This is a genomic window from Pseudarthrobacter woesei, from assembly GCF_055412745.1.
In genome coordinates this window covers 1-57,671 of the sequence record NZ_JBVAYU010000015.1, presented here as the reverse complement: position 1 = coordinate 57,671, position 57,671 = coordinate 1, and the positions used below count along the sequence as shown (strand labels likewise).

Sequence of the window (57,671 nt, the reverse complement as noted above, 5' to 3'; positions counted from 1 at the left end):
GGCGATGTTGCTCGGGCATGCAAAAGGCCCCGGTCCAGGGACCGGGGCCAAACGCGGAGACGGGGGGATTTGAACCCCCGGTGGAGTTTTGCCCCACACTTCATTAGCAGTGAAGCCCATTCGGCCGCTCTGGCACGTCTCCATTTGCTAATAACTAGCCCACCAAGAATACGCAGAAGGGGGCATGCAGCGCAAAACGGCCAACGCGGGGTCACATCGCGCCCATGTCAGGCCTCCGGATGGGCCGGAAGTGACCCCGCGTTGCCCTGACGCGGGGACCGGCCGGCCTCAGGCTTCCCGGCCGGCCAGTGCACGCCACAGGAAGTGCTGGCTGCGGCTCTGCAGGGCCGCGGCCTGGCGGTTGTCCGAAGCCCCCGCGTGGCCGCCCTCGAGCGCCTCGTGGAACCAGACGTTGGGGATGCCCATCGCCTGCATCCGGGCGGCCATCTTCCGGGCCTGGACGGGACCGACCCTGTCGTCCGAGGTGGCCGTCCAGATGAACGTTTCCGGATAGTCCACCCCGTCCCGGAGCAGATGGTACGGCGAGAACGTCCTGATGAATTCCCACTGCTCGGGCGCATCAGGGTCGCCGTATTCGGCAATCCAGGAGTACCCGGCGGACAGCTTTGTATAGCGGCGCATGTCCAGTAGCGGCACCCCGCAGGACACGGCGCCGAAGAGTTCCGGGTACTGGGTGAGCATGTTGCCTACCAGCAGCCCGCCGTTGGAACCGCCCACGCAGCCCAGGCGCTCTCGCGAGGTGACGCCGCGGGAGATGAGGTCCCGGGCCACGGCGGCGAAGTCCTCGTAGGCCTTGTGCCGGTTCTCCTGGAGTGCGGCGCGGTGCCAGGACGGCCCGTATTCGCCGCCGCCGCGGATGTTGGCCACGACGTAGACGCCGCCGCGGGTATGCGGGGCATCCTCCTCGTGGCCCGCGGATTCCCGGGTGCGCCGTTCCAGCCAGGCGCGGCCGATCGCACCGCTGTAGGCCGGGGTCCGGGAGATCTCGAAGCCGCCATAACCGGAGAGCTGGGTGGGGTTCTGCCCGTCCAGCACCAGGTCCTTGGACGCCACCTGGAAGTACGGCACGCGGGTGCCGTCTTTCGACACCGCGAAGTGCTGCTGGACCTCGTAGTCCGCTTCGTTGAAGAACGACGGCGAGGTCCTGATCACCTCGTGCGAGCTGGCCACGGCGCCGCCCGGGGCGGCACGCTTGAGCGTGCCCCGGGTGAGGGTGCTCGGTGTGGTGAAACCGGTGGCCACGAGCCAGAAATCGTTCCCCGCGCCGGGGGCTTCGGCCCCGGACACCGGTGCGGAGCCCCCGGTACCGTCATCGACCAAGTCGCCGGCCTTGTCTTCGTCGTCCACCGCGTAGGCATTGACATCGTGCAGCGGCGGGCAGGCGTCCAGCGCGGTGGAGGCCCAGGCGGCGTCGGTGCCGGTGTGCTGCGGATCGAGGACCCGGATCTCCGAGGAGACGTCGCGGAGCAGATTGAGCAGCAGGAAGTCCCGCGTCCAGCTCCAGGACTGCAGGGAGGTGTGCGCGTCCGGGGTGAACAGCACGGACAGCTCCCGGCCGCCGGCCAGGAAGGCCTCGAAATTGGCCGCGAGCAGGGAGCCCGCCGGGTACGCTGTGCCGTTGACGGTCCAGTCCTGCTGCGGCCGGAACAACAGCCATTCGCGGTGTGCGCTCAGGTTCACGTCCGCCGGGACATCGAACTGCACCCACTGCCCGTCGCGCAGCACCGACGTGCTCTTCTCGAAGAAGCTGACCCAATCCACGGCGAAGGTCCGCTCGAAGCCGGGGGTGGAGTCGTGGGCCACGAGCGCCATCATGTGGTCTTCGGGGATGTCGAACAGCCGCTCGGCCGAGGCCAGGGAGCCCCCGCGTCGCAGCTTCACACCGGTCCGGGCATAGGACGACGTGGTGCTGGGAAGCCCCTGCGCCGTGGTGGCTACCAGCAGGGTGTCTTCGTCCAGCCAGGAGGCGTTGCCCTTCGCCGTCGGGAGGTCAAAGCCGCCGGCGGCGGGGTCCACGAAGCTGCGGGACTCGACGTCGAACTCCCGGTAGCGGTTCGCGTCGCCGCCGTCGGGGGAGAGTGCCAGCAGCGCCAGCCGGTGCGGCCCGCCGTCGGCCGGGCGGAGGAAATTGGCGCCGTGGAAGACCCATTCCTCGCCTTCCGCGGCGGCCAGGGCGTCCACATCCAGCAGGGTTTCCCACTCGGGGGATCCGCCCCGGTAGCTCTCCCAGCCCGTCCGGCGCCACAGGCCCTTGGGGTTGTGCCGGTCCTTCCAGAAGTTGTAGTACCACCGGCCGTGCTTGCCCACCATGGCGATCCGGTCGGTGGAGTCGAGGACCTCCAGGATCCGGCCCTGGAGCTCGGCGTACTCCGCGTCCTCGAGCAGGTCCTCGGTGCGGGCGTTTTGTTCACGGACCCAGGCCAGCTGTTGCCCGCCGTGGATGTCCTCGAGCCAGATGTTCTCGTCAATGGGGTCGGGCGGGGGTTGGTGAGCAGCTTCAGTGGCAGTCATTTTCCCATCCAAGCAACATCCGCGCACCGGTAGCAAGTCACGCCACCGGTCCGGTGCGCAGGCCGCATACGGATACGCTGGATGCCGTGGGCATATCGCAGAGCATCCGGACGGCACTGATAGGCGCCGGCCCCCGGGGCACGAGCGTGCTGGAGCGGCTGCTCGCCAACTGGACCCCGGCCACCCCCGGCGACACCCTGCACATCGATGTCATTGATCCCTACCCCGCGGGCCCGGGACACGTCTGGCAGCCCGGCCAGTCCCGGCTGTACCTGATGAACACGCAGTCCTTCTATCCCACGGTGGTTCCCGAGGACCCGGATCTTGCGCCGCCACTGGCAGGTCACACCTTTGACCGGTGGCGCGAACTCCAGCAGCAGGACCCCCATCCTTCGCTGAACGCCGAGGAACGCGCCGAGCTCTCCGGACTGGGCTCCGCGGATTTCCCCAGCCGCGCCCTGTACGGGCGCTACCTCCGTTCCACAATCGAGCAGCTGATCGGCCGCCTGCCCGCCGGCGTCACCGTGGTCTTCCACGAGACGACGGCGACGTCCGTCCGGCATGCTGCTGCCGCGGGGGACAACGGACGGACGATCTTCGACGTCGAACTTGCGGGCGGCGCGGTGCTCACCGTCGACGCCGTGGTGCTGGCCCTGGGACACCTTGAGTCCCGGCTGAACCCGGAACAGCGGGAGCTGCGGTCCGCCGCCGAGGAGCTCGGGCTGCTGTACCTGCCGCCGGCGGCCCCGGCCGACGTCGACTGGTCCCGCGTGCCGGCGGTCAAACCCGTGCTGGTGCGCGGCATGGGCCTGAACTTCTTCGACGCCATGGGCCAGCTGACCGAGGGCCGCGGCGGGCGGTTCGTGGCCGGGGACGACGGCGGGCTCAGCTACCTGCCCTCCGGGCGCGAACCTCACATCATCGCCGCCTCGCGCCGCGGCACCCCGTACCGGGCCAAGGCCACCCTCGCCGGGTACTACCCCGCGGCCGTGACGCTGCGCTACTTCACCGAGAGCGCGCTGGCGAAGTTCGCCGGGGCAGGCATCCGGCCGGCCTTCGACCATGATCTTTGGCCGCTCCTGCACCGCGATGCGCTCTGGGCCTACTACTCGACACTTGCGCGCTCGCAGCCGGGCGCCATCCTCACCGATCCGGAGGAGTTCCTGCGGGCTCTGGCGGAGTCCCTGCACCCCCATGCGCACACGACGGCCAAATGGGTGGACGCCGTGGACTCCGTGATCGGGGCGCATGTCCGCGCCGCGCACCGGCTGGACCTGCTTGGCCTGGCGGCGCCCCTCGCCGGGCGGTCCTTCGCGTCCCGGGCCGAACTGGATGCCGCTGTGGTGGACTATCTGCTCGATGACGCCCGGCGTTCCGCCCTCGGGGAGGACGACCCGGTGAAGATGGCCATCGGCGCCCTGCACCATGGCCGCGCGGTGCTCAAGACGGCAGTGGCTGACGGCGGCATCACCGACGAGTCATGGGTGGCCGGGCTCCGCGGCTGGTTCGAATCGTTCGTGGAAGGACTCGCCAGCGGCCCGCCCGCGCTTCGTGCCGAACAGCTCGCCGCCCTGGTGCGTGCCGGCGTCGTCCGCTTTGTGGGGCCGGACCCCAAGTTCGGGGTGGACCGCAGGGCCGGGACGTTCACCGCGGTATCCCCGTGGGTCGGCAGCGGCGGCGCGGGACCGTCCGGTGGCCCGGAATGCGATCCCCGGGACCACGCCGTGGCGGCAGTGGCCATGGTCGAGGCGCTCGCTCCGGCCAACCTGGTGGCAGTCAACGAGTCACCGCTGCTGGAACAGTTGCTCGCCGAGGGGCTGGTGCGCCCGCGCCTCATGATGACGGTGGAGGGCACGCCGGTGCAGACCTCAGGCCTGGACGTCATCCCGCACCCGTACCGGCCGCTGGGCGCGAACGGCTCCGTGACCGACGGTCTCTATGCCCTCGGGCTGCAGCTCTCCGCCACGCAGTGGGGGACCGCCATCGCGGCCGAAGCCGAGCAGAAGGACGGACCCGTCTACCGCAGCGGCCAGCGCACCCTGCGCGACGCCGATGAGATCGCCCGCACCATCCTCGGGTCCTGAGCCCGCTCACGAAAATGAGCATGCCCCACGTCCGGACTGGGCAACGGACATATAGGCATTATGTCCGGTGCTGCGTCCCGGGGGAGGGCATGCTCCGCGCTGGCAACCGCCACCCGGTTACTTGCCAGCAACAAGAAATGAGCATGCCCTCCGTCTGGGCTGAGCAACGGACATATAGGCATTATGTCCGTTGCTGCAGCCCGGGGGAGGGCATGCTCACTGGGTCAGGGCGGGGAAACTAGCCCCTGAGGCACCTCTGGTACTGGACCCAGGCAATCGTGTACTTGATCCAGCCCTTGAAGTCGTACCACTTCGTCGGCGGAACCGGCGCGGTGCACGTCGGCGGGACCGGGGTGCTGGCCGCGACCTGGACGCTCGCCTTCACCACGGTGCCGGATTCGGCGCCGGTGAGCACCAGGGTGCCCGTGCCGGCGGCTGCGCCGGCGGGAACCTTCACATTCGCCGTGGCTGCACCGGCGGACACCGGTACCGTGTCAAGGGCCGTCACGGCGCCCTTCGCGTCTGTGAACTCGGCGCGCAGCGAGGTGTTGACCGGGCTGCCCAGCGAGGTGAGGTCCAGCTTGGAGACGGCCAAGGTGATGGCGTCCCCGCCCTTGACCTCGGCGGCGGTGGTGTTCACCACGGCCACGGAGCGGCGTGCGAAGTCCGGCGCCACAGGGTTGTGTGCCTGCAGGTACTTGATCCACGCGTCGCGGTCCACCAGTCCGGAGTCCTTCGTGTTGGCGCCGGACGTGAAAATGCGGAAGTTGTCGCCGCCCGTTGCCAGGAAGTTGAACGTGCCGATCCGGTAGGACTTCGCCGGATCGATCACCGTGCCGTTGACCCGGATCGAGGTGATCCGGTCGCCGGCGGCGCGGGCCGCGTCGTAGGTGTAGTTGACGTTCTTGGACAGGCCCAACTGCTGGTAGGCGCGGCTGGGGACCGTGCCGTCCGGGTTGGTCTGCCACTGCTGCTCCAGAAGCGTCTTGAACTGCGCCCCTGTCAGGGATGTGGTCCACAGGTTGTTCACGAACGGCAGGACCGCGTTGGCCTCGGCGTAGGTGATGGTCCCGTCCGGCGCGAAGTACAGCTCGTTGCGCAGGCCGCCCGGGTTGACGACGCCGATCTCGGCAGCGCCCAGATCCGGAGCCTTGAGGGCGTCCACAAGCGAGTCCGCCACAAGGTTGCCCAGGGTGGATTCGCTCGCGCGGTCATCGCGCACTGCCGGGGAGCCGCCGAACGCGGTGGTGATATCCGCAGTCACCGTGCCGACCGGCTGGTTGCCGACGGCTGCGGCATCGGCAAGTGCCTTGTCCACGATGGTCTTGACCGCGGCGACCCGCGGGTAGTCGCGGAACAGATCCGAAGCAGGCTGCTCCAGGGAGGTGGTGCGCTTGACGTTGCCGGCTTTGTATCCGGTGACCGACATGGTTTTGGTGTCGATGGTGAGCCGGATCTGGCCGATGTACTCGCCGTAGTTGCCGGTCTGGACGATCGGGCGGGTCTTGCCCGGGGCGCCCGGGACCGGAGCGTCCCAGTAGTACTGCTTGTGGGTGTGGCCGTTGAAGATAGCCGCAACATCCGGGGTGACATCGGTGACCATCCTGGCGAAGGGGCCGCCGGCGGCGACTTCCTGCGCCAGGGTGGAGCCTTCGGGCGCGCCGGATCCGGCGCCGTCGTGGTTCTCCACGATGATCACGTCGGCGAGCTTGTCCGCCTTGATCTTCGCGGCAACCCGGTTGATGGCGTCCACGGCGTCGCCGAACTCGAGATCGGCGATGCCCGCGGGAGTGACCAGGGAGGGCACTTCCTGCGTGACGGTGCCGATCACGGCGACCTTGACGCCGTTCATGTCGAGCACCGTGTACTCCGGCAGGACCGGCTCGGTGGTGCCCTTTTTGTAGACGTTGGCGCCCAGGTACGGGAACTTGGCATTTGTGCCTCCCGCGATAACGCGGTCGCGCAGGTCCGCCCAGCCGCCGTCGAACTCGTGGTTGCCCACGGCCGAGGTCCGCATGTCGAGGGCGTTCAGCACCTCGATGGTCGGCTGGTCCTTGGCCACGGCGGAGGCGAACAGGGAGGCGCCGATGTTGTCGCCCGCGGAGAGGAACGCCGTGGCGCCGGGGGCCGCGGCGGCCCGCAGCTTCTCGATGGTCCCCGCGAAGAACACGGTGTTGGTATCGATGCGGCCGTGGAAATCGTTGATGCCGAGGAAGTTCAGCTCAACGCTGGCGGGGGTGACGGGCAGGTTCAGGCCCACCACCACCGGATCGTGGTCGCTCGCCCGGAACTGGTCCGCGGCGTAGTAGTCGGTCACGTTGTTGTTGTAGCGGCTGTACTCCAGGGCGACGGACTCCACGGAGTTGATGTTCCAGATGTCCGCGCCGGTGACGACGGCGTTGGCGCCCGGTGAGGCGAGGATGTGGTCCAGCGAGCCCACCAGTCCACCGAAGAGGTAGGAGTGTTTCGCGGAACCGTCGGCGTTCTTGGCCTTCTCGTCCTGATTGACGTAGCCCGCGGCGGTGAAGACGTTGATCGGGTCTTCCTTGGCGTAGGCGTTGAAATCGCCGATCAGGAAGACCTTGTCGGTGCCCTTGGACGTCTGCAGCTCGTCGGAGAACGCGAGCAGGGACTTGGCCTGCGCGGTGCGGGCCAGGTTCGAGGCGCCCTGGCCCTTGTCGGTGTCCTCCGGGGTGGCGGCCGAGCCCTTGGACTTGAAGTGGTTGGCCACCGCGATGAACTTCTTGTCATCGGAGGCGCCGACCGGCTTGAAGACCTGCGCCATCGGCTTGCGGGCACTGGCGAAAGCGACGGTGTCGTTGTGGATGACGGACTCGCCCACCGGCTCCGCCACGGCTTTCTTGAAGATGAAGGCGGTGCGGATCATGTCCTCGTCCGCCAGCGGGGGTGCATTGGCGGGCGTGCGGACGTAGTCCCAGATCCCCGGCGTGGCGATGTTCAGCGCGTCAACTAACTTGGCCAGGGCATCGTCACGGTTCTTGCCGAACTGTGCCGAGTTCTCGATCTCCATGAGGGATACCACGTCGGCACCGGACTTCGTGATGGCGGCGACGATCTTGTCCTGCTGGCGCAACAGGTTCTCGGCGTTGGCGGCGCCGCGGGCGTCGCAGCCGCTGCGGACGGTGATCGGGTTGCCGGCGCGGTCCGTGTAGTAGCTGCAGCCCGTCAGCGTGTCCCCGGTGGTGGGGAAGTAGTTGAGCACGTTGAACGAGGCGATCTTCAGGTTGCCGCCGACGGCCGCCGGAGCCTCCGTGCGGGTGGTGGCGCCGAAGCTTGCCGGCTGGACTGCGTCAGCGTTGGCGGCGGTCAGGTGAGTCAACGGCTGGAACTTCCAGGCGTTGTTCGCGTAGCTGAGCACTACGTTGGTCTTGAAGCTCAAAGGCGCACCAACCCGGACGGGGTCCGCCGCGGTCAGGTAAGGAAGCACCTGGTCCTTGGTGGTGGCGTCCTTGAGGAAGTTGGTGGTGGCGCCGTCGTCGAGCTTGATGCCGCGGGCGGCATTGGCGGCGACGGTTGCGCTGTATTCGGCGGAACCGAAGGGTGCGACGGCGGTGGGCTGCTCCAGCGGGGTGGTTCCCCCGGCCAGGCCGATTTCGCCATACTGGTTCAGCGAATAGTTGTCGGAGACGGTCACGGGACCCTGCGGGGTCAGCAGCATGCCTTCGAGGGATTCCCTGAAGGCTTCGTCGGCCGGGAGGGCAAAACCGGTGGCCTTGACCTCCGGGGCGGCCTCGGCGAGTTTCTTGAGGTCCGCCGAGGCGGCAACCGTCACCTGGGTCATGCCGAAGAATTCACTGACGGCGCCGGTGATCTCGACATGGTCGCCGATCTGGACCGAGCCAACCGTTGAGGGCGAGAAGACGAAGATGGCGTCCGACGCCGTGTGGTTGGCCGGCGTCAGATCGCCGCCGGTGCCCGGTGTCTGGACGTAGTAGCCCGAGAATCCGCCGGTGGGGAACGTGGCGGTGACCTTACCGCGGGTGGTGACCGCAGATCCGACGAGCGGGCTGGACGCGCCGTTGCCCTGGATCTCGGCGATGGTCTTGGCGGCCGGAGGTGTGACCGGGCCCGGGTCGACGGGGCCGGGGTCGATGGTGCCGTTGGCGGTCTTTGGGGTGATGGCCGTGTTGAGGGTGAAATCAGCGACGTTGTTGTTGCTGTCCGCGCCGTTGCTGCGGTTGATGCTCTTGACGTCGGAGGTGTTCGACGGAGCCTTGGCCACCTGGGTTTCGAAGGTGTTGGAGCCGCCGTAGCCGAGCAGATCCGCAACGTTTGCGGGCTCGATGACCGAACCGGTTGCCAGCGGGTTGACCGCAACGACCTGCTTGGCGAGCACGATAGTGCCGGTGGTCCCGCTGGGGGCGAACCTGGTGCCGGCGTCCAGGTCTGCCGCCGGCAGATCCGGGGCCGTGGACGTCGGGGAGTTGCCGGCGGCCTTGATCAGATAGAACCCCTTGGCGGGAATACTTCCGGTCAGGGGAACGACGTTTCCGGGGGCGCCGGTGCCGGTGGCCGAACGGTACTGGAGTGACCAGCCATCCAGTGGCACCGCGGCGTCCGAGGTGTTGTACAGCTCCACGAACTTGCTCTTGAAGGCCGCTCCGGCGCTGCCGCCGCTGAGGTATGCCTCGTTGATGATGACCGGCGAAGCGCCAGCCGCTGCCGGGGAGGCCTCCACGGCAAACGCCGGTACGGCCGCCAGCGGCGCTGCGATGAGCGCCGCGGACAGCACTGTTCCGAGCGCTGTTTTCCAAGGTATGTGTTTCATCCGCTCTAACTCTCATTAGGGTGCCCGGGTAGGGCTGGGTGGAATGTGTCCGGGTGGTGCCCGCGGACCGGCCGGTTGCTCCTGGTCAAGCAGTTTCCGGCACAGCAAAACAGAGTTGAATGAACACGGTGTGTACTGCGCGCGCATTCGGCGAGACGTCCCCCAGCGGAACGCGTCACAGCCGGCACGGAGACCCCAACGGCGACCCCGGAGACGGTGTTGGCGGAGCTTCTGACCTGCGTCAGTAGAACGATGCGCGGCCGCTCACGATCCGGGCATGCCAGAAAGAATACCGGCCAGTTTCCGAAGTGGAAGGGTCTGGCCGGTACTTGCTGCAGCAGTTTTACTAGAGTTTTTCCTCAGCTTTTCCTGAAGATTTTTCTGGTGCGTTCAGGGCACCTCTGGCCGGACGTCGGCGTTCTCGGCCACAATTTTGAACATGGCTCCGGTGGGATCAGCCAGGGTGGCAAGCCGTCCGAAGGAACTGTCGTCCGGCCCGTCGATCACCGTGGCGCCCAGGGATAGGGCCTTCTCGACCGAGGCGTCCGCGTCTTCGACGGCGAAGTAGATCTGCCAGTTGGCCGGAACATCCGCCGGCAGGTATCCCGAGGCGTCCATGATCCCGGCTTTGGCTGAATCCCCGGCGCCGAGGGTGGTGTAGCGGAACTCGGGGGTGTCGCTCATAACATCGGTGTCCCAGCCGAAAACGTCCTGGTAGAACTTGACGGCCCCCGCGTAGTCCTTGGCATGGAGTTCATGCCAGGCCGGAGCTCCGGGTTCGGCGACGAGTTCGTAACCTTTCATTTCGCGCGGCTGCCAGACGCCGATCGCCGCGCCGGTCGCGTCGCCGAAGAGCGCCATGTGTCCTTGTTCCGGCACATCCATCGGCGGCATAAAGACCTGGCCGCCGTGCTCGGCCACCGCATCGGCCGTTGCCGCGGCGTCCTCGGAGCGCAGGTAGGTGGTCCACACATCCGGCATGCCGGCCTGGTCTTCCATCTTCTGCATCATCCCGGCGACCGACTTTCCGTTCCGCGACGCCGTGATGTAGCCGCCGTATTTTTCCTGGTCGCCGTCGACAAACGTCCAGCCGAAGAGCCCGCCGTAGAACTGCTTGGCTTTCCCGGTGTCCGAGGTCATCAGGTCGATCCAACAGGGTGCGCCGTTGGAGAGTTCGGGGGAAGGCATAGCGGGCTCCTGATCTGCTCCGCGGCCAGGGACTGGTTGCTCCCGGGGCCGCCGGATTCGGGTGGGTGGTGGAGACACCACAGAGACTATGCCGGGGGCCTAACCGGATTCAATGGCTGGCGGAGATTCGCGCCGTGTGGAGGCCGGTGCCGCGGACGCGCTTCCCGGCCGCGGCGTCCGCCATCGGCCGGTGTTGCGCGGGCAGATCAGGGCGGATTCGCCGCCCTGATCCGCCCTGATCTGCCCTAGCGGTGCCCTGCCCCTGCGCCTCTCCCGCCTGGGCTGTGGATAACCCCGCGCGTCCCGGCCCGTCCTGTGGCCTAATGGTCGGATGGCGACAGCGAAACCCCTGCCTGCTGAACTCGCGGCAGGCTCCTTCACCATCGGCGAGGCCCGGCTGCGCGGCATCTCTCCGTGGCGGGCCAAGGCCAAGGACCTGCACGTGCCCAGCCGCGGCATCCGCGTTCCCCTCGCCCGGGAGCAGACCCTCCTCGCCAGGGCCCGGCCCTACACCCGGCTGGGCACACCGGACACTGTCAGTTTCTACTCCGCCGCCGAGGTCCACTCCTTCAAGCTCCCGGGCCGGCTGGCGGACAGGCGGCTGCCGCCGTCGGCGAGTCTGCTGCACCTGACCCGCTGCGGTGCCGCCGCGCCCCGTCGGAAAGGGGTCATCGGCCACCGCTCCCCCCTGGCGCCGGAAGACGTCGTGATCCTCGACGGCGTTCCGGTCACGTCCATGCCCCGGACCCTGCTGGATTTGGCCGGGACGGGGGCCCTGGGCCGGGATGACCTCGTGGTCATCGCCGACGACCTGGTGTGCGAACACACGCGGTATCACCACCCAAGAACCGCCCGCGTGCCCCTCCCGGAACTCCTGGCGTACGCCGGCCGGCACCACGGGGTGGCCGGCCTTCGGCTGCTCCGGGAGGCACTCGGCCTGGTTCGCGTCGGCGTCGACTCTCCTCCCGAGACCCGGCTCCGTTTACTCTTCGGGCGTTCCGCCCTGCCGGCCTTCGAGCCGAACTACGTCATGACCGACCCGCAGGGTGCGCCGCTGTGGGTGGACCTCGCCTGCCCGGAGTACCGGCTGGCGGTGGAGTACGACGGCGGCCACCACCTGACGCCGGCACAGCAGCATTCCGATGCGCTGCGGAACGAACGCACCGTCAGCGCGGGGTGGCGGCAGCTCGTGGTCACCAAGCTCGACTCAAGAAACGGCGAGGGCTGGGTGCTGATGCGCGTCCGGCAGGCCCTGCAGGCGCAGGGCTGGCCCGGATAACGGGCCGCGGGAAACAAAACTTTCGGCTGCCCTGGCGCTGCGCTGTCCTCGCGAGGGCAGATCAGGGCGAATGACGGCCGCGGATCCGCCCTGATCTGCCCGCGCGAGGACCGAGCCCCCGGTCGGGAACGCAAAAATGCCCCCGGCGCTGCGGCAAGCGCATGAGCCAGGGGCATTGTTCGCGGAAGGTAAGAGATTCGAACTCTTGGTACGGGGTTACCGCACACTGGTTTTCAAGACCAGCTCCATCGGCCGCTCGGACAACCTTCCCTAACGAGTAGTGTTCCATAGCCGGTAGGAAGCCACAAAAAACGCGGCGGCGCTCGCCGACGGGCGCGGCTACTCCACTTACTCTGGGATGAGGTGCTGCCGGACGTGGTGTGCCGCAGGAGCATCCCTGCACGAAGTCAGTTAGAAAATCGGGAGTTCTCCATGAAGGCCGTCTACATCTCAGAGCCCGGCGGGCCCGAAGCCCTGGAGATCCGCGAGGTCCCGGCCCCGGTGCCCGGCACCGGCGAGGTGCTGATCGACGTCGTTGCCGCGGGGCTCAACCGCGCGGACGTCCAGCAGCGCAAAGGCCACTACCCGCCACCGCCCGGAGCTTCCGAGATTCCCGGCCTGGAGGTTTCGGGCAGGATCGCGGGCTTCGGTCCCGGTGTCACCAGGCCGTTCTCCGTCGGGGACAAGGTGGTCGCACTGCTGGCCGGCGGCGGCTACGCCGAGCAGGTGGTTGTTCCGGCCGGGCAAGTCCTGCGGATTCCCGACGGCGTCGATCTGGTCACCGCCGCCTCCCTGCCGGAGGTCGCCGCCACGGTCTATTCGAACCTGATCATGACCGCGCAGCTGCAGCCGGGCGAAACCGTGCTCATCCACGGCGCCACGGGCGGCATCGGCACCATGGCCATCCAGCTCGCGAAGGCCTTCGGCGCCCGCGTGGCCACGACGGCGGGTACCGCGGAGAAGGTCGGCACCGCCATAGCGTTCCTCGGAGCGGATATCGCCATCAACTATGCCGAGGAAGACTTCCCGGAGAGCCTGCGCGCACAGAACGGCGGCAAGGGCGCGGACGTCATCCTCGACGTCGTCGGAGCCAAATACCTCACGCGGAACGTGGACGCACTGGCCGACTACGGACGGCTCGTGGTGATCGGGCTGCAGGGCGGCGCCAAGGGCGAGCTGGACCTCGGCAAACTGCTGACCAAGAGGGCCGCGATTATCGCCACGGCGCTGCGCCCCCGCCCGGTAGAGGAAAAGACGGTCATCATGGACGCCGTCCGTGAAGCGGTCTGGCCCCTCATCGCCGACGGACGGATCCGCCCGCTCGTGGCCAAGACCTTCCCGCTGGACCAGGTCCGCACCGCGCACCGGTATTTCGACGGCGGCGACCACGTCGGCAAGATCCTGCTGATGATGTAACCCCGGCGCGCGGGCACTTATACCCGGTATGGCATACGCCGTATTGCTTCGGGAACCTAAACGACGGTAATGTAATTCCATACGCGGTATACACGCGTCTTGGGGCGCGTGTATGCTGTCGTTCCGCCACCGCCGGGAGCACAATGTCTATCCGCCACAGCCTCCTCGCACTGCTGCAGGACCGGCCACGCTATGGCTACCAGCTCAGGATCGAATTCGAGGACCGCACCGGTTCGTCCTGGCCGCTCAATATCGGGCAGGTGTACACCACCCTTGACCGGCTGGAGCGGGATGGTCTGGTCCGCAAGGAAGGCGCCGACGGCGAGGGCCACATCATCTACTGCATCACCCCGGCGGGCCAGGCCGCTGTCCGGGACTGGTTCACGTCGCCGGTCGCCCGCAGCAACCCGCCGCGCAATGAGCTGGCCATCAAGCTCGCGCTCGGCCTGACGCTACCCGGGGTCGACGTCGGAGCCGCCATCCAGGCCCAGCGGGCCGTTTCCATCCGCGCGCTGCAGGACTACACGAAGGCCCGTCGCGACACCGCCGCCCAGCAGCGGCCGGCCGACACCGCACGGCTGCTGGTGCTGGATTCGCTCATCTTCCAGACCGAAGCCGAGGTCCGCTGGCTGGATTTGTGCGAAGCCCGGCTGATGCAGCTCGCCATGCCTCCGGTCTAGCGGAACCGGTCCTCCCACTCGCACGCAAAAACCCGCCGGCAACTTCCCCGCCGGTGGCCTCGTCCGCCCGACCGCTCATCGCCGCCCCCGTACCGCCTGGCGCAAAGCCATACCCATCCGGATGCCGCGTTGGTAGGGTGCCTTGGGGCATATCTGTCGAGTGGGTTTGTCCAGCTGGGGTTTCTCAAGGAGGAGACATGGGCACAATGCCAGATGGCACGCCAAAAAACTTACAGGTTGAGGACGGCATCACGCCGGATCCCGCCCTGCCGGCCACAGCCGTGGACGAAGCCGTCCACAAAGCCGAAGACCGTAAATGGACGCCCGGCAAGATCGCGCTCTGGGTGGCGATTTCCCTGCTGGGCGCCGTTGCCTGGTTCATGCTCGCGATTGTCCGCGGCGAAACCGTCAACGCCATCTGGTTCGTGTTTGCCGCCGTATGCACCTACCTGATCGGCTACCGTTTCTACTCCAAGGTCATTGAGCGTTACCTGCTCAAGCCGAACGACCGCCGGGCCACCCCCGCAGAGTACAAGGCCGATGGCAAGGACTATGTCCGCACGGACCGCAACGTCCTGTTCGGTCACCACTTTGCCGCCATCGCCGGCGCCGGTCCGCTGGTGGGCCCCATCCTGGCTGCCCAGATGGGGTACCTCCCGGGCACCATCTGGATCATCATCGGCGTCGTGTTTGCAGGCGCAGTCCAGGACTACGTCGTCCTGTTCTTCTCCATGCGGCGCGGCGGCCGTTCCCTCGGGCAGATGGCCCGCGAGGAACTCGGTGTCATCGGCGGCACCGCCGCCCTGATTGCCACCCTGCTGATCATGGTGATCATCGTCGCCATCCTGGCCCTCGTCGTCGTGAACGCGCTGGCCGAGAGCCCGTGGGGTGTTTTCTCCGTCGGCATGACAATTCCGATCGCCCTCTTTATGGGCATCTACCTGCGTTTCCTCCGCCCCGGCAAGATCATGGAGGTCTCCCTGATCGGCTTTGTGCTGCTGATGGCGGCCATCATCGGCGGCGGTGCCGTCGCGGCCACCGAATGGGGCGACGCCTTCTTCACCCTGGACAAGGTCACCATCGCCTGGGCCCTCATCGTCTACGGCTTCATCGCCGCGATCCTGCCGGTCTGGCTGCTGCTGGCCCCGCGTGACTACCTCTCCACGTTCATGAAGATCGGCGTGATCGTGATGCTGGCCGTAGCCGTCATCGTGGTCCGCCCGGAAATCACCGTCCCGGCGTTCAGCGAATTCGCCAGCCGCGACAATGGCCCCGTCTTCCCGGGCGCTTTGTTCCCGTTCCTGTTCGTCACTATCGCGTGCGGTGCGCTGTCGGGCTTCCACGCCCTGATCGCCTCCGGCACCACGCCGAAGCTGATCGAAAAGGAACGCCAGACCCGTTACATCGGGTACGGCGGCATGCTGATGGAGTCCTTCGTGGCCATCATGGCCCTGGTCGCGGCGATCTCCATTGACCGCGGGCTTTACTTCGCCATGAACGCCCCGGCCGCCCTCACCGGCGGCACGGTTGAAACCGCGGCCGCCTGGGTCAACAGCCTGGGTCTCTCCGGCGTGAACATCAGCCCGAACATGCTCGCGGAAACGGCCGCCAACGTCGGTGAAGCCAGCATCGTTTCGCGCACCGGCGGCGCGCCCACACTGGCCGTGGGTCTTGCCCACATCATGCAGCAGTTCATCGGAGGCACGGCCCTGATGGGCTTCTGGTACCACTTCGCCATCATGTTTGAGGCCCTGTTCATCCTCACGGCAGTCGACGCCGGCACCCGTGTGGCCCGTTTTATGCTGCAGGACTCCATCGGCAACTTCGTACCGAAGTTCAAGGAGCACTCCTGGCGTCCCGGTGCCTGGCTTGCCACCGCGGTGATGGTCGGTGCCTGGGGTGCTGTGCTGTTGATGGGTGTTACGGATCCGCTGGGCGGCATCAACACGCTGTTCCCGCTGTTCGGTATCGCCAACCAGTTGCTGGCCGCCATCGCGCTGTCCGTCTGTCTGGCCATCGCGGCCAAGAAGGGCTCGTTCAAGTACCTCTGGATCGTGGCGCTGCCGATGGCTTTCGCGGCCGTCGTGACCATCACGGCCAGCTACCAGAAGATCTTCTCCTCCACTCCGGCGGTGGGCTACTTCGCCAACAACGCCGCCTTCTCCAAGGCACTGGCGGACGGCAAGACCTCCTTCGGAACGGCCAAGACCGTCCCTGCCATGGAAGCCGTGGTCCGCAACACCGCGATCCAGGGCTGGCTCTCGGTCATCTTCGTGGTGCTCAGCATCATCGTTATCACGGCGGCGCTGATCGCCACCTACAAGGCGTTCCGCAATGCCAAGGCCGGTGTGGTCAACATCGACAACGAGGACCCGGCCCTGCCTTCCCGCGTGTTCGCCCCGGCGGGTCCGTTCCCATCGGCTGCCGAGGCAGAACTCCGGTCCGAGTGGGACAAACTGCCGGCAGACAAGCGGCTCGACAAGGCCGCACACCACTGATGCGGCGCCGGAAATGAACGCGGTAGTTGCAGGGTTCCGGGGTTTTGCCCGGTACCTGGGCGGGGTGATGGGTGCGGATGCCTACGCGAAGTACCTTGAGCACCACGCCGACTCGGGCCACGGCGGCCCGCCGATGACCGAGCGGGAGTTCTGGCGGGACCACGCGGACCGCCAGGACCGCAACCCGCAGAGCCGGTGCTGCTGATCGGCCGCCACTGATCGACGGCCACTGATCGGTTCCTTGACCGGATTGCCACTTTCGGGAGGCGTCGTTGGGCACGTGGGTGCCCGACGGCGTCATCCGCTTTTTTGTGCCCGAAAGGTTCTGTCGCCGTTGCTTTCGTGGCTGTGCTTGGTGCCCGGTTCGCCGCTCCCGGCTCGTGAGAGTATGAAGCCATGAGCGATCCACACGCTACAAAGCCTGCCGACGACGTTCCCGTCGAGGGGACCACCCTGGACCGCGACCCTGCCCACGACGGCGGCCAGACCACACCGTCCGCCACGTTTGGGGTGGCCGGACAGCCGGCGCAGCCCGGGCCGGCAGTGCAGCCGCGGCGGGAAGCGCCGCAGGACCTCGGACCCGCCGCGGGCCGGCCCAAAGGGGGCCAGCTCCAGGACCTGGTGGATGAACCTGCGAAGGTCATGCGGATCGGCACCATGATGAAGCAACTGCTGGACGAGGTGAAGTCCGCCCCGCTGGACGACGCTGCGCGGCTGAGGCTGGCTGCAATCCACGAACGCTCCATCAAGGAGCTTGAGGACGGCCTCGCGCCGGAGCTCGTCGCGGAACTTGAGCGGATCAACCTGCCCTTCCCCGATGACACCACACCCACTGACGCGGAACTGCGCATCGCCCAGGCCCAGCTGGTCGGCTGGCTTGAAGGGCTCTTTCACGGCATCCAGACGGCCCTCGCGGCCCAGCACGCCGCCCGGGAACAGGCCATGGCCCAGCTGCAGCTCCGCCAGTTGCCGCCCGGAACGGTGATTGCGCCCGGCGTCATTATCGGGGAAAACGGTGAGCCCCAAAGGGCTGCGGCGCCGAAGCCCGGCGCGGAGCCTGCGCAGCGTCCGGGCCCCGCCGATCCCGACCACGGCCCCGGCCAATACCTCTAGGGCACTCTTGGGATTCTTTAGTAGCGCCCGGCAGGGCCGCAAAGACGACGCCGAGCTCGGCAAAGGCCTCTGGCGGCGTGCCCATGACCGTTTCACCCGGGGGCTGGACCGCTACCACCAAATCCTTGAGGGGGTGGAAGATGAAGCGCTTTACGCCGAACTCGTGGCGATCGCCGATGAACTGTCCGCACTCTCGGCCCGGGTCCGGCGGGTCTGCGTGGAAGCCCAGCGGCGTTCACCCAGCGACGGCCTCGACATCCCCGGCGCGCTGGGCGGCGTCCACCGGGCGCTGTCCACCGCGGGCAACTCCCTTGCGACAACGGCCGAAGCCGCTGCCATGCTGCGGCTCGCCGTTGGACCCGCCTCCGCAGGCGCGGAGTCGGTGCGGCGGCGCGCCGAATCGGTGCTGGAGCAAGTCAGCGACGCTGAGCGGCGGCTCGTCGAGGCCGCTGCCGGGGACTGAAAACCGAAGGCGGCCGCCCGTGACCGGATATTCCCCGTTACGCGCGTAGCTTAGCCGTGCTCCTGCGCTGGCCGGACGGACGGGACGTGGGCAGGATGGTTGGATGACCCTTTCACCGGTACTGACTTTCAATGACGGCAACACCATTCCCCAGCTCGGCTACGGGGTGTGGCAGGTTGAAGACGACGTGGCCGAAAAGGTGGTTGTCCAGGCGTTCGAGGCCGGCTTCCGCCACATCGATACTGCGAAGATCTACGGCAACGAGGCCGGCGTGGGCCGCGCCATCGAGCGCTCGGGCCTCAAGCCGGAGGACATCTTCATCACCACCAAGCTGTGGAATGCGGACCAGGGCTACGAGCCCACCCTCAAGGCCTTCGAAGAGTCCATGGACCGGCTGGGCCTCGAGACGCTGGACCTGTACCTGATCCATTGGATGCAGCCCAAGCAGGACAAGTACGTGGACACGTGGAAGGCCCTCATCGAGCTCCAGAAGCAGGGCCGCGTCAAGACCATCGGCGTCTCGAACTTCACCAAGGAGGGTCTGCAGCGCCTGATCGACGAGACCGGCGTTGTTCCGGCCATCAACCAGATTGAACTGCACCCTTTCTTCAACCAGGCCGAGCTGCGTGAGTTCAGCGCCTCCCAGGGCATCCTCACCCAGGCGTGGTCGCCGCTGGGCCAGGGCGGCGAGCTGCTGGAGAGCCCGATCATCGCGGCCATCGCCGACAAGCACACCGCCACCCCGGCGCAGGTTGTCATCGCCTGGCACCTGGCCGTCGGCAACGTGGTCATCCCCAAGTCCGTGACAGAGTCCCGCATCCGCGAGAACTACGCGGCCCTGGACATCAGCCTGGACGAGACCGATGTGCAGGCCATCAACGGCCTGGACAACTCAGCAGAGGGTGCCGGACGCATCGGCCCCGACCCGGCAGTCTCCGACTTCGCCTAAGCCACGCTTTCAGCCGGGCTGCGCTGAGCCGTAATCCCGGCCGAGCCGCCTGGCGCGCGAGCCGCGGCCGGGCCGAGGACAGCAGCAGGGGTCTCCAGGCGATTCGGGTGGAGGCCCTTTCTGCTGCCCGGATTCCCAGGCACGTGCTAGGCGGCTTCCCTGTCCTGCCGCAGCGGCACGGCGTCGATGATGGCCCACCCGTCCTCAGCAACGATGCGGCGGCTGGCGAATCGTTCCGCATCCGCGGCGTCGGCGAAGCTTTCGGTGCGGATATGGCCGCAGTCCGTGTCCAGATACGTCACTTCAAAGCACTGGTTCGTTTCCATGGTTTAAGTGTGCAGCCGGCCTCCGACAGTAATGGTCCATCAGCCCGGCGTGTTGCCAAGCCGCAGAACCCGTTCCCGGGCGAGGCCCTCTTTGCGCAGGGCCTTGTCGGCGGCCCGGGCTGCCTGCAGCGCCTGGGCCGCGGACAGCTCTTGCCGTTTGCGCGCGGATTTGAGGTCCCGTTCTGTCTGCATCAGCTGTTCCCTGAGGCTGCGTACAGTGCCCGCCAGTTGTGCCGCCAGCCTGGTGGACTCGACCAGCTTCTCCTCGCAGCGGCCCGCTTCCTCCGCGGCTGCGCGTGCCGCGTACTCAGCTTCCTGCAGCGCGGCCGTGGCGCGTTCCAGCGCCGACGGCGTCGGCGTCCGAGGCTCCTGCCGCACCGCCCGAAGCCGGGGCTGTTTCGCTCTTGCCGCCTCGGCCGCTGCGGAAAAGGTCCTGGCGGAAGTCCGGGCGGGGACCTTCGAGGACACCGGGGCAGCATCAGCCGGGGCAGAAAAGGGCGGCAGGGCCACGGCACCGGCCAGGTCCACGACGTCGACTCCGTCGGCGGAGAGCCCCCGGAGCAGGCGGCCACTCCGGACGGCCGCCGCGGCACCTACATCCGCTGTGGCCGCGCGCAGTGTCTCTTCAACCTCCGCCGCAATCGTGGCACTGATCTTCCGGCCCTGCTGCTCCGCGAGAAGTTGCGCCGCCTGGACGGCAACGGAAAGCAACTGACGCCGCGCCTGTCCCAGCCGGCGGAGTCCGGCAGCGTCGAGGGCCGATTGCGCGGCACGCATCGACTTCCCCAGGGCGGCGAGCTCCCGCAGCGTTTCCGGCTGCTGCGCCGCCAGCATGTTCACCGCCCACGCCGCCACGGACGGCTTGGGAAGGGAACGGACTTCCGCTGCCAGGGACGGCTGCTCCTTCGTGGCGGCGGCGTCCTTGGCGGCGGCCGTCCGGGCGGCCACAAATTCGTCGAACGGCAGGGAATAGAGCCGTGCCGCAATGCCCGCCAGCTCCAGCTCTCCCATGCAAGAATCATAGGAGCTGCCGACCCCGGCCAGCGGGCCGCGGCGGTGCCTTCTTCATCTAGGCGGTGCCTTCTTCATCTACCAGAGCATCATCACCGGGCATTCGGGGGCGAGCTCCGTTTGGCCGGCGCGCTGTACGACCGCGCCCGGGATCCCCGGCGTCACGTTCTTGCAGGAGCCCCGGCGGTTGGCAAGGATGAGGGCATGCGGGTGACAACGGTATGAACCATCCCCACGGCACTCCCATGCCCGGCGGTGCCCGCCAGGATTCGCCCGCCGGCCTAACGCCCGCCCCCGAAAGTCATCCCCCGTGGCATCTGCGCCGCGCCGCAGAGGCCCTGCACACCTTCGGCGTCACCCCGGAGACCGGCTTGGACTCCGCCGAAGCGGCACGCCGGCTCGAGCTCTATGGCCCCAACGAGCTGCGCTCCGCGCCGCCGGTCCCGCTGTGGCGGAAGTTCCTGGCGCAATTCCGGGATCCGCTGATCTACCTGCTCCTGGCCGCCATCACCATCTCCGTTGTTGCCTGGGCCGCCGAAGGCGCCACCGGGGTGCCGGTCGACGCCGTCGTGATCGGGGCGGTGGTGCTCTTCAACGGGATCCTGGGCTTCGTGCAGGAGAACAAGGCCGCAAACGCCGTCGCGGCCCTGCGGCTGATGACGGCCGCGAACTCCACAGTGCTACGGGACGGCGAGCTTAAGACCATCCCGTCCTCCGCGCTGGTCCGGGGTGACATCCTGGTCCTTGCCGAGGGTGATTCCGTCGGTGCCGACGCCCGGCTGATCACGGCAAGCTCCCTGGGCGTGTCCGAATCCTCGCTGACCGGCGAGAGCGGGCCCGTTTTCAAGGCGCCCGGGGTGCTTGGCGGGGACGTCCCGATCGGTGACCGGCTGAACATGGTCTACAAGGGAACGGCCGTCGCCCGGGGTGTGGGCCGTGCGGTGGTCACCGGAACCGCCATGGACACCGAGGTCGGCGCCATCGCCGGCATGCTGGAGCGGGCAGGGTCCGCGCCGACTCCGCTGCAGCAGGAAATCGCCGCCGTGAGCAAACTGCTGGGCATCACGGTGATCGTGATCGCCGTCGTCGTGATGGCGACAATCATCATCGTCAACGGAGTATCGACGCTGGGCGGCCTCGTCGCCGTCCTGCTGCTGGGCGTCTCGCTGGCCGTCGCGGCCGTGCCCGAGGGGCTGCCCGCCATCCTGTCCGTGGTGCTGGCCATCGGTGTGCAGAACATGGCCAGACGCAAGGCCGTCGTCAAACAGCTCCACTCCGTGGAAACCCTCGGATCCGCCTCGGTCATCGCCTCGGACAAGACCGGCACACTCACCCGCAATGAGATGACCATCTGCCGGATCACCACCGCCTCCGGACAGGTGGAGCTCACCGGCATCGGCTACCGGCCGGAAGGCAAGGTGCTGCTGGAGGGGGACGAAATCGGGGACCCGGCCGTCCTCCACGAAACCCGCCTGATGCTGGCCGGCGGTTCCTTTGCCAACAACGCGCAACTACGGGAGCACGACGGCGAGTGGGAGATCCAGGGTGATCCGACGGAAGCGGCGTTCCTGGTCGCCGCCAGGAAGCTCGACGGCGTCACGGACCGGCTCGGCGAGTATGAACGGCACGGGGAGATCCCCTTCACCTCGGAGCGGAAGCTTATGTCCGCGCTGGCACACCACCGGGAGGCCGGCACGCTGTTCCTCGTCACCAAGGGTGCGCCGGATGTCCTCCTCGAACGCTGCACCGGGCTGCAGCTCGGTGAGGAGGTCGTCGCCCTGGACGCGGACCGCCATGCCCGGGCGTTGGCCGACGTCGAGGAACTCTCGGCCCAGGCATTCCGGACCCTCGGCGTGGCCTACCGCCGGTACACCGCGGAGGACCGGCACGAGACGGACGTGCTCGATGAGGAGGACGAAAGCACACTTGTGTACGTCGGCGTCGTCGGGATCCTGGACCCGGCCCGGGCCGAAGCCGCCCCTGCGGTGGCCGAGGCGCGGCGGGCCGGCATCCGGGTCATGATGATCACCGGGGACCACCCGCTCAGCGCCGCGCGGATTGCCGGTGACCTGGGGATCGCAGGGCCGGGGGAGCGGGCGGTCACCGGCGCCGAGCTTGACGAGATGGACGAGGAAGGCCTGCGCACGGTCACCCGGGAAACCTCCGTGTTCGCCCGGGTGGCTCCCCGGAACAAGCTCCAGATCATCACTGCCCTGCAGGCCCAGGGCAATGTCGTAGCCATGACCGGCGACGGGGTCAATGACGCGCCGGCGCTGAAAACCGCCGACATCGGCATCGCGATGGGGATCACCGGCACCGAGGTCACCAAAGAGGCCTCGAACATGATCCTGGGCGACGACAACTTTGCCACGATCGTCTCCGCCGTCCGGCAGGGCCGGGTCATCTTCGAGAACATCGAAAAGTTCCTGCGCTACCTGCTGTCCTCGAACATGGGCGAGGTCTTCACAGTTTTCCTCGGCGTCGTGTTCGCCGGCGCCATGGGCCTCGCCGGTGCGGGTCCCGGTGAGGTGGCGGTGCCCCTGCTGGCCACCCAGATCCTGTGGATCAACCTCGTCACGGACTCCGGTCCGGCGCTCGCCATGGGCGTGGACCCGGAGCTCGACGACGTTATGGCGCGCAAACCGCGCAAACGCGGCGACCGCATCCTGGGACCGCGGATGTGGCTGGGCATCCTCAGCAGCGGACTGGTCATGGGGGTGGCATCGCTGCTGACCATCGACATCTTGCTGCCCGGCGGGCTGGTCCCCGGCGGCACCGATTCGCTCGATGTGGCCAGGACCGCCGGGTTCACCACCCTTGTCTTCGCCCAGCTGTTCAATGCCTTCAACTCCCGTTCGGAGACCACCACGGCGTTCCGGCGGCTGTTCGTGAACAAGTGGCTCTGGGGTTCGGTCCTGCTGGCGGCGGCGCTTCAGGTGGCCGTCGTCGAGCTGCCCGTCCTGCAGCATGCGTTCGGCACCGCGTCCCTGGACCCGGGCCACTGGGCTGTCTGCGTCGCCATGGCCTCGACCGTGCTGTGGTTCGATGAGCTCCGCAAGATCGCCTACGGCCTCACGCAGCGGCAGCGCCGGCGGCGAGGCGCCGCGGCGGGCCTGCCGGCCGGACACTAGGGCCGGCCGGACTTCCGCAGCGTCACGAGGAGCACGACGACGGCGACGGCCTGCAGGATGGCCACAGCCGCTATCAGCAGCGGCCGGGAGCCATAGAGCGCACCGTACAGCGCCCCTCCCGCCAGCGCCCCGGCCCCTTCGAAGGCAGCAAAGACGCCGTAGGCCGTGCCCTGCCGGAACTCCGGCACCAGATCGGCGATCAGTGCCTTGACCGTCGAATCCTGCATGCCCGTGGCCGCGCCCCAGACCAGGACGCCGGCCAGCACCAGCCCGGCACCCGGGGCCAGCGCCAGCACCGGCACGGCCGCGATCAGCAGGGGCAGCCCAAGGAGCACGGCAGCTCCGGCCCTGTCGTACAGCACGCCGCTGGCGAGGGCGCCGAGGGCCGCCGACGCCATCGCCCCCGCGTACAGCAGCGGGACCACGGCGACGGGAACGGCCACCGTCGTCGTCAGGTGAAAGGAGATGACGCCGAAGGCCACCAGCCCCGCACTCCAGAAGAAGGCAGCGACGGCGAAGAGGACGAAGCGTCCGGTGAACAACGACGGCGGGTGGCCGGCAGCGTCTGTGGCGCCGCCGCTTGCCGTCGTCGCCGCCGGCCTGCTGTTCCCAGGGTCCTGGACCCGACGGCGGAGCCAGGCCAGTAGGGCCAGGGCCGCCGCGGCCGGGATGGCCAAGACCGCGAAAGCCGCCGAGATGAGACCGGTGGCGGCAAGCACCGCCGCGACCAGGAGCGGGCCGAGCAGGGCCCCGGCGAGGTCGAGGGACTTGTGGACCGCGAAGCCGCGGCCGCGGCCGACGGGCTTGGCGGCGGCCGCCAGCAGGACAGTCTTTGCCGGGCTCCGGACGGCTTTGCCCACCCGGTCCCCGATGATGAGGACGGAAGCGAGGGCCAGCCCCGCCGCTCCGGCCAATGGTGCAAGGGCAAGCAAGGGCACACAGACGGCCGTGAGCGTGTAGCCGGCCAGCGTGAAGGTCCAGTACTTGCCGGTGCGGTCGGACCACGGGCCAAAGACGAGGCGGAGACCCTGGGCGGCGGCTTCGGCGCCGCCGGTCACAAGGCCAACGAGCAAGGCAGACGCGCCGAGCTGGGCCAGCAGGGGACCTGCCAGCGGACGGGCGCCGTCGGACACGACGTCGGCGGCCAGGCTGACGAGGCCGAACCCGATCACGGGGCCCCAGACGATGCGCCGCTTCATGCCCGGCGACCCGGAAGGTCCCGCCTGCGTCCGCTCCGGCAGCTCCATGTCCCAAGACTTGCTGACGGCCGTGTGCAAAGGCAAGGGTCACAAAGCCCCCTCCACCTCGGCACGGCAGGAAATATTCGCAAAAGGGCATATTTTTCCACTTGGGCTTGATACTTTTTGTTTGCCGTTCTGCACTGTGCCGGCACACCCACACGGAGGACAATGTGAAGCTGTTTACGCACTCGCCGCGCCATGCCGGCCGAAGTCACAAGGCGATGGCGGCCGGACTGGTGAGCTGCGCCCTGGCTGGAACGCTCGCGCTGTCCGCCTTCGCCGTATCGGCCCAGGCTGCCGGTCCGCCCGGCACGGCAATCACTGCGGAGACCGGATCCGCCGCACCCGCCACCGGATGGCTGCACACGGACGGCGGAACGATCCGGGATTCGAACAACGCCGCGTACACGATCAAGGCAACGTCCTGGTTCGGCATGGAGACCTCCGACTGCATGCCGCACGGCCTGTGGGGGACCCTGACCATCGACGATGCCCTGGCCAATATCAAGTCAATGGGCTTCAACACCGTCCGGCTGCCGTTCTCCAACGAGTGCCTCGCCGCGACGTCCATCAAAGGCAACCTGAACTACTGGGCCAACAGGGCGTACGCCCTCGAGGGCAAGACGCCGCTGGTCCTGATGGACACCGTCATTGCCCGGGCCAAGGCCATCGGCCTGCAGATCATCCTGGACCGGCACCGTCCGTCCAGCGCCGACCAGTCTCCGCTCTGGTACACCTCCGCCTACCCGGAGTCGAAATGGATCTCCGACTGGAAAATGCTCGCCGACCGCTACAAAAATGATCCGACGGTCATCGGCGCGGACCTCCACAACGAGCCGGCCGGGGCCGCAAGCTGGGGCGGCTCCGCAGCGACCGACTGGCACGCGGCAGCTACCCGCGGCGGCAACGCCGTCCTGGCCTCCAACCCGAAGCTGCTGATCCTCATCGAAGGCATCGAGAACCAGGGCAACGGCACCGCCACCTGGTGGGGCGGCGGGCTGGCCGACGCCGGAGCGAAGCCCATCGTCCTGGCCACCCCCAACCGCGTTGTCTACTCGCCGCACGACTACCCCGCCTCCCTGTACGCGCAAAAGTGGTTCAGCGACGCGAACTACCCGAACAACCTGCCCGCCGTCTGGGACAAAAACTGGGGCTACCTCCAGAAACAGGGCATCGCCCCGGTACTGCTCGGCGAGTTCGGATCCGCCCTGCAGACCACCTCGGACAAACAGTGGATGGAGCGGATCGTCTCCTATCTGGGCACCAACGGCATGAGCTTCGCCTACTGGTCCTTCAACCCGAACAGCGGCATCACCGGCGGCCTCGTCCAGGCGGACTGGCGCACGCCGGAGGCTGCGAAGCTGGCCGCGCTGGCCCCGATCCTGGCCGGTACGCCCGCGGCCCCGACGCCGACCGCAACGCCGACGCCGACCGCAACCGCGACTGTCACGGCCACCGCTGCGCCCACCACGACGCCGACGGTCACGGCCACCCCGACGGCAACGCCCAGCCCGACCCCGACGGCGGTCCCCTCGCCCACCCCGGCGACGGGCGCCGCGATCAGCGCTGCCTGGCGGCTCGCCAGCTCCTGGAATGGCGGCTACGTCGCCAACATCGACGTCACCGGGCTGCGGAGCGCCCTCACCTGGTCCGTAACCTGGCCGGACCCGAACGTCACCAGGGTGGTCAACTCCTGGGGCGTGAAGTGCACGTTCATTGCCAAGGTCTCGGTCACCTGCACCGGCTCCGAATGGGCCACGACGATTACCGCAGGCCAGAAGCGCACGGTGGGCCTGCAGGTGGATGCCGTGAAGGCTCCGGTCAATCCGGTGCTGACCGTCAAATAGTGCCTAGGCGGGTCGCCGCAGGCTGATAGCCGCCCAGCCGGTCATCAGCAGTCCGCCGAGCGCCAGCAGCAACGCACCGGGCACACTCCCGTCCTCTTCTTCGGAGGTCTTCGGCGCGGCGGTCGCCCCGGGATTTCCTGATGGTGTGGCCGTCGGGAGGGCGGGAACGGCGGGTGCAGCCGGCGGTGAAACCGCTCCAGGGTCTGCTGCCGGGGCCACGGTCGCTTGCCGGCCGGCGGCCGGCGTGGGCCCGGGAGCTGCGGGAGGCTGCGCCGGCGGCACCACCGGAGTCGTCGTCGGCGGTGCGGTGCTGCTCGCCGTCGGGGACGGGGTCGGGCTCGCAACCGGCCGGGTGGGGGCGGGCGGGCAGATCAGCACCGGGATGACACCACCGATCGTCCCGCAGGGCTCGGCCACGGCGGGCAACGCCAGGACGAGCGGCGTCAACGCGAGGGTCAGGGCAATTGCGGAAGCGTAGCCGGCCTTCTTGTTGATCTTCACCCGGACCATCGTAGGGGCTTCATACGGCCGATCGGGGATATCCGGGGCTTGACCAATGCTTAAAGCAGAACGCCGGCCAGAATCATCTGGCCGGCGTTCATAGTTCGAGCTTCCTGCCAGAATCGAACTGGCGACCTTCTCATTACGAGTGAGACGCTCTACCAACTGAGCTAAGGAAGCAACCACACGAAACCCGGCGAACCGGGCGGATCATGCAAGAGATAACTGTAATGGAGTCCCGGCGCCCGGGTCAAAATGAGCTGCTGCGGGTCGCTCAAAAGCCCCCGTCGAGCCTCAGCAGACGGTGTTGTCTGCCGGTGACTTCCCGTCCACGAGATAGCCGTCCACAGCCTTGGCGATGCAATCGTTGGAGCGGCCGTAGGCGGTGTGCCCCTCGCCCTGCCACGTCAGCAGCGAGGCATTGCCGAGCTGCTTGCGCAGCGAGCCGGCCCATTCCACCGGGGTCGCCGGATCGCCGGTGGTCCCCACCACCAGAATTTCGGTTGAACCCGTGTACTCCGCCGGGGCCGGCGTCCGGACGTTCTTGTACGGCCAGTCCGCGCAGTTCGTGCCGCCGTAGGCGAAGGAGTAGCCCAGGGTGGGGGAGTCCTGGCGCAACTGCTGCTCGTCGGCCCGCATGCCGGCGGTGTCCGTCACCATGGGGTAGTCCAGGCAGTTGACGGCGGTGAAAGCAAATGTCGAATTCGCGGAGTAGCTGCCGTTCGGCTCCCGGTCCGCGCCGAGGTCGGCGAGCCGAAGCATCGGCGTCACGTCGCCCTTCAACACGCTATCCAGGGCCTGCGTAAGCACGGGCCAGTTGTCATCGTTGTAGAACGGCAGGATAAAGCCGCTGACAAACGTGGAGGCGGTGACCACCCTGCCGTCCTTCGCAGACCTCGGGTCCGCCTCCACAGCCGTGATGATGTCCTGGATCTGGCCGACGGCCTCCTCCGGGGTGCCGCTGAGGGGGCAGCCGTTGTCCTCGAGGCAATGCTTCACGTAGGCCAGGATGGCCTTCTCGAAGGCCTTGGCCTGGCCGCTGGTGAGTTCTTCATAGCTGAGGGACGGGTCCAGGGCGCCATCGAGAACCATCCGGCCAACGTTGTCCGGGAACAGCGAGGCGTAGGTGGAGCCGAGGAAGGTGCCATAGGAGTAGCCGAGGTAGTTCAGCTTGCTGTCATTGAGCACACCGCGCAGAATGTCGAGATCCTTGGCGGCGCTGGCTGTGTCGACGTGGCCGAGCACGGGGCCGGTCTTTTCGGCACACTTGGCGGCGATTACCTTGTTGTCTGCGATGGCCTGGACCAGCCCGGCGTCCGTGTCAAGTTCATAGATCTTCGCTCGGGACGCGTCGCGCTCCTGGTCGGTGAGACACGTGACCGGGGCCGAGCGTTTCACGCCGCGCGGATCGAAACCGACGATGTCGTAGTTGGAGCGAACCTGCTCCGAGATGTTAGTGGCACCGGCATCCCGGACGAAGTCATAGCCTGAACCGCCGGGGCCGCCCGGGTTGACCAGCAGGCTGCCCTTCTTGCTGTTGTTCTTGGTGGACAGCTTGAGCGCGGCAATTTCGATGCTCCCGCCGTCCGGCTTGCTGTAGTCCAGCGGGACCTTGATCTTGGCGCACTTGAAGTCGTTCTCGCAGTCGGTCCAGTTCACCTGCTGCGTGTAGAAGCTCCGGAGCTCGGCGGGGGCCGCGGCCGCGATCGCCGGATCGGGCTTGCCTGCGTCTTTGGACCCGCTGTCGCCGCCAAAGAGAGTGCACGATGCAAGCACCATGGCCAGGGCCATGGCGCCGACAGCCCGCACGCCGATCGCTACGGATCGGAATCTGGCGGGCGCTTCTCGTGCAGACTTCATGCGGTTCTCCTCGGAGGATTGGAACGGGGCGAAGGGCGGGTCAGGACCGGGACGGTCAGGGATCAGATGAGGCTGCTGGCCATGGACTCGACGGCCAGCAGCGGAGCCACATTGGTGGTGGTGATCCGTGTGCGGGCCTTGTTGATGGCGTCCATGCGGGCCAGGGTGGTCTCGGCGGTGGAGTGGCGGGCGAATTCGTCGAGTTCGCTCCTCAGTTCAACGTTGACGAGTTCGACGGCGTTCCCCATCTGGATGATCAGGACATCACGGTAGAAGGACAGCAGGTCGGTCAAGGTGCGGTCTAGGGAATCCGTGACGGATCTTTTGGCGCGGCGCTTCTGGTCGTCCTCCAGTTGCTTCACCTGGCCCCGCATGGCCGGCGGCAGCGTGCCGCTTTCGGGGGCGCCCAGGGTGGCGAGCAATGCCACCTTTTCGGCGGCGTCGCGCTCATCGTTGGAGCTGTTGGCTTCCTCGGTGGCGATCTTGACCAGCTTTTCCGCCATCAGGACTGCGGCCGTGACGCCGCGGAGGCCCAGCGGGAACCGCACGGTCTCGAGCCGGCGCTCCCGGGCGTCCGGATCCCGGGCGAGACGGCGGGCGATCCCGACGTGGCTCTGCGCGGCCCGGGCTGCACGTTCCGCGACAGCCGGGTCCACGCCGTCGCGCTTGACCAGCAGGGCCGCGACATCGGCGGGGGGCGGAAGCCGGAGCGCCACCGGCCGGCAGCGGGAACGGATGGTCACGAGCACATCGGCCGGGGACGGGGCACACAGCATCCAGATGGTCCGCGGGGTGGGCTCCTCGATGGCCTTGAGCAGCACATTGGTGGTGCGTTCGGCCATCCGGTCCGCGTCCTCCACCACGATGATGCGCCAGCGGGCCGAGGAGGGCCGGTTCCCCGCCGTCGAGACGAGTTCGCGTGCCTCATCGATGGTGATGGTAACTTTTTCGGTCCGCACGAAGGCCACGTCGGAGTGGGTCTCGCCGAGGATGGTCAGGCAGGCCGCGCAGTCCCCGCAGCCGCGCAGGCCGACGTCTGCCTGGTCGCAGTTCAACGCGGCGGCAAAGGCCTTGGCCGCGTTGGACCGGCCGGAACCGGGCGGGCCGGTGAAGAGCCAGGCATGGGTGGGTCCCTCGCCCTGGGCAGCCTGGCGCAGTTGGGCGACGACGGCGGGCTGGCCCTGCAGGTCATCCCAGACGGTCATGCGGTCACGCTGCGCGGGAGCGGCAGCAGGGACCCGACGCGCTCGAGGATCCGTGCGGCGAGCTCGTCAACCGGAAGATGGGCCGGGAGTACTAGGTACTTCTCCGGCCGGGCCGCGGCGAGGTCGAGGAAGGCGGTCCGGATCCTGGCATGGAATTCATCGGCCTCCGATTCAAGGCGGTCTTCGGCGGCGTCCCCCGCGGTGCGGCGGCGGCGGCCCACCTCCGGGTCGACGTCGAGCAGTACCGTCAGATCCGGCTGCAGGCCTGAGGTGGCCCAATCGTTGATATCGCGGACAGCTTCGGTGCCAAGGTCGCGGCCGGCGCCCTGGTAGGCCACCGAGGAGTCGATGTAGCGGTCGGTGAGGACGATCTCGCCGCGGTCCAGGGCGGGACGGATGACCTGGCCGGCGTGGGCGGCGCGGGACGCCGCGAAGATGAGGGCCTCGGTGTGGGCATCGATGTGGCCGTGGCCGTGGTCCAGCACGAGGGAGCGTAACTTTTCGCCGATCGGAGTGCCGCCCGGTTCGCGGGTCCGCAGCACGGTGAGGCCGCGCGACTCAAGGGCCCCGGCCAGCGCTGCCGCCTGCGTGGACTTGCCTGCGCCGTCGCCGCCTTCGAAGGCGATAAACAGTCCGGAGTTCTGGGTAGTCACTGTTCTAGAGTACCGACAATCACCGACATCCTAGTGCCCGGCGCAACGCCTTCGCGGCCCTCCGCGGCGCCGAAGTACCCTGTGAGCATGAGTCTTTCCGAAGAACAGGCAGCCTCGCTCTCCGCCGAAACAGTGGTCGTGGCCGCCGGCCGTCCACCACGGGAGCGCGACCAGCCGGTCAACCCTCCGCTGGTGCTGTCCTCCACCTATTTCGGCACGGGGCCCCTCGGCGACGGCGACCGCGGCTACGGCCGTTATTCCAACCCCACCTGGGACCCGTTCGAGGAAGCCCTGGCCCAGCTTGAGGGCGCCGGCCTGCCCGGCCTGCTCTACGCCTCGGGGCTGGCCGCCGTCAGCTCCGCCCTGTCCCTGGTCCCCGCGCAGGGAGTGCTCGTGATGCCCTCGCACAGCTACGCCGGTTCGCTGGTGATGGCCACGGAGCTGGCGGAGAAGGGCTTCCTGGAACTGCGCACCGTCGACATCGCGGACACCGACGCCGTCCGGGCACAGCTCGCGCCGGCGGACGGGAAAGCCGCCAGCATGCTCTGGCTGGAGAGCCCCACCAATCCGATGCTCGGCGTCGCGGACATCCGTGCGCTGGCCGCTTCGGCGCACGCCGCGGGCGCCGTCGTCGTCACGGACAACACCTTCTCCACGCCACTCGTGCAGCAGCCGCTCGCGCTGGGGTCCGACGTCGTACTGCATTCGGTGACAAAGTATCTCTCCGGCCACTCCGACGTCGTACTGGGCGCCCTCGTGACGTCCGACGCCGGCCTCCGCGCCACGCTGCTGCACCACCGCACTATCCACGGCGGGATCGCCGGACCCTTTGAGGCGTGGCTGGCGTTGCGCGGACTGCGCACCCTGGCGCTGCGGGTGGAGCGCTCGCAGGCCTCGGCGGCCGTGCTGGCCGGGCGGCTGAGCAACCATCCGCGGGTCTCCGGCATCCGGTTCCCGGGTCTCGCCACGGACCCCGGCCACGAGCGGGCCAAGTCCCAGATGAAGGGCTTCGGCTCCGTGCTCTGCGTTGAGATTGCCCCGGTTGGCGCTGCGGACGGCGGACTGAGCGGTGCCGACGCGGCGGACCGGATGATCCGGGCGCTGCGGCTGTGGCTGCCGGCCACCTCGCTGGGCGGCGTGGAATCCCTGATCGAACGGCGCCGCCGGCACACGGCCGAGCCGGCCAGTGTTCCCGACAACCTCGTCCGGATGAGCGTCGGAATCGAAAACGTCGAGGACCTGTGGGCCGATTTGGAGCAGGCATTCGCCGTGCTGGGCGGCTAGGCTGGGGGCATGGACGGAAGAGCGCTTATCTACTATGCCGAAACAGGGATCTATTTTCTCCTTGCCCTCGTAGCCCTCGCCATCGAGGTGTGGGCCTTCTTCGACTGCCTCCGCCACAAGGGCCCGGTCTTTGAAGCCGTGTCCAAGCGGACCAAAACCTTCTGGCTGGCCCTGACCGGCGGCGCGCTGGCCATCGGCCTGCTCTCCCTGCTGGGTGGCGGCGGCGGGCTCCTCGGACCGCTGGGCCTGTTCGGACTCGCGGCTGTCACCGCGGCGTCCGTATACCTGGCCGACGTCCGCCCCGCCGTCAAGGATGCGGGCAGCGGCGGCACCCGGAACGTAGGCCCCTACGGTCCCTGGTGACCTAGTTCCCTAGCGTCTAAAGGGCGGGCGCCACGGCGTCCCAGCCCACGGTCAGCTCGCCCAGGCGCCAGCGCGAGGGCCCGTCCCGGACCGGCCAGCCGGCGTCGAGCAGTGACCGGCACATGGCCGACCAGCGCTGCCGGTTCCCGAACGATGCCAGCGGCGCGGCCGCCAGCCAGGCCTGGTCCATCGCCTGCAGGTAGGAATGAATCTTCTCGCCCGGCACATTCCGGTGGATGAGGGCCTTCGGCAGCCGTTCCGCCACCTCCGAGGGCACGGTGAAACTGCCGAACCGCATGGACAGGCTCAGGCTCAGCGGCTTCTCGGCGTCGAGCGCCACCCAGGTGACGCGGCGGCCGATCTCATCGCAGGTGCCGTCAATGAACAGGCCGTCCGGGGCCAGCCGCCCCTGCACCAGCCGCCAGAGGCCTGCGACGTCGCGCTCCTCGTACTGCCGCAGCACGTTGAACGCGCGCACCAGCACCGGACGGCCGGGCACCGGCAATTCGAAGCCGCCCAACCGGAAGCTGAGTCCCGGGCGTTCCAGTTCCTTGGCCAGCCGGACCCGCTCGGGCTCGATCTCGATGCCGACCACGCGCACGTCCGGACGGATCACGCAAAGGCGGTCAAAGAGTTCGACGGCGGTGGCCGGGGAGGCGCCGTAACCGAGGTCCACGACGAGGGGATCGGCCGCGGCGCGCAACCGCCAGGCCTGGGGTCCGGTCAGCCAGCGGTCCAGACGGCGCATCCGGTTCGGGTTCGTGGTGCCGCGGGTAACGTTGCCGACCGGCCTGCCTGCCCGGGAACCGCTGTTCGCCCCGCCCTGGTTCCGGGGGGACTGCACCCGTTCAGCCTTCTGCACCACATCCCCACCTTATCCTCCAACGCGGGGTCACTTCCGGCCCATGCGGGGCCCCGGGATGGGCCGGAAGTGACCCCGCGTTGGAGTGGTGGCGGCGGAATGTAACGCTCGGCGCCGTCCGTGACGGCTCGGCTAGGATAAAAACCATGACTTACAAGCTGATTCTGCTGCGCCACGGCCACAGCGAATGGAACGCCAAGAACCTGTTCACCGGCTGGGTGGACGTTGACCTGAACGACCAGGGCCGTGCTGAGGCGGTTCGCGGCGGCGAGCTTCTCGTGGAGAGCAACATCCTCCCGGACATCCTCTACACCTCCGTGTTGAAGCGGGCCATCAACACGGCCAACCTGACCCTTGAGAAGGCGGACCGCGGCTGGATCCCCGTCAAGCGCGACTGGCGTCTCAACGAGCGCCACTATGGTGCGCTGCAGGGCAAGGACAAGGCCCAGACCCTCGCCGAATACGGCGAAGAGCAGTTCATGACCTGGCGCCGCTCCTACGACACGCCGCCGCCGCCGCTGGCCGACGATTCCGAATTCTCCCAGGTGGGGGACCCGCGCTACAAAGACCTCGGCGACGCCATGCCCCGCACCGAGTGCCTCAAGGACGTCCTCGTCCGTCTGATGCCGTACTGGGAATCGGACATCAAGGAAGACCTCAAGGCAGGCAAGACCGTGCTGGTCACCGCGCACGGCAACTCGCTGCGCGCCCTCGTCAAGCACCTTGACGGCATCAGCGACGAGGCCATCGCCGGCCTGAATATCCCCACAGGCATCCCGCTCGTGTACGAACTGGACGAGAACTTCCAGCCGCTCAACCCGGGCGGCACCTACCTAGACCCCGAGGCCGCCGCCGTGGCCATCCAGGCAGTCGCCAACCAGGGCAAGAAGTAGGTTCACCGGATTTAACGACGGCGGCCGGTCACCCCCAAGGTGACTGGCCGCCGTCGTGTGTGCCGCAAAAGCGGTGTTAGCTGTGTTCGATGCTGTTCGGCTGCCAGGCGCCGGTGACCAGGTAGGTGACCTTCTGCGCCACCGAGACGCCATGGTCCGCGAAGCGCTCGAAGTAGCGGCTGGCCAGGGCGACATCGACGGTGGTGGCCGGGGACTCCTGCCAGTCGCTGCGGGCGATCTCCTTGAAGACGCTGAGGTGCAGATCATTGACGGCGCTGTTGGCCTTCATGATGTCCCGGGCGACTTCGAGGTCGCGGGTTTCCAGCAGAACGGTGAGCTTGCTGGCGATCAGCGCGTCCTGCTCGGCGAAGCTCTTGAACGTCTCCTGCAGCCGGGCGGGCACCACTGTGGCCGGGTAGCGCAGACGTGAGAGCTGGGCGAGGTGGCGGGCAAGGTCCCCCATGCGCTCAAGCGAGGCGCTCATCCGGAGCGCGCCGACGAGCATCCTCAGGTCGCTGGCCACCGGGCCCTGCAGAGCAAGGATGTCGATGGCGCGTTCGTCGAGGCTGTTCTGCAGGAAGTCGATCCGGGCATCGGCCGCGATGACGTCCTCGGCCAGATCGATGTCGGCGCCTTCGAAGGCAGTTGAGGCCTTCTCAATGGCCTCACTGACCAGCTTGGAGATTTCGACGAGCTGCTCCCCAACCTGGGCGAGCTCTTCCTGAAAAACCTTACGCACGTGTGCGTCCTTTCCTCGGAAATATTGCCCGTCACCACAGTGGCGGGCCTATTTCGGTTCACCTGGCGGCGCTTCAACTGTCAACTCTTGCAGTGTCCGGTGAACTGTTACGCCCCAATAGATGAACGTTAGCTGAACCGGAACCGGAATAGCAGGAGATTACGGTTCCCGCCGTGGGCCACAGCATAAGCTGGAGCCGTGGATCCAATGCTCATCGGCGTGATTGCCGGCCTGATCGGCCTGTCTCTTGGCATGTTTGGCGCGCTCGCATTCCGGGTCAGCGAGCAGCAGCGCAAGCTGGTGGACGTTGAGTTCGAGGACCCGTCAATCCCCGAGGGCGCGGCCCAGGTGCTGGCCGTGATCGGCCGGGCCTTCGTGGTGGTGGACGCGATCGACGGCGTCGTCCGGGCAAGTCCCGCCGCGTACGCCTACGGCCTGGTGCGAGGCCACACCGTGGTGCACCAGCAGCTGCTGGAGATGACGGCCAAGGTCCGGCGTGACGGCGTCATCGTCGAAAAGCGGCTCGAACTGCCGCGCGGTCCGCTGGGCCAGGGCACCATCGTGGTCCAGGTCCGTGCCGCCATGGTGGCCGAGGAATACATCCTCCTGCTGGCCGATGACCGGACCGAATTCACCCGCACCGAGGAAGTCCGGAACGACTTCGTGGCTAACGTCTCGCATGAGCTCAAGACGCCGGTCGGAGCCATCTCGCTGCTGGCGGAGGCCCTTGAGTCCTCCGCTGACGATCCGGCGGCAGTGCGGCGCTTTGCCAAACGCATGCACAAGGAATCCGCCCGGCTGGCGGCCCTTGTGCAGGACATCATCGAACTCTCCCGGCTGCAGGGCGCCAATGTTGCCCAGCAGGGACGGCCTGTTGACATCAACACGGTGGTGTCCGAGGCCGTGGACCGTTCCCAGCTCCCGGCCGAGAGCAAGAACATCGACCTCGTCGTCGGCGGCCACCCGGACGCGATGGTCTACGGCGACCAGGACCTGCTCGTGACCGCGCTCCGGAACCTGATCGACAACGCCATCCGCTACTCGCCGGAAAACACCAGGGTGGGCGTGGGGGTGCGGGCCAAGGACGGACTTGTCTCGGTGTCGGTGACGGACCAGGGTGAAGGGCTCAGCCCCGAAGACCAGGAGCGCGTCTTTGAACGCTTCTACCGCGTGGATGCCGCCCGTTCGCGCCACACCGGCGGCACGGGCCTGGGCCTGAGCATCGTCAAGCACGTCATCTCCAACCACGGCGGCGAAGTGACCCTCTGGTCACAGCCGGGGCAGGGCTCCACATTCACCGTCCGGCTTCCGGAGATGGAAGGCCAGGACGATGCCGGGGCACCCGCGGCACGCAAACCCGCCGCGCAGGCCGGCACCGCGGCGCAGGCCGCCACCCCCCAATCTAGCGACGCCGCCGGCGTCCACGAACAAGGAGCTAGCGCTTGAGCAGGATCTTGATAGTCGAGGACGAAGAATCGTTCAGCGACCCGCTGTCCTATCTGTTGGGCAAAGAAGGGTTTGAGGTTGCGGTCGTCGACAACGGGCTGGATGCCATCACCGAATTCGACCGCAATGGCGCCGACCTGGTCCTCCTGGACCTGCAGCTGCCCGGACAGTCCGGCACCGAAGTCTGCCGCCAGCTGCGGCAGCGCTCCTCCGTTCCGGTGATCATGCTGACGGCCAAGGACTCGGAAATCGACAAGGTCGTGGGGCTCGAGCTGGGCGCCGACGACTATGTCACCAAGCCATACTCGTCCCGCGAGCTGGTAGCCCGTGTCCGGGCGGTGCTCCGCCGCCAGAGCGAACCCGAGGAACTGGTCTCCAGTACCGTGCAAGCCGGTCCGGTCCGAATGGACATCGAACGGCACGTCGTCAGCGTCGGCGGCGAGCAGGTCTCGCTGCCGCTGAAGGAATTTGAACTGCTGGAGATGCTGCTGCGGAACTCCGGGCGGGTGCTAACCCGGGGGCAGCTGATCGACCGGGTCTGGGGCTCGGACTATGTGGGGGACACCAAGACCCTCGACGTTCACGTCAAACGGCTGCGCGGCAAGGTGGAGCCGGACCCTTCGGCGCCGCGTTTCCTGATCACCGTCCGCGGGCTGGGCTACAAGTTCGAGCCTTAAGGGGCCCTTGCCCCGGCGGCCGCCGGGCCCAGAGACCGGCACGAAGCCGGCGCAAAGCATCGACAGCAGAGGAGGGGCACCCGGACCGGGTGCCCCTCCTCTGCTGTTCAGGCTCTTTTGCTTGTGGAGACTAGTGGTTCGCCGTGGCGCTCGGCGAGGGGGTCGACGTCGGCGTGGCCGAGCCGGTGGGCTCGCTGCCGGCCGGCAGGTATTGCTTGTAGTCGGCGATGGTGTCATCCAGGACAGGAACCTTGAACTTGGCGGTCTGGTTGGTGCCGTCTTCCCGGATGCTGAGCTCGACAACGGAACCCGGGGCGCCGCCGGTGGTGCTGAGGATGGCCTCGTCCGTGGACTCATTGAGCAAGGTGTAGGAGTTCGGCTTGACCGGAACCTGGGTCTGCGAGCCGCCGGCACCGCTGATGGTTAGCTTCACATCGCTGGAGGAGGAGTTATAGACGGCGCCGATCACACGGCCCGGCTTGTCCTCGCCGGCGGAGATGATCATCATGTTGCGGAGCTGCAGCGGGCCGAGGTCCGTAAGTGTGCCGTCCGACGCCGAGTACTGCTCGGAGGTCTGCTGGGGATTGATGTAGCCGCAGCCGGTTACCGACAGCAGGCCGATGCCAAGTGCCGCCGTTGCCATTGCCAGCTTGCCGCGCTGGCCCCGATTCATCGCAGTGAAACGCACGTCACGCACTCCTTGAGAGTCTTGAAACAGTATTCAGCCATAGCCTATCCGTAATCGTCGGCAAACGAGGATTCGGCCAGTACACATTGGCGCCGGCCCGGCGCCTGGCCGGGAAGGCGCCGACCCTTGGCAACGACGGGGCGATGCACTAATATCCGCATTCGTCAAGAGGGTGTTGGGGGTCGGTTAAGGCCATTTTCCCCGGATTCATGCGGTTCGCGGGCACGATCCATGGCAGTCATATGCCTTAAGCGTGATAAACTGGTCTGCGGGAAAGGGGAATGTCCACATGGTTTTTGAGGTCGGCGAGACAGTAGTTTACCCTCACCACGGTGCAGCCAAAATTGAAGAAATCAAGATGCGCACTGTCAAGGGCGAAGAGAAGATGTATCTCAAGCTCAAGGTGGCTCAGGGTGATCTGACCATTGAAGTTCCAGCAGAAAACGTTGACCTAGTTGGGGTCCGGGACGTAGTGGGCAAAGAAGGTCTGGAGCACGTGTTTGAAGTGCTGCGGGCCGAGTTCACTGAAGAACCCACCAACTGGTCACGTCGATACAAGGCAAACCTGGAAAAGCTTGCTTCCGGTGACGTCATCAAGGTGGCAGAGGTCGTCCGCGACCTGTGGCGCCGCGATCACGATCGGGGTCTCTCCGCAGGGGAGAAGCGCATGCTGGCCAAGGCCCGCCAGATTCTGATTTCAGAACTGGCCCTGGCTGAAAAGACTGATGAAGAGAAGGCTGCAAGCGTTCTCGACGAAGTCCTGGCTTCCTAACAAGAATTGAACCCCGGTAGCTGACGGCTGCCGGGGTTTCTTTTTGCCCAAATTCTTTCGGCAGACCCGCACCGGTGGGGGTGCGCCGGGCAGCCGGGACGTAGTCTTGAGCGCATGGACTCTGCATCGACCAACCCCGTCACCGCGGTCATTGTCGTGGCTGCCGGCTCCGGCCAGCGCCTGGGCTACGGAATGCCGAAAGCCAAGGTTCCGTTGGGCGGTGACAGTATCCTCATCCATGCCCTGCGCGGAGTTGCCGCCGCAGGCGTGGCCCAGCAGATCTGCGTGGCCATCCCGCCGGGCGATCCGGAACTGTACACACTTTGCGACGCCTTTGCCCAGGAGCTCAAGGCCGAACACCGGCTACACACAGCGTCGGGACAGGGGGCGCAGGTTCCGGTGGTGACAATCGTCGACGGCGGCGAAACGCGTGCCGATTCGGTCCGGGCCGCGATGGCGGCACTCCTTCCCGCCACGGAAGCCGTCCTGGTCCACGACGCCGCACGCGCCCTGACGCCCGAGTCCGTGTTCCACCGGGTGGCACAGGCCCTCGCCGCCGGCGCCCTGGCAGTCATCCCGGTAATACCCGTCGTCGACACCGTTAAGACGGTGGAACCGACCACCGGCGGGGGCGCCGCAATCGCCCCGGAACTGGTCACCGGCACCGCACCACGCGAGACCCTCCGCGCGGTGCAGACCCCGCAGGGCTTCGACCTCGCCACCCTGAAACGGGCCCACGACGCCGCGGCCCTGTTCGACGCAGGCCAGGCGGCCGCCGTCACCGACGACGCCATGCTGGTCGAGCTCCTCGGCGTCCCCGTCCACGCTGTGCGCGGGGCCAGCCAGTCGCTGAAGATCACAACACCGCTGGACCTGATCATCGCCGAGGGGCTCCTCGAAGGCCCGTTGGGCGCGCGCTGGGTGGAAGGCTGAGCATGTCCGGCGTTCCCATCATCCCGAGGACCGGGATCGGCATCGATGTCCACGCCTATGCCCCGGACGACGCAGCCCAGCCGCTCTGGCTCGGCGGGCTGTTCTGGGATGGGGAGCGGGGACTGTCCGGCCATTCCGACGGCGACCCCGTCGCCCATGCGGCCGCCGATGCCCTCTTCTCTGCCTGCGGAATCGGGGACCTCGGCACGCATTTCGGCACAGACCGGCCCGAGTATGCAGGGGCCTCGGGTGTGGCCTTACTGGCCGAGGCCGCCCGGATCGTCCGTGCCGCGGGCTTCGAGATCGGGAACATCGCCGTGCAGTTCGTCGCCAACCGGCCCAAGTTCGGTCCGCGCCGGGAGGAGTCCCAGCGCGTCCTCAGCGAGGCGGCAGGGGCCCCGGTCAGCGTCTCAGCCACCACAAGCGACGGCCTAGGTTTCACCGGCCGCGGCGAAGGCATCGCGGCGACGGCGACGGCGCTCGTCTACCCGTCGAACTAAGCGCGTCCGGGGTACGTCGCCTAGGCTGAAGCGGAACCCCCATTCCGCAAACTCCAGGAGACCTCCCGTGAAAAAGCTGCTGCCCGCCGTCGTTCTTACGACGGGACTGCTGCTGACCGGCTGCGCCGGGACGCCGAAGATGAGCGTCCCGGAGAGCTGTGCCTTCCTCAACAAGGACACCTTCGTCCCCACCGGAAACCAGCAACAAAAAGCCGACCAGATCGCCAGGCACTACCAGGAAGTCGCAGACAAGGTCGCTCCCGAGGTGGCGGCCCCCATCCAGAAGATGGCCGGCATCATGAAGCAGGTGGCCGGCACGTCGCTTGGGGCCGAGAGCGCCGAGCAGACCAAGCAGCTCACCGAACAGAACAACAAGATCGGCGAGTACTGCAAGTAAGTCCGGCAGCCCGTCGTCGCACGTCGGCGGCGGGAACCCCATCGGCTAATCTGGAGCGGTGACCCTGCGCTTCTATGACACTGCATCCGCCGAAGTCCGTGACTTCGTCCCCCTGATTCCGGGCAAAGTGAGCCTCTACTACTGCGGTGCCACGGTGCAGGGCAGGCCACACGTCGGGCACATCCGCTCAGCCATCGCCTTTGACCAGCTCACCCGCTGGCTGCAGTACCGCGGCTTCCGTGTCACCGCCGTCCGCAACGTCACGGACATCGACGACAAGATCCTGGCCAAATCGGCGGATTCCTTCGCCCCTGGCTTCGAGGGCGAGCCGGGTGCCGTCCGCGAGGAGGAATGGTGGGCGCTGGCCTACCGTTACGAGCAGGAATTCCTGGCGGCCTACGACACCCTGGGCGTCTCCCGCCCCACCTATGAGCCGCGCGCCACCGGCCACATCCCGGAAATGCACGCCCTGATCCAGCAGCTGATCGACCGCGGCCACGCCTACCCCGCCCTGGATAATTCCGGCGACGTGTACTTCGACGTGCGCTCCTGGGCCAAATACGGCTCACTGACCCGGCAAAAGATCGATGACATGCAGGGGGCCCCCGACGCTGACCCCCGGGGGAAGAAGGATCCGCGCGACTTCGCGCTCTGGAAAGGCCACAAGGAGGGGGAACCGACGACGGCGGGCTGGGCGTCGCCGTGGGGCACCGGCCGTCCCGGCTGGCACCTGGAATGCTCCGCGATGGTCACCAAGTACCTCGGCACCGAGTTCGACATCCACGGCGGCGGGCTGGACCTGAGGTTCCCGCACCACGAAAACGAGATGGCCCAGTCCCAGGCTGCGGGGCACGGCTTCGCCAACTTCTGGATGCACAACGGCATGGTCACTTATGCCGGCGAAAAGATGTCCAAGTCCATCGGCAACACCGTCAGTCCGGCCGAAATGCTGGAGCTCGCCCCGGCCCGGGTGGTGCGCTATTACCTGGGGCAGGCTCAGTACCGCTCGGTGCTTGACTACCAGCCGACATCGCTGCAGGAGGCTGCCGCCGCCGTCGAACGTATTGACGGGTTCATCAGCCGCGCCCTTCGGAGCACCATGACGCAGGACGGCGCTGTCGGCTTCTTCAGCTACGGCACAGTTCCGGATGCCTTCGCGGCAGCCATGGATGATGACCTCAATGTTCCGCAGGCCCTCGCGGTCCTGCACGACACAGTCCGTGCCGGCAACAGTGCCCTCACCGCCGGCGAGCTCGACGGCGCCCGGCAGTCACTCGCTTCCGTCACCGACATGCTGCGTGTCCTTGGTCTCAACGACACCGCCACCCCGGCCGTCGACACGGAGTCCAGCACCGCCCTCGGCGTCCTCATCGAGGCGCAGCTCGCGGCCAGGGCGCAGGCCCGCGCCAGCAAGGACTGGGCCGCCTCGGACGCCATCCGCGACACCCTCACTGCCGCCGGCGTCGTCGTCGAGGACGGCCCGGACGGCGCGGGCTGGAGCCTCAAGCGCGGCTGACAGGTCGGGCCGCCGGCGCCCGGAACGCACCCCGGACCTTGCCCGGCCACAGCCTGCGGTCGAGGATTTACCTCGAGTCAGTAGACTGGAGGTCAGACGTATCAACGAATCGCGTATCTAAAAGGGTGAAAATTATGGCCAACAATGGTCGCCGGTCGGTCAAACTGAAGAAGGGCCCCTCCGTCGGAACCGGCGGTCACGGCCGCAAGGCTCTGGAAGGAAAGGGCCCGACTCCCAAGGCGGAGGACCGTCCGTACCACAAGGCCCACAAGAACAAGCAACTCGCGGAACGCTCCGCGGCCAAGCACCCGGGAGCCCCGCGCAACGCCGGCGCCCGCTCCGGTCCCAAGGGCCGTGCCACCGAGGAAGTCGTCACCGGACGAAACTCGGTCGTCGAGGCCCTGCGCGCCGGCATCCCGGCCAAGGCCCTGCACGTTGCCATCCGCATCGAGATGGACGACCGGGTCAAGGAGTCCCTCAAGCTTGCCGCCGAGCGAGGCATCCCGCTGCTCGAGACTGGCAAGCCCGAGCTGGACCGGATGACGGACGATGCCATCCACCAGGGCCTTGTGCTGCAGATCCCGCCGTACGAATACCAGGACGCTTATGAGCTGGCCGAGCAGACGCTCGAGAGCTGGAAGCGCGGCCATGTGTCCAACGCCCCGCTCTTCGTCGCGCTCGACGGTATCACCGATCCGCGCAACCTCGGCGCCATCATCCGCTCGGTTTCGGCCTTCAGCGGCCACGGCGTCATCGTCCCGGAGCGCCGCTCCGTCGGCGTCACCGCCTCCGCCTGGAAGACCAGCGCCGGCGCCGCCGTCCGCGTCCCCGTGGCACGCGCCGCGAACCTTAACAACACCCTTAAGGCGTTCAAGAACATGGGCATCTATGTTCTGGGGCTCGACGGCGACGGCGACGTTTCGCTGCCAGACCTGGCCCTGGCCACCGAGCCGGTCTGCCTTGTCGTGGGTTCCGAGGGTAAGGGCCTGAGCCGACTGGTCCGCGAAAACTGCGACCAGATCGTCTCAATCCCGATCGACTCCGCCATGGAGTCGCTCAACGCCTCCATGGCCGTCGGCATCTCCCTCTACGAAATCTCCCGCCAGCGCGCCGCTAAGTAGTCCCCGCCGGGTTTTGGCTGGTCCGGCGTTTTGGTCGGGTCCGGCGGAACCGGCATGGACAACAAACGCTCCCTCTCATCTTGTGAGGGAGCGTTTATGGTTAAGCCGCGAAATGTGGGGGAGCGTTCGTCTTTAGTGCCCGGAACGAGGGGGATCCCTGATCCAACCGTGCCATCTGCTCAGGAGCGCGCCCTGTCCCAACAGGCCAGCAGATGGTGCCGCCGACAGCGAGCGGCTGGCTCTTGCCATGAGCACTGACCAGGGACGCGCAATTCCTCCCGCGACGCGCAATTGCCCTGTCGCTGCCGGAATGCCCGCAGCACCAGGGGATTTCCGCGTCGCCAGGCTGTATCCGCCGCGTAGGGGCATCTGCGGCGCCGGCGTCATGCCAACGGTATCCCGCGACGCGCAATCCTTGCCGCGACGCGCAATCCTTCCTGCGACGCGCAATTCCTCCCGCGATGCGCAGATGTCGTGGCGCTACCGGAATACCCGCAGCACCAGGGGATTTGCGCGTCGCCAGGCTGTATCCGCCGCGTCAGAGCATCAGGGGCGCCGTTGTCCGCGGGGAGACCCAGAATCTTGACCAGCCTAGAACCTGTGGCGGTTGGCGAGGACCGGGAGTTTGGTGCGGGCTTCCTTGACGACGGCGGGGTCCAGGTCCGCGAACAGCAGGCCGGGGGCGCCGTCGAGCTCGTCCAGGACTTCCCCGAACGGGGACACGACGACGGAGTGCCCGACGCCGGTGGGCGCCGCTCCCTTGGGGTCGATGCCCACGCTCGACGGGTCGCCCTGGCCGCAGGCGAGGACCAGGGTGGTGGAGTCTGCGGCGCGGGCGCGGGCCAGGAGCTTCCATTGCTCGGCCTTGCCGGGGCCGGAGCCCCAGGAAGCGCAGACAATGTTCACTTCGGCGCCGCGGTCAGCGTTTTCGGTGAACAGGTCCGGGAAACGGATGTCGTAGCAGGTGGCCAGGCCGAACGTTACGCCGTCGAGTTCAAAGACAACGGGCTGGTTGCCGGCGTCCACGGTATCCGACTCTGCGAAGCCGAACGCGTCGAAGAGGTGGATTTTGTCGTAGCTGGTGTCCACGCCGCGGCCGGTGACCAGCAGGGTGTTGCGCACCTTGCGGCGGGCGCCGATGTCGGCAGCCCCGGCGTCGGCAGCCCTGGCGCCGCCGTCGTCCGCGGTCCCCGGCGTGAACATTCCGGCGACGATCACGATGTCCTGCTCCGACGCGATCGCACGCACGCGCCCGGCCCACGGGCCGTCCAACGGCTCCGCAATGTCGAGCAGGGAGTTGCCGAAGGCGCGCATGGTCGCTTCGGGGAACACCACGAGCTGCGCGCCGCCTGCCTTGGCCCGGCCCGCATATTCGGCCACGAGGGCCAGATTTCCGGCAAGATCGCGCCCGGTGATGATTTGAGCCAGTGCAACCCGCACAATTACCTCCATGGTGGGCGATTCATTCCAGTATGCAACGCCACGATTACGTACACTGCACGTCATCAGGAATTCGGAATTACGGGCCATTTGTTCGGCCCCGCTAAGCTTTAAGCAATGGTTATGCCCTATGTAGACACAGCTTCCACCGTAGACGACTCACGCGCGTTTCCGCTGGGAATCAGCGTTCCGTGCACCGGTTCGCCGACAATTGACGACCCTCGGGGTGCCGTCGCCAATGTGGCTGTCTACGCGCCCGCGGTGACGACTCTCGAGATCGCCTATCAGGCGCCCGGCGGCACCTGGCAGCTCCAGACGCTGCCCAACATGACCGACGGCGTCCACCACGGCATTGTGGACGGTCTTCCCGCCGGTTCGCGCTACGGCTTCCGGACCTCGCCGGACCATGAAGCGCTCCCGCTCTCCATGCCGACCCTGGATTTCGACGTCGAGGGCGAGCAGCCGCTCCTGCTGGACCCCTACGGCCGGGCCGTGGACGAGCGCGACAGTTTCATCACCAGTGTCCGGATGGCCGGCGGCTTCGACTGGGGCAACGACTCCACGCCCCGGATCCCGTGGCGGAACAGCATCATCTACGAGGCCCACGTCCGCGGCCAGACCATGCTCCATCCGGACATCCCGGAGAATCTGCAGGGAACCTACGCCGGCATGGCGCATCCCGCCATGATTGAGCACCTGATCGCGCTCGGGATCACCGCGGTCCAGCTACTTCCGGTCCACTTCCATGTGGACGAACCTCACCTGCAGAACCTTGGGATGACGAACTACTGGGGCTACAACACGGCCGCGTTTTTCGCCCCGCACCCCGGTTACGCCACCCAGGCGGCGCAGGACGCCGGCCCGCAGGCAGTCCAGGACGAGTTCAAGGGCATGGTCAAGCTGTTGCATGCCGCCGGCCTGGAGGTCATCCTCGACGTCGTGTACAACCACACGGCCGAGGGCGGCACCGACGGCCCTACCCTGAGCTTCCGCGGCCTTGGCGAGATGCAGTACTACCGCAATGACGGCCACGGCAAGTATGTGGACACCACCGGTTGCGGCAACAGCCTGAACTTCAGTGAACCCCGGGTGGTCCAGCTCGTGCTTGATTCCCTGCGGTACTGGGTGAGCGAGTTCCACATCGACGGGTTCCGCTTCGACCTCGCGGTGACGCTGGCCCGCAACGAGGCCAACGAGTTCGATCCGCGCCACCCCTTCCTCGTCGCGATCGCCGGCGACCCGGTCCTCTCCGCAACCAAGCTGATCGCCGAACCCTGGGACATCGGCTACGGCGGCTGGCAGACGGGCCGGTTCCCGGCAGGCTGGGTGGACTGGAACGACCACTTCCGCGACGCCGTCCGCAGCTTCTGGCTCGCTGACCGCGCCGCGATCGACGCCGGCGGTCACGGCGGCTCGGTGGCCCGCCTCGCGGACGCGCTGTCCGGCTCGGCCAGCCTCTTTGAGCCCTCGGGCCGGTCCAGGCTCGCCTCTGTCAACCTCATCACGGCCCACGATGGCTTCACCCTGGCGGACCTTGTCTCCTACGACCGCAAACACAACGAGGCTAACGGCGAGCAGAACCGTGACGGCCACGGCGATAACCGCAGCTACAACCACGGCTTTGAGGGTCCCACCGAGGACGAGGATGTCCTGGCCCGGCGCGCGCAGACCAGCCGCAACCTCATGGCGTCCCTCATGATCTCCCTCGGAGTGCCCATGATGACCGCCGGGGACGAAATCGGCCGCACCCAGCAGGGCAATAACAACGCCTACTGCCAGGACAACCCCATCGCCTGGATCGACTGGACCAGCACCCCGGAATCCCACGCCATGCTGCGCACCACCAAGCGTGTGATCCGGCTGCGCAAGGAATTCCTGGCCGGCCAGCCGCACGATTACCCGGCGCACGATACCCAGTCCTACTTCCACTGGTTCGATGCGCACGGCGGGACGATGTCCGGAGCCAGCTGGAACGACCCCGGCCAGCGGGTTGTCCAGCTCCTGCTCGGTTCCGACGACGGGCATGTGGACGGCCTCGTTGTGGTCAACGGCAGCGCCCTCGACGTCAAAGTCACCCTGCCCCTGCTCAGCAACGACGAGGGTACCGGCAACCGCCTCTTCGAACTGCGCCTGACCACCTCCGAACTCCACGACCGGCGCCAGGGCGTCCGGGTCTCCTCCGGAGAGCGGGACGTCGTTCAAGCGAATTCCATCAACATCTACCGCACGTAGTTCCGGCCGCCAGGACCGGGGCCGGGCAACGACCTCATGGCGAGAGCCACAGCAAAGATCCAAAGGCTACTGCCGCGGTTCCGGAGGGCTAACTCGCTGCATGATTTCGCCGACGCGGTCTCCGACGACGGACGGGCCCCAATTGCCTTTATCTGGGAGGTCCCGGCAGCCTTCCGCGCCGACCGTTCCTTCGGCGTCATCTGCGAGATCCTGCAGGACGCCGAAAGCTACGACGGAAGAACCTGTTCGTTATCGCCGTCTGCCCCAAGCTACGGCCAGGACGACAGAAGCGCCGCAGACCGGATGACCGGTCCGCGGCGCTTCCAGGGGATCAGGACTAGGCGTTGACGATCAAGCCAAGCTCGGCCTTTGACGCCAGGGCCTCGTGCCTGGGGAGCACACGGACGGTGTAGCCGAAGGACCCGGAGCGGTCGATCACGAGGGTTCCGCTGAAGAGATGGCGGCCCTTGCCGAGGTCCTCGACGGATTTCAGCTCGGCCACAGTGACGTCCGCCAGTTCGTCGCTGTCCTCCGCCTTGCCGTAGGCCACCTCGACGGACACATCGTCCGGCGTGAGCTCGTGCAGGGCCACATAAGCGTTGACCTGGAGCAAGTCGCCGATCTGCGGGTCCTCGGAGACGCCCACCGAATCCACATGCTCCACCTGGATCTGGGGCCAGGCCGCCCGGACCCGGGAGGTCCAGGACGCGAGGGTCTTGGCCTGGGCGAAGTTCTCCGCCACGGCGCGGCGGCCCGCGATGGCGGCCGGACGGTACAGGACGTTGACGTAGTCCCTGAGCATCCGGTCCGCGGAAACGGCCGGGCCCAGGTGGGACATCGTGTGCTTGATCATCGACACCCAGTGCGTCGGGACCTTTTGCGGACCCGGCTGCGACGGGCCGGCCGCACCGGCGCCGTCGGACACCGTGAGGCCGTAGAACCGGGGAGCCACCTGGGTCTCGAGCAGCTCGTAAAGCGCCGCGGCCTCGATGTCGTCGCGTTCCTCGGGCGAGGCGTCATTGTTGGCGGTCGGAATCGCCCAGCCGTTCTCGCCGTCGTACATCTCATCCCACCAGCCGTCCAGGACCGAAAGGTTCAGCGAACCGTTCAGGGCGGCCTTCATGCCGGAGGTGCCGCAGGCCTCGAGCGGACGCAGCGGGTTGTTCAGCCACACGTCGCAGCCGGGGAACAGGGTCCGGGCCATGGCGATGTCGTAGTTGGGCAGGAACGCGATCCGGTGCCGCACGGCGGGGTCGTCGGTGAACCGGACCAGGTCCTGGATCATCTTCTTGCCCGCGTCATCGGCCGGGTGGGACTTGCCTGCGATGACCAGCTGGATCGGGTGCGTCTTGTGCAGCAGCAGCGCCTTGAGCCGATCGGGCTCGCGCAGCATCAGGGTGAGCCGCTTGTACGTCGGCACGCGCCGGGCGAAGCCGATGGTCAGGATGTCCGGGTCCAGCACGGAGTCCGTCCACGCGAGTTCGGCGTCGGCCGCGCCGCGCTTCTTCCACGCGGCCCGGAGGCGGCGCCGGACGTCGTCGACGAGGGACACCCTCATCTCGCGGCGGAGGGCCCAGACGTCTTCGTCGCTGACGTTGTAGGCGAGGTCCCAGCGGCCGTGCGTTTCCGCGTCCGCGCCGAACTGCTCTCGGGCCAGTTTGGAGACGCGCGGGTCCACCCAGGTGGGCACGTGGACGCCGTTGGTGACCGAGGTGATGGGCACCTCCGAGTGGTCGAATCCCGGCCATAGGGCCGAGAACATACCGCGGGACACCACACCGTGCAGCTTGGCCACACCGTTGGCGCGCTGGGCCAGCCGCAGGCCCATGACGGCCATGTTGAAGACGAAGGGGTTGCCGTCCGTGTAGTCCTCGCGGCCGAGGTCCAGGATCTTCCCGACCGGGACGTCGGGGGCGAGCCCGGCGTCGAAGAAGTGCTGGATCTGCGAGGTCTCGAAGCGGTCGATCCCGGCCGGGACCGGGGTGTGGGTGGTGAACACGGTGGAGGCGCGCCCGGCGGCCAGGGCCTCTTCCCAGCTCAACGGTTCCGGTCCGGACATCAATTCCTGGATCCGCTCGACCCCAAGGAAGCCGGCATGGCCCTCATTGGTGTGGAAGACCTCGGGCGCCGGGCTGCCGGTGAGCTTCTGGTAGGCCCGCAGGGCCTTGACCCCGCCCATGCCGAGCAGGAGTTCCTGCTGGAGGCGGTGGTCTCCGCCGCCGCCGTAGAGGCGGTCCGTGATGCCGCGGGCGGCGTCGTCGTTGCCCGGAACGTTGGAGTCCAGCAGCAGCAACGGAACACGCCCGACGTCGGCGCGCCAGACGTGCGCCAGCAGCCGGCGCCCGCTGGGGAGCGGCAGCGAGATCTGGATGGGACGGCCATTGCCGTCCGCGGAAGCCTCGCGCAGCAGCGTCAGGGGCAGCCCGTCCGGGTCCAGGACGGGGTAGGTTTCCTGCTGCCAGGCGTCGCGGGACAATGACTGCTTGAAGTAGCCGGCCTGGTAGAGGAGGCCGACGCCGATCAGCGGCACGCCGAGGTCCGAGGCAGCCTTCAAGTGGTCGCCGGCAAGGATGCCGAGGCCGCCGGAGTACTGGGGAAGCACCTCGGTGATGCCGAATTCGGGTGAGAAGTAGGCGATGCAGGACGGCGCGCCTTCGCCGAGGCTCTGGTACCAGCGCGGCTGCTCGAGGTAGCGGTCGAGGTCGTCAGCTGCCGCGTGGACACGGCGCACCACGTCCTGGTCCGCGGCGAGGCGCTGCAGTTCCTCGCGGCTGACCAGCCCCAGGAACGTCACGGGATCGTGGGCGCTCTCGGCCCAGATCTTCGGATTCAGCCCCTCGAAAAGCTCCCGGGTGGGCCGGTGCCAGGACCACCGAAGGTTGGTGGCCAGCCGGGCCAGCGGCCGGATTGACTCCGGGAGAACGGTACGGACGGTAAATCTGCGGATTGCCTTCACCTGCGAAACACTAACGGACAAGTTGGAGCCTCGGAACCGCTTGAGGATTCTTTTGCCTAAATGACGGATTACCATCCGGAAAACGTCCAAAAAAACTGAGCGGCCTTAGCAATCTGGCCGATTTGTCGCTAACGTCGAGGCTGTGACGACTAACTCGCGAACCAGTGCCGTGTCCAAGCAAAAGCCAAAGGCCCTGATCACGGATGGCCTTCGATTTGGCCGTTTTCCGATCACAGCCGTACAGCCTGCGGTGGAAGGCGGGATGTTCCCTGCCAAAGCCGTTGCGGGAGAAAGTATCGTGGTGGGGGCTACTGCCTTCCGTGAAGGCCACGACATGCTCGGCGTCAGCGCAGTTCTCCTGGACCCCCGAGGGAAGGAACGCCAGCGCGTCCGCCTCGCGCCGCCGCGGGGCAACCGGGGCAAGGGCACCGACCGCTGGGAAGGGCTTCTGACGCCTCCGTCCACCGGCAACTGGTCCTTCGCCATCGAGGCCTGGCATGACCGCTACGGCACCTGGCACCACAATGCCGAGGTCAAGGTGGAAGCCGGCATCGACGTCGAACTGATGCTGGCCGAGGGCGCCGCCCTGCTGGCCGAAGCGTCCGAGGACTCCGCCCGCCCGTCGGCTGACCGGCGCACGCTGCGCATGGCGGTCGTCGTGCTGTCTGACGTGACCCGGACCCCGGAGGAGCGCCTTGCCGCCGGATTCAGCGCCGGGGTGGCCGTCGTCGTCGAACGGCAGCCGATCCGCGAACTGGTGACGGTCTCCGAGCCGTACCCGCTGCTCGTCGAGCGCGAGCTCGCCGGCCGGGGCGCCTGGTACGAATTCTTCCCGCGCTCCGAAGGCGCCCACCGCAACCACTCGACCGGCGAATGGACCTCCGGGACCTTCCGCACCGCCGCGGAGCGACTCGACGCCGTCGCCGGTATGGGCTTTGACATCATCTACATGCCGCCGATCCACCCGATTGGCGGCCAGCACCGTAAGGGCCCGAACAACACACTGCTGGCCGGTCCGCACGACCCCGGTTCGCCGTGGGCCATCGGCGCGAAGGAAGGCGGCCACGACGCCATCCACCCGGACCTCGGCACCTTCGAGGACTTCGACGCCTTCGTGGCACGCGCCGGGGAGCTGGGGCTGGAAGTCGCCCTGGACCTGGCCCTGCAGGCCGCACCGGACCACCCGTGGGTACAAAGCAATCCGGAATGGTTCACCACCCGGGTAGACGGCAGCATCGCCTATGCCGAGAACCCGCCGAAGAAATACCAGGACATCTTCCCGCTTAATTTCGACAACGATCCTGCCGGGCTGTCCAACGAGATCCTGCGCATCGTGTTCCTCTGGGTGAGCCACGGAGTGAAGATCTTCCGCGTGGACAACCCGCACACCAAACCGGTGTGGTTCTGGGAATGGCTGATCGCCAAGGTCAACAAGAAGCACCCCGACGTCGTCTTCCTCGCAGAGGCGTTTACCCGTCCCGCCATGATGCACGCACTGGGCCGCGCCGGTTTCCAGCAGTCGTACAGCTACTTCACCTGGCGCAATACCAAGGAGGAGCTGGAAGAGTACTTCCAGGAGATCAGCCACGAGTCTCCGGCCTATTTCCGGCCGAATTTCTTCGTCAACACCCCCGACATCCTGACCGAGTACCTGCAGTTCGGCGGGCCGGCCGCGTTCAAGATCCGCGCGGCGCTGGCCGCGACGGCGAGCCCGATCTGGGGCGTGTACGCCGGTTTCGAACTGTACGAACACGTCGCCCGGCCGGGTGCCGAGGAGTACATCGACAACGAGAAGTTCGAATTCAAGGCGCGGGACTGGGACGCGGCGGCCGAATCCGGCCGGACGCTGGCCCCGTACCTGAGCCGGCTCAACGAAATCCGGCACACGCACCCGGCGCTCGGGGACCTGCAGAACCTCACGCTGCACAAGAGCACGGACAACGCCACGGTGGTGTACTCCAAGCACAAGACCCTCCCGGACGGCACGAAGGACACCCTGATCATCGTGGTCAACGTGGATCCGCACGGCATCCGTGAGAGCACGGTGACGTTGGACCTGGCGGCGCTGGAACTGGATCCGGAGGACCTGACGCCCAACGGCGGCTTCATGGTGGATGATCTGTTGACCGGCGAGAGCTGGGAATGGGGGGAGTACAACTACGTTCGGTTGGACGCCCACGTTGAGCCCGCGCACATTCTGAGCATCCGGAGGTAGTACGAGTGAGTTTCAGCCCGACGAACCCCAACCAGCACTTCAGCCCGAAGGGATCTTTTGAACTGAACGCGCCCGGCCTCCAGCATGACCCGATTTGGTACCGCAAAGCGGTTTTCTACGAGGTGCTGGTCCGCGGGTTTGCGGACGGAAACGGTGACGGCTCCGGCGACTTCCACGGCCTGATCGACAAGCTGGACTATCTGCAGTGGCTGGGCGTCGACTGCCTCTGGCTCCCGCCGTTCTTCCAGTCCCCGCTCCGCGACGGCGGCTACGACATCTCCGACTACAATTCCGTGCTGGACGAGTTCGGCACGATCAGCGATTTCAAGCGCCTCGTCGCCGAATCGCATGCCCGCGGCGTGCGCGTCATCATCGACCTGCCGCTGAACCATACCTCGGACCAGCACCCGTGGTTCCAGGAATCGCGCAAGGATCCGGACGGACCCTTCGGCGACTTCTACGTCTGGAGTGACACGGACGAGAAGTACGAAGACGCCCGCATCATCTTCGTGGACACCGAGGAATCGAACTGGACCTTCGACCCGATCCGGCGCCAGTTCTTCTGGCACCGCTTCTTCAGCCACCAGCCCGACCTGAACTTCGAGAACCCCAAGGTCATCGACGCGCTGTTCGACGTCGTGCGGTTCTGGCTGGACCAGGGGATCGACGGATTCCGGGCCGACGCCATCCCGTACCTGTTCGAAGAAGAGGGCACGAACTGCGAGAACCTGCCCCAGACCCACGAGTTCCTGCGCAAACTGCGCAAGATGGTCGACGACAGCTACCCGGGCCGCGTGATCATCGCCGAGGCCAACCAGCCGCCGGCCGAGGTGGTCGAATACTTCGGCACCGAAGAGGCGCCGGAATGCCACATGGCCTTCCACTTCCCGATCATGCCACGCCTGTACTACGCACTGCGGGACCAGAAGGCCGCCCCCATCATCGAGACGATGAAGGACACCCCGGCCATTCCCGAAGGCGCCCAGTGGGGCACGTTCCTGCGCAACCACGACGAACTGACGCTGGAAATGGTCACCGCGGACGAACGTGCCGCCATGCTGGGCTGGTACGCCCCGGATCCGCGGATGCGCGCCAACATCGGCATCCGGCGCCGGCTGGCGCCGCTGCTGGACAACTCACGCTCCGAAATTGAGCTGATCAATGCGCTGCTGCTCTCCCTGCCCGGCAGCCCGTTCCTGTACTACGGGGACGAGATCGGCATGGGGGACAACATCTGGCTCGAGGACCGCGACGCGGTCCGCACCCCGATGCAGTGGAACCCGGACCGCAACGCCGGGTTCTCCAGTGCCGACCCGGGCAAGCTCTACCTGCCGGTAATCCAGTCGCTGGTCTACAACTACAGCATGGCCAACGTCGAGGCCGAGGCCGCGCATTCGGGTTCGCTCCTTCGCTGGACCCGCCAGATCCTGAGCGTCCGCAAGAACCACCCCGCGTTCGGGCTGGGTGGCTTTGAGCATGTGGAAGCCGATCACGACGTCGTCCTCGCCTACCTGCGCGAGCTGCCGGAAGGCAACACGGCCGGCGAGGACAGCGAAACCATCCTGTGCGCCTTCAACCTGTCCCAGCACCCGGTGGCCACCACGCTGCGGATCCCGCGGTTTGCCGGCCGCGGCCTCCGGGACGTCTTTGGCGGCCAGGCGTTTCCCGCCATCTCCGAGGACGGGACCCTGACGCTGACCCTGGGCAGCCACGACTTCTTCTGGCTGCGGATCCGCTCGGCTGCCTCCAACCCGGCGTCGCCCTACACGCAGGCGATGCCGATCCTGTCTATCGAAGGCTGACATGACCCGACCCACCCTTACCCCCGCCCTGAGCGGGCTCCTCGGCAGCTGGCTTCCCCGCCAACGGTGGTTCCCCGTCAAGAGCGCCGAGTTCAGCTTCGAGCCGGCCGGCGCCCTTCGTCTGGCCGGCGGCGGTGCCGAGTTCGAGGTGCTGCTGGTCGCGGTCAGCTACCCGACGGCGGACGGCAGCCGCACCGACGTCGTGCAGGTCCCGCTCAGCTTCCGCGCGGCGCCCCTTGCCGGTGCGGAAACCGCGCTGATCGGCGAGACAACGGGTGCCGGTGACGGTGCCCGCTGGGTCTACGACGGCGTGCATGACCCGGCGTTCGTCGAAGCGTGGCTGGACCTTATCCGCGACGGCACCACCACCCCCGAGGGCAAAGCCACCGGGCACCCCGTGGCGTCCGGGTTCCGTCTGCCCCGCGCCACCGGCGTCGTGAAGGTCCTCTCCGGCGAGCAGTCCAACAGTTCCGTGATTGTGGACGACGGCGAATCGGCCGCCATCGTGAAGTTCTTCCGGGTGCTCTCCGAGGGCCAGAACCCGGAGGTGGAGATTGGAGCCGCACTGACGGCGGGGCGCACCGTCGAGGTCCCGGCGACCCTGGGCTGGGTCACCGGGGAGTGGGAGACCGCCGCCGGGTCCGCCGGATCGCCCGGCGCCGCCACCGGGGGGACGCGGCCCGCCCACGGCGAACTTGCCGTGGCCCACGAATTCCTCGCCGGCGGGCTGGACGCCTGGCGGCTGGCCGTGAACGCGGCAAGCCGGGGCCAAGATTTCACCGCCGAAGCTCATGCGCTCGGGGCCGCCACCGCCACCGTCCACCAGCGTCTCGCGCAGGCCCTCGGCACCGCCGTCGAATCCGTCCCGGGCAGCGACATCGCCCCGGGCGTTGCCCAGCGCGTCCGCCAGTCCTGGGCCCAGGCGGGGAGCATCGTCGGCGCTTACGACGACGCCCTGGAGCGCCTGCTCAGGCTGCTCAAAGGCAGCGGTGCCGGCCCGCTCCAGCGGATCCACGGCGACCTGCACCTCGGCCAAATCCTCCAGGTCCCGGGCGGGGCCGGCGAGCCGGCCCGTTGGGCCATCCTCGACTTCGAGGGGGAGCCGCTCCGGCCCATCTCGGAACGCAACTTCCCCGACGTCCCGCTGCGCGACGTCGTCGGGATGCTGCGGTCCTTCGACTACGCCGCCGGCGCGGCCGTCCGGGAGCGCCCCGACGCGGCCGTCCCGGCGGGCTGGGTGGACGGTTGCGCCGAGGCGTTCCTGGCCGGCTATGCGGAGGTCATCCCCGGAAGCATCGACCGCGATTCGCCCCTCTTCGTGGCGCTGTGGCTCGACAAGGCGCTCTACGAAGTCATTTACGAATTACGCAACAGGCCGGACTGGCTTGCCATCCCGGTGAACGCATCACGTCGTCTCCTCGGCAGTACAGGCTCCGGCGTTCCGGCCGAAGCCGCAGCGGAAGGTATCAAAATGACAGGACCAGCACGTATCGATCGGCCCGGAGCCCCGCTCCCTGTGGACCCGGACACCCTGGCGAGGATCGCGGCCGGCGAGCACCATGCGCCGCACTCGGTCCTCGGCGCGCACTTTGACGACCACGGACACGTCACCATCCGCACCGTGAAGCACCTGTCCGAAGCCGTGTCCGTCGTGACGGCCGCCGGCACTTTCCCAATGACCCACGAGTCCGGGGGAGTCTGGGTGGCAGTGCTGGATCCTCTGGAGCCCGGCCATGTGCCGGACTACCGGCTTGAAGTGACGTACGAAGGCCTGGCACCACAGTCCGCTGATGACCCGTACCGCTACCTGCCCACCGTGGGAGAGGTGGACCTGCACCTGATCAGCGAAGGGCGCCACGAGCGCCTTTGGGATGTCCTCGGCGCCCATGTTCAGCACTACAAGTCGGCACTCGGCGACGTCGACGGCGTCTCCTTCGCGGTGTGGGCCCCGAACGCCCAGGCGGTGCGCGTCAAGGGCGACTTCAACGGCTGGGACGGCCGGGAATTCTCGATGCGCTCCCTCGGCTCCTCGGGGGTGTGGGAACTGTTCATCCCCGGCGTTGTAGCAGGAGCGTGCTACAAGTTCGAAATCAGGACCAAGCACGGTTACTGGGTGGAGAAGGCGGATCCGCTGGCTTTCGGGACCGAGGTCCCGCCGCTGACGGCGTCCCGCGTCGTTGAGCCCTCCTACGCCTTCAGGGACGCCGAATGGATGGAGGCCCGGGCCGCCCGGGATCCCCACAACGCACCGATGAGCGTTTACGAGGTCCACCTTGGCTCGTGGCGGGTTGGTCTCAGCTACCGCGAACTGGCCACGGAACTCGTCGAGTACGTCAAGTGGCTCGGCTTCACCCATGTGGAATTCATGCCTGTGGCCGAACACCCCTTCGGTGGTTCCTGGGGCTACCAGGTCACGTCCTACTTCGCACCGACCTCGCGCTTCGGCCACCCGGACGAGTTCCGGCACCTGGTCGATGAACTCCACCAGGCCGGCATCGGCGTGCTGCTGGACTGGGTGCCGGCGCACTTCCCCAAGGACGACTTTGCGCTGGCCCGGTTCGACGGCGAGTCGCTGTACGAGCACGCCGACCCGAACCTCGGCGAGCACCCGGACTGGGGCACCCTGATCTTCGACTTCGGCCGCCGCGAAGTCCGCAACTTCCTCGTGGCCAATGCGCTCTACTGGCTCGATGAGTTCCATATCGACGGCCTGCGCGTGGACGCCGTCGCCTCCATGCTGTACCTGGACTACTCCCGCGAGGAAGGGCAATGGCAGCCGAACCGCTTCGGCGGCAGGGAAAACCTGGAAGCCATCTCCTTCCTGCAGGAAGTCAATGCCACCGTCTACAAGACGCACCCCGGCGCCGTCATGATTGCCGAGGAATCCACCGCCTTCCCCGGTGTCACGGGACCCACGAGCGATGGTGGGCTGGGCTTCGGCATCAAATGGAACATGGGCTGGATGCATGACTCGCTCAAGTACATGGCCGAGGACCCGTACAACCGCAAGTGGCACCACGGCACCGTCACCTTCTCGATGGTGTACGCCTACACCGAGAACTTCCTTCTGCCCATCAGCCACGACGAGGTTGTGCACGGCAAGGGCTCGATGCTGCGCAAAATGCCGGGGGACCGCTGGCAGCAGCTGGCGAACCTGCGTGCGTTCCTGGGCTACCAGTGGGCGCACCCCGGCAAGCAGCTGATCTTTATGGGCACCGAGTTCGGCCAGGAAGCCGAATGGTCCGAGCAGCACGGCCTGGACTGGTGGCTCGCCGACATTCCGGCGCACCGCGGCATGCAGCTCCTGACCAAGGACCTCAACGAGCTCTACGGCTCCACTCCGGCCCTGTACGAGCAGGACAACGATCCCGCCGGCTTCCAGTGGATCAACGGCGGCGACTCGGACCGCAACGTGCTCACCTTCATCCGGCGCGACAAAGCCGGCAACCCACTGGTCTGCGCCTTCAACTTCTCCGGAGGCCCGCACACGGACTACCTCCTAGGAGTGCCCTCGGCGGGTGCGTGGCAGGAAGTGTTGAACACCGACGCCGCCGCCTACGGAGGCTCGGGCGTGCTGAACGAAGGACCGCTGACCGCTTCCGACGCCGGCATGGACGGCCAGCCGGCCACCCTCACCGTCACGCTGCCCCCGCTGGGTGCCGCGTACTTCAAGCCGGTGAGCTGACCCAGGCCGGGCCAGGCCGACGGCGGACTTCCCGCCAGGCGCCGCTGCCGTCCGATGAGCCCGGAATCCCCGTGATTCCGGGCTTTTTGGCACCCGCGGAGAGGGCGCTTTGGAGGGCGCTTTGTCAGCCGGGCAAAGTGGTGATAGAGTTTATTTCCGCGCTGCTCCCCGGAGTTGAACGGCCACGAAGACCCAGAAGCCTATGGCAACACTGAGTCGGGCAGGCCGAATTGACAAGGGTGAAGCGGGCGGGTAACTTTGAAAAGTTGCTCCGGAGCGATCCTCGACTGGATATGTCGTGGTGGTGCCGGGTGTGTCTGTTGTTTGAGAACTCAATAGTGTGCCAAGTTTGTTGATACCAATTTATTGTATTGAATTGGTTGA

At 67.3% G+C, this 57,671-nt stretch carries 41 protein-coding genes and 3 tRNA genes; 26 read left to right on the top strand and 18 right to left on the bottom strand.

All coding sequences use genetic code 11. The features are described from left to right. Positions 1-54: 54 nt before the first annotated feature. A tRNA-Ser gene (locus tag ACZYZE_RS16920) sits at positions 55-142 on the bottom strand. 146 nt (positions 143-288) lie between these two features. Then, a complete protein-coding gene (locus ACZYZE_RS16915; protein ID WP_463909025.1) occupies positions 289-2,532 on the bottom strand; it encodes a prolyl oligopeptidase family serine peptidase in 2,244 nt (747 codons plus the stop codon). Between the two features lie 86 nt (positions 2,533-2,618). Here ACZYZE_RS16915 and ACZYZE_RS16910 point away from each other — a divergent pair, with 86 nt between their 5' ends. Beyond that, complete coding sequence (locus ACZYZE_RS16910) at positions 2,619-4,616, top strand: FAD/NAD(P)-binding protein (RefSeq protein ID WP_463909023.1); 1,998 nt, start codon at positions 2,619-2,621, stop codon at positions 4,614-4,616. 238 nt (positions 4,617-4,854) lie between these two features. Here ACZYZE_RS16910 and ACZYZE_RS16905 read toward each other — a convergent pair whose 3' ends face one another. Beyond that, complete coding sequence (locus ACZYZE_RS16905; protein ID WP_463909021.1) at positions 4,855-9,405, bottom strand: ExeM/NucH family extracellular endonuclease; 4,551 nt, start codon at positions 9,403-9,405, stop codon at positions 4,855-4,857. 390 nt (positions 9,406-9,795) lie between these two features. Then, a complete protein-coding gene (locus ACZYZE_RS16900; RefSeq protein WP_463909019.1) occupies positions 9,796-10,593 on the bottom strand; it encodes a VOC family protein in 798 nt (265 codons plus the stop codon). A gap of 331 nt (positions 10,594-10,924) precedes the next feature. Here ACZYZE_RS16900 and ACZYZE_RS16895 point away from each other — a divergent pair, with 331 nt between their 5' ends. Next, the gene (locus ACZYZE_RS16895; RefSeq protein ID WP_463909017.1) at positions 10,925-11,872 is read left to right on the top strand and encodes an endonuclease domain-containing protein; all 948 of its coding nucleotides are present in this window, start codon (positions 10,925-10,927) and stop codon (positions 11,870-11,872) included. Positions 11,873-12,054: 182 nt separating this feature from the next. Here ACZYZE_RS16895 and ACZYZE_RS16890 read toward each other — a convergent pair. Further along, positions 12,055-12,142: transfer RNA gene (locus ACZYZE_RS16890), tRNA-Ser, on the bottom strand. Between the two features lie 162 nt (positions 12,143-12,304). Between ACZYZE_RS16890 and ACZYZE_RS16885 the strand changes: the two genes are divergently transcribed. The 7 genes from ACZYZE_RS16885 (at position 12,305) to ACZYZE_RS16855 (ending at position 18,991) form a co-directional block, all read left to right on the top strand. Then, positions 12,305-13,288: an NAD(P)H-quinone oxidoreductase gene (locus ACZYZE_RS16885; protein ID WP_463909015.1), complete on the top strand. Its 984-nt coding sequence runs from the start codon at positions 12,305-12,307 to the stop codon at positions 13,286-13,288. A gap of 143 nt (positions 13,289-13,431) precedes the next feature. After that, positions 13,432-13,968, top strand: a complete 537-nt coding sequence (locus ACZYZE_RS16880; RefSeq protein ID WP_459319519.1) for a PadR family transcriptional regulator — start codon at positions 13,432-13,434, stop codon at positions 13,966-13,968. A gap of 197 nt (positions 13,969-14,165) precedes the next feature. Further along, a complete protein-coding gene (locus ACZYZE_RS16875) occupies positions 14,166-16,466 on the top strand; it encodes a carbon starvation CstA family protein (RefSeq protein ID WP_463909013.1) in 2,301 nt (766 codons plus the stop codon). 13 nt (positions 16,467-16,479) lie between these two features. Continuing rightward, on the top strand, positions 16,480-16,671 hold the full coding sequence (locus tag ACZYZE_RS16870) for a YbdD/YjiX family protein (RefSeq protein WP_459319521.1): 192 nt from the start codon (positions 16,480-16,482) through the stop codon (positions 16,669-16,671). Positions 16,672-16,862: 191 nt separating this feature from the next. Beyond that, positions 16,863-17,579, top strand: coding sequence for a bacterial proteasome activator family protein (locus tag ACZYZE_RS16865; protein ID WP_459319522.1), 717 nt, complete (start codon positions 16,863-16,865; stop codon positions 17,577-17,579). Positions 17,580-17,586: 7 nt separating this feature from the next. Beyond that, positions 17,587-18,042 carry a hypothetical protein gene (locus tag ACZYZE_RS16860; RefSeq protein ID WP_459319523.1) on the top strand — a complete coding sequence of 152 codons (456 nt, stop codon included), beginning with the start codon at positions 17,587-17,589 and terminating at the stop codon, positions 18,040-18,042. Between the two features lie 103 nt (positions 18,043-18,145). After that, positions 18,146-18,991 carry an aldo/keto reductase gene (locus ACZYZE_RS16855; protein ID WP_463909010.1) on the top strand — a complete coding sequence of 282 codons (846 nt, stop codon included), beginning with the start codon at positions 18,146-18,148 and terminating at the stop codon, positions 18,989-18,991. Positions 18,992-19,137: 146 nt separating this feature from the next. Here ACZYZE_RS16855 and ACZYZE_RS16850 read toward each other — a convergent pair whose 3' ends face one another. Both ACZYZE_RS16850 and ACZYZE_RS16845 read right to left on the bottom strand, forming a co-directional pair. Beyond that, entirely contained in the window at positions 19,138-19,317 is a 180-nt protein-coding gene (locus ACZYZE_RS16850) for a hypothetical protein (protein WP_463909009.1), read from the bottom strand. A gap of 39 nt (positions 19,318-19,356) precedes the next feature. Beyond that, positions 19,357-20,328, bottom strand: coding sequence for a hypothetical protein (locus ACZYZE_RS16845; RefSeq protein WP_463909007.1), 972 nt, complete (start codon positions 20,326-20,328; stop codon positions 19,357-19,359). 221 nt (positions 20,329-20,549) lie between these two features. Between ACZYZE_RS16845 and ACZYZE_RS16840 the strand changes: the two genes are divergently transcribed. After that, on the top strand, positions 20,550-23,459 hold the full coding sequence (locus ACZYZE_RS16840; RefSeq protein ID WP_463909005.1) for a cation-translocating P-type ATPase: 2,910 nt from the start codon (positions 20,550-20,552) through the stop codon (positions 23,457-23,459). On the opposite strand, the gene ACZYZE_RS16835 is transcribed toward ACZYZE_RS16840, so the two are convergent. Next, entirely contained in the window at positions 23,456-24,706 is a 1,251-nt protein-coding gene (locus ACZYZE_RS16835; protein ID WP_463909003.1) for an MFS transporter, read from the bottom strand. The two genes, ACZYZE_RS16840 and ACZYZE_RS16835, sit on opposite strands and share 4 nt — an antisense overlap. Positions 24,707-24,870: 164 nt before the next feature. Here ACZYZE_RS16835 and ACZYZE_RS16830 point away from each other — a divergent pair, with 164 nt between their 5' ends. Beyond that, positions 24,871-26,547 (top strand): cellulase family glycosylhydrolase, encoded by a 1,677-nt coding sequence (locus ACZYZE_RS16830; protein ID WP_463909001.1) that lies wholly within the window; start codon positions 24,871-24,873, stop codon positions 26,545-26,547. Between the two features lie 3 nt (positions 26,548-26,550). On the opposite strand, the gene ACZYZE_RS16825 is transcribed toward ACZYZE_RS16830, so the two are convergent. The 5 genes from ACZYZE_RS16825 to tmk form a co-directional block, all read right to left on the bottom strand. Continuing rightward, positions 26,551-27,048, bottom strand: a complete 498-nt coding sequence (locus ACZYZE_RS16825) for a hypothetical protein (protein WP_463908999.1) — start codon at positions 27,046-27,048, stop codon at positions 26,551-26,553. A 107-nt stretch (positions 27,049-27,155) separates the two neighbouring features. After that, positions 27,156-27,228 (bottom strand) — tRNA-Thr (locus ACZYZE_RS16820). Positions 27,229-27,342: 114 nt separating this feature from the next. Then, entirely contained in the window at positions 27,343-28,908 is a 1,566-nt protein-coding gene (locus ACZYZE_RS16815) for an alpha/beta hydrolase (protein ID WP_463908997.1), read from the bottom strand. A 62-nt stretch (positions 28,909-28,970) separates the two neighbouring features. Next, complete coding sequence (locus ACZYZE_RS16810; protein ID WP_463908995.1) at positions 28,971-30,113, bottom strand: DNA polymerase III subunit delta'; 1,143 nt, start codon at positions 30,111-30,113, stop codon at positions 28,971-28,973. Beyond that, positions 30,110-30,766, bottom strand: a complete 657-nt coding sequence (gene tmk / locus ACZYZE_RS16805; RefSeq protein WP_459319533.1) for a dTMP kinase — start codon at positions 30,764-30,766, stop codon at positions 30,110-30,112. The genes ACZYZE_RS16810 and tmk overlap by 4 nt, the downstream gene beginning before the upstream one ends. A gap of 87 nt (positions 30,767-30,853) precedes the next feature. Here tmk and ACZYZE_RS16800 point away from each other — a divergent pair, with 87 nt between their 5' ends. Both ACZYZE_RS16800 and ACZYZE_RS16795 read left to right on the top strand, forming a co-directional pair. Continuing rightward, positions 30,854-32,050, top strand: a complete 1,197-nt coding sequence (locus ACZYZE_RS16800; protein ID WP_459319534.1) for a trans-sulfuration enzyme family protein — start codon at positions 30,854-30,856, stop codon at positions 32,048-32,050. 9 nt (positions 32,051-32,059) lie between these two features. Continuing rightward, the gene (locus ACZYZE_RS16795; protein ID WP_459319535.1) at positions 32,060-32,413 is read left to right on the top strand and encodes a DUF2516 family protein; all 354 of its coding nucleotides are present in this window, start codon (positions 32,060-32,062) and stop codon (positions 32,411-32,413) included. Between the two features lie 16 nt (positions 32,414-32,429). On the opposite strand, the gene ACZYZE_RS16790 is transcribed toward ACZYZE_RS16795, so the two are convergent. Beyond that, complete coding sequence (locus ACZYZE_RS16790) at positions 32,430-33,278, bottom strand: class I SAM-dependent methyltransferase (RefSeq protein ID WP_463908993.1); 849 nt, start codon at positions 33,276-33,278, stop codon at positions 32,430-32,432. Positions 33,279-33,421: 143 nt separating this feature from the next. On the opposite strand from ACZYZE_RS16790, the gene ACZYZE_RS16785 reads away from it, so the two are divergent. Further along, on the top strand, positions 33,422-34,168 hold the full coding sequence (locus tag ACZYZE_RS16785; RefSeq protein WP_459319537.1) for a phosphoglyceromutase: 747 nt from the start codon (positions 33,422-33,424) through the stop codon (positions 34,166-34,168). 76 nt (positions 34,169-34,244) lie between these two features. Here the strand turns inward: ACZYZE_RS16785 and phoU are convergent, their stop codons facing one another. Beyond that, the gene (phoU, locus tag ACZYZE_RS16780; protein ID WP_459319538.1) at positions 34,245-34,907 is read right to left on the bottom strand and encodes a phosphate signaling complex protein PhoU; all 663 of its coding nucleotides are present in this window, start codon (positions 34,905-34,907) and stop codon (positions 34,245-34,247) included. A gap of 207 nt (positions 34,908-35,114) precedes the next feature. Here phoU and ACZYZE_RS16775 point away from each other — a divergent pair, with 207 nt between their 5' ends. Next, positions 35,115-36,353, top strand: coding sequence for a sensor histidine kinase (locus tag ACZYZE_RS16775; RefSeq protein WP_463909046.1), 1,239 nt, complete (start codon positions 35,115-35,117; stop codon positions 36,351-36,353). After that, the gene (locus tag ACZYZE_RS16770; RefSeq protein ID WP_459319539.1) at positions 36,350-37,030 is read left to right on the top strand and encodes a response regulator; all 681 of its coding nucleotides are present in this window, start codon (positions 36,350-36,352) and stop codon (positions 37,028-37,030) included. Before ACZYZE_RS16775 ends, ACZYZE_RS16770 begins: the two co-directional genes overlap by 4 nt. Positions 37,031-37,160: 130 nt before the next feature. Here the strand turns inward: ACZYZE_RS16770 and ACZYZE_RS16765 are convergent, their stop codons facing one another. Then, entirely contained in the window at positions 37,161-37,703 is a 543-nt protein-coding gene (locus ACZYZE_RS16765) for a hypothetical protein (RefSeq protein WP_463909044.1), read from the bottom strand. A gap of 304 nt (positions 37,704-38,007) precedes the next feature. On the opposite strand from ACZYZE_RS16765, the gene ACZYZE_RS16760 reads away from it, so the two are divergent. The 6 genes from ACZYZE_RS16760 to rlmB all read left to right on the top strand — a co-directional run bounded on the left by ACZYZE_RS16760 (position 38,008) and on the right by rlmB (position 42,957). Next, positions 38,008-38,490 (top strand): CarD family transcriptional regulator, encoded by a 483-nt coding sequence (locus ACZYZE_RS16760; protein ID WP_024367191.1) that lies wholly within the window; start codon positions 38,008-38,010, stop codon positions 38,488-38,490. A 114-nt stretch (positions 38,491-38,604) separates the two neighbouring features. Continuing rightward, positions 38,605-39,423 carry a 2-C-methyl-D-erythritol 4-phosphate cytidylyltransferase gene (ispD, locus tag ACZYZE_RS16755; protein ID WP_463908990.1) on the top strand — a complete coding sequence of 273 codons (819 nt, stop codon included), beginning with the start codon at positions 38,605-38,607 and terminating at the stop codon, positions 39,421-39,423. Positions 39,424-39,425: 2 nt separating this feature from the next. Then, a complete protein-coding gene (ispF, locus tag ACZYZE_RS16750) occupies positions 39,426-39,923 on the top strand; it encodes a 2-C-methyl-D-erythritol 2,4-cyclodiphosphate synthase (protein WP_459319541.1) in 498 nt (165 codons plus the stop codon). Between the two features lie 67 nt (positions 39,924-39,990). Further along, positions 39,991-40,320 carry a hypothetical protein gene (locus ACZYZE_RS16745; protein WP_459319542.1) on the top strand — a complete coding sequence of 110 codons (330 nt, stop codon included), beginning with the start codon at positions 39,991-39,993 and terminating at the stop codon, positions 40,318-40,320. Positions 40,321-40,378: 58 nt separating this feature from the next. Beyond that, positions 40,379-41,836 carry a cysteine--tRNA ligase gene (gene cysS / locus ACZYZE_RS16740; protein WP_463908987.1) on the top strand — a complete coding sequence of 486 codons (1,458 nt, stop codon included), beginning with the start codon at positions 40,379-40,381 and terminating at the stop codon, positions 41,834-41,836. Between the two features lie 134 nt (positions 41,837-41,970). Continuing rightward, positions 41,971-42,957, top strand: a complete 987-nt coding sequence (rlmB, locus tag ACZYZE_RS16735; RefSeq protein WP_459319544.1) for a 23S rRNA (guanosine(2251)-2'-O)-methyltransferase RlmB — start codon at positions 41,971-41,973, stop codon at positions 42,955-42,957. Positions 42,958-43,548: 591 nt separating this feature from the next. Here the strand turns inward: rlmB and ACZYZE_RS16730 are convergent. Beyond that, on the bottom strand, positions 43,549-44,397 hold the full coding sequence (locus ACZYZE_RS16730) for a carbon-nitrogen hydrolase family protein (protein WP_463908985.1): 849 nt from the start codon (positions 44,395-44,397) through the stop codon (positions 43,549-43,551). Positions 44,398-44,514: 117 nt separating this feature from the next. Between ACZYZE_RS16730 and glgX the strand changes: the two genes are divergently transcribed. After that, positions 44,515-46,629 carry a glycogen debranching protein GlgX gene (gene glgX, locus ACZYZE_RS16725; RefSeq protein WP_459319546.1) on the top strand — a complete coding sequence of 705 codons (2,115 nt, stop codon included), beginning with the start codon at positions 44,515-44,517 and terminating at the stop codon, positions 46,627-46,629. Between the two features lie 337 nt (positions 46,630-46,966). On the opposite strand, the gene glgP is transcribed toward glgX, so the two are convergent. Then, the gene (gene glgP, locus ACZYZE_RS16720; RefSeq protein WP_463908983.1) at positions 46,967-49,585 is read right to left on the bottom strand and encodes an alpha-glucan family phosphorylase; all 2,619 of its coding nucleotides are present in this window, start codon (positions 49,583-49,585) and stop codon (positions 46,967-46,969) included. 262 nt (positions 49,586-49,847) lie between these two features. Here glgP and ACZYZE_RS16715 point away from each other — a divergent pair, with 262 nt between their 5' ends. From ACZYZE_RS16715 to ACZYZE_RS16705, 3 genes are read left to right on the top strand one after another with little or no spacing between them, the layout of a single operon-like run. Beyond that, positions 49,848-51,800 (top strand): alpha-1,4-glucan--maltose-1-phosphate maltosyltransferase, encoded by a 1,953-nt coding sequence (locus tag ACZYZE_RS16715; RefSeq protein WP_463908981.1) that lies wholly within the window; start codon positions 49,848-49,850, stop codon positions 51,798-51,800. Between the two features lie 5 nt (positions 51,801-51,805). After that, positions 51,806-53,602 carry a maltose alpha-D-glucosyltransferase gene (gene treS, locus ACZYZE_RS16710; RefSeq protein ID WP_459319550.1) on the top strand — a complete coding sequence of 599 codons (1,797 nt, stop codon included), beginning with the start codon at positions 51,806-51,808 and terminating at the stop codon, positions 53,600-53,602. 1 nt (position 53,603) lies between these two features. After that, positions 53,604-57,287 (top strand): 1,4-alpha-glucan branching enzyme, encoded by a 3,684-nt coding sequence (locus tag ACZYZE_RS16705; RefSeq protein ID WP_463908979.1) that lies wholly within the window; start codon positions 53,604-53,606, stop codon positions 57,285-57,287. The last annotated feature ends 384 nt before the right edge of the window (positions 57,288-57,671 follow it).

Coding starts and splice junctions, on each gene's coding strand:
- ACZYZE_RS16915 (WP_463909025.1), bottom strand. CDS start 2,532: ATGACTGCCACTGAAGCTGCTCACCAACCCCCGCCCGACCCCATTGAC.
- ACZYZE_RS16905 (WP_463909021.1), bottom strand. CDS start 9,405: ATGAAACACATACCTTGGAAAACAGCGCTCGGAACAGTGCTGTCCGCG.
- ACZYZE_RS16900 (WP_463909019.1), bottom strand. CDS start 10,593: ATGCCTTCCCCCGAACTCTCCAACGGCGCACCCTGTTGGATCGACCTG.
- ACZYZE_RS16895 (WP_463909017.1), top strand. CDS start 10,925: ATGGCGACAGCGAAACCCCTGCCTGCTGAACTCGCGGCAGGCTCCTTC.
- ACZYZE_RS16885 (WP_463909015.1), top strand. CDS start 12,305: ATGAAGGCCGTCTACATCTCAGAGCCCGGCGGGCCCGAAGCCCTGGAG.
- ACZYZE_RS16880 (WP_459319519.1), top strand. CDS start 13,432: ATGTCTATCCGCCACAGCCTCCTCGCACTGCTGCAGGACCGGCCACGC.
- ACZYZE_RS16875 (WP_463909013.1), top strand. CDS start 14,166: ATGGGCACAATGCCAGATGGCACGCCAAAAAACTTACAGGTTGAGGAC.
- ACZYZE_RS16870 (WP_459319521.1), top strand. CDS start 16,480: ATGAACGCGGTAGTTGCAGGGTTCCGGGGTTTTGCCCGGTACCTGGGC.
- ACZYZE_RS16865 (WP_459319522.1), top strand. CDS start 16,863: ATGAGCGATCCACACGCTACAAAGCCTGCCGACGACGTTCCCGTCGAG.
- ACZYZE_RS16855 (WP_463909010.1), top strand. CDS start 18,146: ATGACCCTTTCACCGGTACTGACTTTCAATGACGGCAACACCATTCCC.
- ACZYZE_RS16850 (WP_463909009.1), bottom strand. CDS start 19,317: ATGGAAACGAACCAGTGCTTTGAAGTGACGTATCTGGACACGGACTGC.
- ACZYZE_RS16845 (WP_463909007.1), bottom strand. CDS start 20,328: ATGGGAGAGCTGGAGCTGGCGGGCATTGCGGCACGGCTCTATTCCCTG.
- ACZYZE_RS16840 (WP_463909005.1), top strand. CDS start 20,550: ATGAACCATCCCCACGGCACTCCCATGCCCGGCGGTGCCCGCCAGGAT.
- ACZYZE_RS16835 (WP_463909003.1), bottom strand. CDS start 24,706: ATGGAGCTGCCGGAGCGGACGCAGGCGGGACCTTCCGGGTCGCCGGGC.
- ACZYZE_RS16815 (WP_463908997.1), bottom strand. CDS start 28,908: ATGAAGTCTGCACGAGAAGCGCCCGCCAGATTCCGATCCGTAGCGATC.
- ACZYZE_RS16810 (WP_463908995.1), bottom strand. CDS start 30,113: ATGACCGTCTGGGATGACCTGCAGGGCCAGCCCGCCGTCGTCGCCCAA.
- ACZYZE_RS16800 (WP_459319534.1), top strand. CDS start 30,854: ATGAGTCTTTCCGAAGAACAGGCAGCCTCGCTCTCCGCCGAAACAGTG.
- ACZYZE_RS16795 (WP_459319535.1), top strand. CDS start 32,060: ATGGACGGAAGAGCGCTTATCTACTATGCCGAAACAGGGATCTATTTT.
- ACZYZE_RS16785 (WP_459319537.1), top strand. CDS start 33,422: ATGACTTACAAGCTGATTCTGCTGCGCCACGGCCACAGCGAATGGAAC.
- ACZYZE_RS16775 (WP_463909046.1), top strand. CDS start 35,115: ATGCTCATCGGCGTGATTGCCGGCCTGATCGGCCTGTCTCTTGGCATG.
- ACZYZE_RS16765 (WP_463909044.1), bottom strand. CDS start 37,703: ATGAATCGGGGCCAGCGCGGCAAGCTGGCAATGGCAACGGCGGCACTT.
- ACZYZE_RS16760 (WP_024367191.1), top strand. CDS start 38,008: ATGGTTTTTGAGGTCGGCGAGACAGTAGTTTACCCTCACCACGGTGCA.
- ispD (WP_463908990.1), top strand. CDS start 38,605: ATGGACTCTGCATCGACCAACCCCGTCACCGCGGTCATTGTCGTGGCT.
- ispF (WP_459319541.1), top strand. CDS start 39,426: ATGTCCGGCGTTCCCATCATCCCGAGGACCGGGATCGGCATCGATGTC.
- rlmB (WP_459319544.1), top strand. CDS start 41,971: ATGGCCAACAATGGTCGCCGGTCGGTCAAACTGAAGAAGGGCCCCTCC.
- glgX (WP_459319546.1), top strand. CDS start 44,515: ATGGTTATGCCCTATGTAGACACAGCTTCCACCGTAGACGACTCACGC.
- ACZYZE_RS16715 (WP_463908981.1), top strand. CDS start 49,848: ATGTTCCCTGCCAAAGCCGTTGCGGGAGAAAGTATCGTGGTGGGGGCT.
- ACZYZE_RS16705 (WP_463908979.1), top strand. CDS start 53,604: ATGACCCGACCCACCCTTACCCCCGCCCTGAGCGGGCTCCTCGGCAGC.